This is a genomic window from Peribacillus sp. TH14, from assembly GCF_016651145.1.
Taxonomy (GTDB): Bacteria; Bacillota; Bacilli; order Bacillales; family DSM-1321; genus Peribacillus; species Peribacillus butanolivorans.
Genome location: NZ_JAEKEK010000001.1, coordinates 3,073,089 through 3,130,759, shown reverse-complemented (window position 1 = coordinate 3,130,759; position 57,671 = coordinate 3,073,089). Strand labels below are relative to the sequence as shown.

At 37.6% G+C, this 57,671-nt stretch carries 54 protein-coding genes, 3 pseudogenes and 2 riboswitches (2 of these 59 cut by a window edge); of the genes and pseudogenes, 19 read left to right on the top strand and 38 right to left on the bottom strand.

What is annotated here, in order from left to right:
- A protein-coding gene (locus JFU50_RS15195; RefSeq protein WP_201223170.1) for a helix-turn-helix domain-containing protein crosses the window boundary here: on the bottom strand, positions 1-158 show its 5' end (the start). Its footprint begins 355 nt before the window's first position; only the first 158 of its 513 coding nucleotides appear in the window; the start codon lies at positions 156-158; its stop codon lies off the left edge, out of view.
- Between the two features lie 172 nt (positions 159-330).
- Between JFU50_RS15195 and JFU50_RS15190 the strand changes: the two genes are divergently transcribed.
- The gene (locus tag JFU50_RS15190) at positions 331-1,629 is read left to right on the top strand and encodes an MFS transporter (protein ID WP_201186562.1); all 1,299 of its coding nucleotides are present in this window, start codon (positions 331-333) and stop codon (positions 1,627-1,629) included.
- 34 nt (positions 1,630-1,663) lie between these two features.
- Complete coding sequence (locus JFU50_RS15185; protein ID WP_201223169.1) at positions 1,664-2,647, top strand: ornithine cyclodeaminase family protein; 984 nt, start codon at positions 1,664-1,666, stop codon at positions 2,645-2,647.
- Between the two features lie 185 nt (positions 2,648-2,832).
- On the opposite strand, the pseudogene JFU50_RS15180 reads toward JFU50_RS15185, so the two are convergent.
- The 5 genes and pseudogenes from JFU50_RS15180 to helD all read right to left on the bottom strand — a co-directional run.
- A pseudogene (locus tag JFU50_RS15180) lies at positions 2,833-2,931 on the bottom strand (excalibur calcium-binding domain-containing protein); the annotation flags it as partial.
- A gap of 70 nt (positions 2,932-3,001) precedes the next feature.
- Complete coding sequence (locus JFU50_RS15175; RefSeq protein ID WP_201223168.1) at positions 3,002-3,457, bottom strand: SRPBCC family protein; 456 nt, start codon at positions 3,455-3,457, stop codon at positions 3,002-3,004.
- Between the two features lie 150 nt (positions 3,458-3,607).
- Complete coding sequence (locus JFU50_RS15170) at positions 3,608-6,778, bottom strand: ATP-binding cassette domain-containing protein (protein ID WP_201223167.1); 3,171 nt, start codon at positions 6,776-6,778, stop codon at positions 3,608-3,610.
- 270 nt (positions 6,779-7,048) lie between these two features.
- Positions 7,049-7,183 (bottom strand): small, acid-soluble spore protein L, encoded by a 135-nt coding sequence (gene sspL / locus JFU50_RS15165; protein WP_201186571.1) that lies wholly within the window; start codon positions 7,181-7,183, stop codon positions 7,049-7,051.
- A gap of 181 nt (positions 7,184-7,364) precedes the next feature.
- Entirely contained in the window at positions 7,365-9,704 is a 2,340-nt protein-coding gene (gene helD / locus JFU50_RS15160; RefSeq protein WP_201223166.1) for an RNA polymerase recycling motor HelD, read from the bottom strand.
- Positions 9,705-10,240: 536 nt separating this feature from the next.
- On the opposite strand from helD, the pseudogene JFU50_RS15155 reads away from it, so the two are divergent.
- The 8 genes and pseudogenes from JFU50_RS15155 to JFU50_RS15125 all read left to right on the top strand — a co-directional run.
- Positions 10,241-10,411: pseudogene (locus JFU50_RS15155) on the top strand (zinc ribbon domain-containing protein); the annotation flags it as partial.
- A 266-nt stretch (positions 10,412-10,677) separates the two neighbouring features.
- On the top strand, positions 10,678-10,908 hold the full coding sequence (locus tag JFU50_RS15150; protein WP_201223165.1) for a GNAT family N-acetyltransferase: 231 nt from the start codon (positions 10,678-10,680) through the stop codon (positions 10,906-10,908).
- Positions 10,909-11,320: 412 nt separating this feature from the next.
- On the top strand, positions 11,321-11,752 hold the full coding sequence (locus JFU50_RS15145) for a lactococcin 972 family bacteriocin (RefSeq protein WP_201223164.1): 432 nt from the start codon (positions 11,321-11,323) through the stop codon (positions 11,750-11,752).
- A 63-nt stretch (positions 11,753-11,815) separates the two neighbouring features.
- Positions 11,816-13,996 (top strand): DUF1430 domain-containing protein, encoded by a 2,181-nt coding sequence (locus tag JFU50_RS15140; protein WP_201223162.1) that lies wholly within the window; start codon positions 11,816-11,818, stop codon positions 13,994-13,996.
- Between the two features lies 1 nt (position 13,997).
- Positions 13,998-14,642: an ATP-binding cassette domain-containing protein gene (locus JFU50_RS15135; RefSeq protein ID WP_201223161.1), complete on the top strand. Its 645-nt coding sequence runs from the start codon at positions 13,998-14,000 to the stop codon at positions 14,640-14,642.
- Positions 14,639-14,827, top strand: coding sequence for a bacteriocin-like WGxF protein (locus JFU50_RS15130; RefSeq protein WP_201223160.1), 189 nt, complete (start codon positions 14,639-14,641; stop codon positions 14,825-14,827). The genes JFU50_RS15135 and JFU50_RS15130 overlap by 4 nt, the downstream gene beginning before the upstream one ends.
- A gap of 287 nt (positions 14,828-15,114) precedes the next feature.
- Positions 15,115-15,282 (top strand): GrpB family protein, encoded by a 168-nt coding sequence (locus JFU50_RS31455; RefSeq protein ID WP_274608349.1) that lies wholly within the window; start codon positions 15,115-15,117, stop codon positions 15,280-15,282.
- Positions 15,275-15,613, top strand: a complete 339-nt coding sequence (locus tag JFU50_RS15125) for a GrpB family protein (protein WP_274608348.1) — start codon at positions 15,275-15,277, stop codon at positions 15,611-15,613. The genes JFU50_RS31455 and JFU50_RS15125 overlap by 8 nt, the downstream gene beginning before the upstream one ends.
- 157 nt (positions 15,614-15,770) lie before the next feature.
- Here JFU50_RS15125 and JFU50_RS15120 read toward each other — a convergent pair.
- From JFU50_RS15120 to JFU50_RS15100, 5 genes and pseudogenes are all read right to left on the bottom strand, one after another.
- Positions 15,771-16,986, bottom strand: a pseudogene (locus JFU50_RS15120) (IS110 family transposase).
- Positions 16,987-17,860: 874 nt separating this feature from the next.
- Positions 17,861-19,438 (bottom strand): malate:quinone oxidoreductase, encoded by a 1,578-nt coding sequence (locus tag JFU50_RS15115; protein ID WP_342366350.1) that lies wholly within the window; start codon positions 19,436-19,438, stop codon positions 17,861-17,863.
- A 782-nt stretch (positions 19,439-20,220) separates the two neighbouring features.
- Complete coding sequence (locus tag JFU50_RS15110; RefSeq protein WP_201223158.1) at positions 20,221-20,976, bottom strand: 3-hydroxybutyrate dehydrogenase; 756 nt, start codon at positions 20,974-20,976, stop codon at positions 20,221-20,223.
- Between the two features lie 38 nt (positions 20,977-21,014).
- Entirely contained in the window at positions 21,015-21,446 is a 432-nt protein-coding gene (locus JFU50_RS15105) for a lipocalin-like domain-containing protein (protein WP_053347593.1), read from the bottom strand.
- A 110-nt stretch (positions 21,447-21,556) separates the two neighbouring features.
- Positions 21,557-22,870, bottom strand: a complete 1,314-nt coding sequence (locus tag JFU50_RS15100; RefSeq protein WP_201223157.1) for a GntP family permease — start codon at positions 22,868-22,870, stop codon at positions 21,557-21,559.
- A 429-nt stretch (positions 22,871-23,299) separates the two neighbouring features.
- Here JFU50_RS15100 and JFU50_RS15095 point away from each other — a divergent pair, with 429 nt between their 5' ends.
- Complete coding sequence (locus JFU50_RS15095; RefSeq protein WP_201223156.1) at positions 23,300-24,202, top strand: LysR family transcriptional regulator; 903 nt, start codon at positions 23,300-23,302, stop codon at positions 24,200-24,202.
- Between the two features lie 113 nt (positions 24,203-24,315).
- On the opposite strand, the gene JFU50_RS15090 is transcribed toward JFU50_RS15095, so the two are convergent.
- The 6 genes from JFU50_RS15090 to JFU50_RS15065 all read right to left on the bottom strand — a co-directional run bounded on the left by JFU50_RS15090 (position 24,316) and on the right by JFU50_RS15065 (position 30,321).
- Positions 24,316-24,882, bottom strand: coding sequence for a competence protein ComK (locus tag JFU50_RS15090; protein WP_057219804.1), 567 nt, complete (start codon positions 24,880-24,882; stop codon positions 24,316-24,318).
- Positions 24,883-25,813: 931 nt separating this feature from the next.
- The gene (locus JFU50_RS15085) at positions 25,814-26,698 is read right to left on the bottom strand and encodes a phosphatidylinositol-specific phospholipase C/glycerophosphodiester phosphodiesterase family protein (RefSeq protein WP_201223153.1); all 885 of its coding nucleotides are present in this window, start codon (positions 26,696-26,698) and stop codon (positions 25,814-25,816) included.
- Positions 26,699-27,115: 417 nt separating this feature from the next.
- Positions 27,116-27,307 (bottom strand): hypothetical protein, encoded by a 192-nt coding sequence (locus JFU50_RS15080; RefSeq protein WP_201223151.1) that lies wholly within the window; start codon positions 27,305-27,307, stop codon positions 27,116-27,118.
- Between the two features lie 308 nt (positions 27,308-27,615).
- Positions 27,616-28,227 carry a hypothetical protein gene (locus JFU50_RS15075; RefSeq protein WP_201223149.1) on the bottom strand — a complete coding sequence of 204 codons (612 nt, stop codon included), beginning with the start codon at positions 28,225-28,227 and terminating at the stop codon, positions 27,616-27,618.
- A 682-nt stretch (positions 28,228-28,909) separates the two neighbouring features.
- On the bottom strand, positions 28,910-29,227 hold the full coding sequence (locus JFU50_RS15070) for a protealysin inhibitor emfourin (RefSeq protein WP_201186581.1): 318 nt from the start codon (positions 29,225-29,227) through the stop codon (positions 28,910-28,912).
- A gap of 32 nt (positions 29,228-29,259) precedes the next feature.
- Positions 29,260-30,321, bottom strand: coding sequence for a M4 family metallopeptidase (locus JFU50_RS15065; RefSeq protein ID WP_201223147.1), 1,062 nt, complete (start codon positions 30,319-30,321; stop codon positions 29,260-29,262).
- Between the two features lie 482 nt (positions 30,322-30,803).
- On the opposite strand from JFU50_RS15065, the gene JFU50_RS15060 reads away from it, so the two are divergent.
- The 4 genes from JFU50_RS15060 (at position 30,804) to JFU50_RS15045 (ending at position 34,190) form a co-directional block, all read left to right on the top strand.
- Positions 30,804-32,177 (top strand): PepSY-associated TM helix domain-containing protein, encoded by a 1,374-nt coding sequence (locus tag JFU50_RS15060; protein WP_201223145.1) that lies wholly within the window; start codon positions 30,804-30,806, stop codon positions 32,175-32,177.
- Between the two features lie 27 nt (positions 32,178-32,204).
- Positions 32,205-32,675, top strand: coding sequence for a FixH family protein (locus JFU50_RS15055; protein ID WP_201223143.1), 471 nt, complete (start codon positions 32,205-32,207; stop codon positions 32,673-32,675).
- Positions 32,676-32,990: 315 nt separating this feature from the next.
- Positions 32,991-33,527, top strand: coding sequence for a DUF4309 domain-containing protein (locus tag JFU50_RS15050; protein WP_342366349.1), 537 nt, complete (start codon positions 32,991-32,993; stop codon positions 33,525-33,527).
- A gap of 243 nt (positions 33,528-33,770) precedes the next feature.
- Positions 33,771-34,190 carry a VOC family protein gene (locus tag JFU50_RS15045; RefSeq protein ID WP_201223139.1) on the top strand — a complete coding sequence of 140 codons (420 nt, stop codon included), beginning with the start codon at positions 33,771-33,773 and terminating at the stop codon, positions 34,188-34,190.
- A 306-nt stretch (positions 34,191-34,496) separates the two neighbouring features.
- On the opposite strand, the gene JFU50_RS15040 is transcribed toward JFU50_RS15045, so the two are convergent.
- The 11 genes from JFU50_RS15040 to JFU50_RS14990 all read right to left on the bottom strand — a co-directional run bounded on the left by JFU50_RS15040 (position 34,497) and on the right by JFU50_RS14990 (position 44,402).
- Positions 34,497-35,696: a phosphoglycerate dehydrogenase gene (locus JFU50_RS15040; RefSeq protein WP_053347601.1), complete on the bottom strand. Its 1,200-nt coding sequence runs from the start codon at positions 35,694-35,696 to the stop codon at positions 34,497-34,499.
- 172 nt (positions 35,697-35,868) lie between these two features.
- A riboswitch (ZMP/ZTP riboswitch) is annotated at positions 35,869-35,947 on the bottom strand.
- A 186-nt stretch (positions 35,948-36,133) separates the two neighbouring features.
- A complete protein-coding gene (locus tag JFU50_RS15035) occupies positions 36,134-37,474 on the bottom strand; it encodes a sugar porter family MFS transporter (RefSeq protein WP_201223138.1) in 1,341 nt (446 codons plus the stop codon).
- A gap of 27 nt (positions 37,475-37,501) precedes the next feature.
- Positions 37,502-37,927: an RbsD/FucU family protein gene (locus JFU50_RS15030; protein ID WP_057219797.1), complete on the bottom strand. Its 426-nt coding sequence runs from the start codon at positions 37,925-37,927 to the stop codon at positions 37,502-37,504.
- Positions 37,920-38,834, bottom strand: coding sequence for a fumarylacetoacetate hydrolase family protein (locus JFU50_RS15025; protein WP_201223137.1), 915 nt, complete (start codon positions 38,832-38,834; stop codon positions 37,920-37,922). The genes JFU50_RS15030 and JFU50_RS15025 overlap by 8 nt, the downstream gene beginning before the upstream one ends.
- 15 nt (positions 38,835-38,849) lie before the next feature.
- The gene (locus JFU50_RS15020) at positions 38,850-39,623 is read right to left on the bottom strand and encodes an SDR family NAD(P)-dependent oxidoreductase (RefSeq protein WP_201186590.1); all 774 of its coding nucleotides are present in this window, start codon (positions 39,621-39,623) and stop codon (positions 38,850-38,852) included.
- Positions 39,620-40,435, bottom strand: coding sequence for an SDR family NAD(P)-dependent oxidoreductase (locus tag JFU50_RS15015; RefSeq protein WP_201223136.1), 816 nt, complete (start codon positions 40,433-40,435; stop codon positions 39,620-39,622). The genes JFU50_RS15020 and JFU50_RS15015 overlap by 4 nt, the downstream gene beginning before the upstream one ends.
- A 28-nt stretch (positions 40,436-40,463) precedes the next feature.
- Entirely contained in the window at positions 40,464-41,627 is a 1,164-nt protein-coding gene (locus JFU50_RS15010; RefSeq protein ID WP_201223135.1) for a UxaA family hydrolase, read from the bottom strand.
- Entirely contained in the window at positions 41,624-41,953 is a 330-nt protein-coding gene (locus tag JFU50_RS15005) for a UxaA family hydrolase (protein WP_190270905.1), read from the bottom strand. The genes JFU50_RS15010 and JFU50_RS15005 overlap by 4 nt, the downstream gene beginning before the upstream one ends.
- On the bottom strand, positions 41,946-42,800 hold the full coding sequence (locus JFU50_RS15000; RefSeq protein WP_201186595.1) for an amidohydrolase family protein: 855 nt from the start codon (positions 42,798-42,800) through the stop codon (positions 41,946-41,948). Before JFU50_RS15000 ends, JFU50_RS15005 begins: the two co-directional genes overlap by 8 nt.
- Positions 42,801-43,084: 284 nt before the next feature.
- Complete coding sequence (locus JFU50_RS14995; protein WP_057219791.1) at positions 43,085-43,579, bottom strand: VOC family protein; 495 nt, start codon at positions 43,577-43,579, stop codon at positions 43,085-43,087.
- 304 nt (positions 43,580-43,883) lie between these two features.
- Positions 43,884-44,402: a DinB family protein gene (locus JFU50_RS14990; protein ID WP_201186599.1), complete on the bottom strand. Its 519-nt coding sequence runs from the start codon at positions 44,400-44,402 to the stop codon at positions 43,884-43,886.
- 236 nt (positions 44,403-44,638) lie between these two features.
- A riboswitch (cyclic di-GMP riboswitch) is annotated at positions 44,639-44,725 on the top strand.
- 18 nt (positions 44,726-44,743) lie between these two features.
- Between JFU50_RS14990 and JFU50_RS30800 the strand changes: the two genes are divergently transcribed.
- Entirely contained in the window at positions 44,744-44,872 is a 129-nt protein-coding gene (locus JFU50_RS30800; RefSeq protein WP_242485378.1) for an anti-repressor SinI family protein, read from the top strand.
- A gap of 125 nt (positions 44,873-44,997) precedes the next feature.
- Entirely contained in the window at positions 44,998-45,390 is a 393-nt protein-coding gene (locus tag JFU50_RS14985) for a YybH family protein (protein WP_057219788.1), read from the top strand.
- A gap of 102 nt (positions 45,391-45,492) precedes the next feature.
- Here the strand turns inward: JFU50_RS14985 and JFU50_RS14980 are convergent, their stop codons facing one another.
- From JFU50_RS14980 to JFU50_RS14960, 5 genes are all read right to left on the bottom strand, one after another.
- Complete coding sequence (locus JFU50_RS14980) at positions 45,493-46,509, bottom strand: LacI family DNA-binding transcriptional regulator (protein WP_053347613.1); 1,017 nt, start codon at positions 46,507-46,509, stop codon at positions 45,493-45,495.
- A 157-nt stretch (positions 46,510-46,666) separates the two neighbouring features.
- Entirely contained in the window at positions 46,667-47,083 is a 417-nt protein-coding gene (locus tag JFU50_RS14975; protein WP_201186602.1) for a VOC family protein, read from the bottom strand.
- Positions 47,084-47,544: 461 nt separating this feature from the next.
- On the bottom strand, positions 47,545-48,765 hold the full coding sequence (hmpA, locus tag JFU50_RS14970; protein ID WP_201223134.1) for an NO-inducible flavohemoprotein: 1,221 nt from the start codon (positions 48,763-48,765) through the stop codon (positions 47,545-47,547).
- Between the two features lie 321 nt (positions 48,766-49,086).
- A complete protein-coding gene (locus tag JFU50_RS14965; protein WP_201223133.1) occupies positions 49,087-50,070 on the bottom strand; it encodes a ketoacyl-ACP synthase III in 984 nt (327 codons plus the stop codon).
- Between the two features lie 215 nt (positions 50,071-50,285).
- Positions 50,286-50,789, bottom strand: coding sequence for a DinB family protein (locus JFU50_RS14960; protein ID WP_201223131.1), 504 nt, complete (start codon positions 50,787-50,789; stop codon positions 50,286-50,288).
- Between the two features lie 176 nt (positions 50,790-50,965).
- Between JFU50_RS14960 and JFU50_RS31450 the strand changes: the two genes are divergently transcribed.
- Positions 50,966-51,091, top strand: coding sequence for a hypothetical protein (locus JFU50_RS31450; RefSeq protein ID WP_255263999.1), 126 nt, complete (start codon positions 50,966-50,968; stop codon positions 51,089-51,091).
- 240 nt (positions 51,092-51,331) lie between these two features.
- Here JFU50_RS31450 and JFU50_RS14955 read toward each other — a convergent pair whose 3' ends face one another.
- Positions 51,332-51,538, bottom strand: a complete 207-nt coding sequence (locus tag JFU50_RS14955) for a DUF6980 family protein (RefSeq protein ID WP_201223129.1) — start codon at positions 51,536-51,538, stop codon at positions 51,332-51,334.
- Positions 51,539-51,715: 177 nt separating this feature from the next.
- Complete coding sequence (locus tag JFU50_RS14950) at positions 51,716-52,255, bottom strand: hypothetical protein (RefSeq protein ID WP_201223127.1); 540 nt, start codon at positions 52,253-52,255, stop codon at positions 51,716-51,718.
- 369 nt (positions 52,256-52,624) lie between these two features.
- Between JFU50_RS14950 and brnQ the strand changes: the two genes are divergently transcribed.
- Entirely contained in the window at positions 52,625-53,959 is a 1,335-nt protein-coding gene (brnQ, locus tag JFU50_RS14945) for a branched-chain amino acid transport system II carrier protein (protein WP_201223126.1), read from the top strand.
- A gap of 226 nt (positions 53,960-54,185) precedes the next feature.
- Here brnQ and JFU50_RS14940 read toward each other — a convergent pair whose 3' ends face one another.
- From JFU50_RS14940 to JFU50_RS14930, 3 genes are all read right to left on the bottom strand, one after another.
- Entirely contained in the window at positions 54,186-55,580 is a 1,395-nt protein-coding gene (locus JFU50_RS14940) for an amino acid permease (protein WP_201223125.1), read from the bottom strand.
- Between the two features lie 206 nt (positions 55,581-55,786).
- Entirely contained in the window at positions 55,787-56,746 is a 960-nt protein-coding gene (locus JFU50_RS14935; protein ID WP_201223124.1) for an L-threonine 3-dehydrogenase, read from the bottom strand.
- 41 nt (positions 56,747-56,787) lie between these two features.
- Positions 56,788-57,671 carry the 3' portion of a glycine C-acetyltransferase gene (locus JFU50_RS14930; RefSeq protein WP_201223123.1) on the bottom strand. It continues 307 nt past the right edge of the window, so 884 of the gene's 1,191 nt are visible here — the last part of the coding sequence; its start codon lies off the right edge, out of view; its stop codon occupies positions 56,788-56,790.

The following is a 57,671-nucleotide window of genomic DNA, read 5'->3' as shown; positions in this document are numbered from 1 at the left end:
ATTTTTTTTAATGACTCTAATGTGACGCTTGATTTTCCCCGTTCTACTTGTGATAAAAAGCTGATCGAAACGCCTGTTTGTTCAGCTAGACTCTTTAATGTTAGTTTTCGCTCTTTCCTCAATAATTTCAGTTTTTTCCCGATTGAATCAAAAGGCATACAGATGCCCCCTTTTTTACATAGTATCTAGCTACATTATACATGACAAATTTTGATGAATGTTCCATCATTAATAACTTATCAAAAAATATTGACAGAAAATTTCTAATTATTTAAAATGAAAGAAATAACCAATTGAAGTGATACTTCAATTTTGAAGGGGTGACTCAAGATGGAAAAGAAACAAATGCGGCGAATATTAATCGCGAGTTTAGTCGGAAGTTCGATTGAGTGGTTTGACTATTTTTTATATGGGACTGTTGCAGCTCTCGTGTTTAACCAGTTGTTCTTCGTGAATGAGGATCCGACAATAGGGCTGTTGCTTTCCTATGCATCCTTTGCGTTAGCATTCTTCATCCGCCCTTTTGGCGGAGTGATCTTTAGCCATATTGGCGATCGTATTGGGAGAAAGAAAACACTTGTTTTAACACTTAGTTTAATGGGGGTCGCAACATTTGGGATGGGGCTTCTTCCTACGTATCAAGCCGTTGGTATTTGGGCGCCGATTTTATTGATCACGCTGCGCTTAGTTCAAGGTCTAGGAATTGGCGGTGAATGGGGAGGCGCGCTTTTATTGGCCGTTGAATATGCTCCCGCTGAGAAACGGGGCTTGTTCGGAGCTATTCCTCAGATGGGTGTTACGATAGGAATGCTGCTTGGAACCATTGCCTTATCTATTATGACACTGCTTCCTGAAAGCGCATTCATTACTTGGGGATGGCGTATACCATTCATTTTTAGTGCTTTGCTTGTATTTTTCGGCCTATGGATTCGTAAAGGAATTGATGAAACACCGTCTTTCAAAAAAGTAAAGGAATCCGGAGAAGTTCCAAAGCTACCGATTGTAGAAACTCTTAAGAATTATTGGCGTGAAGTGCTTATCGCCGTGGGAGCCAAAGTGGTAGAAACAGCGCCATTTTATATTTTTAGCACATTTGTCGTATCATATGCTACTTCAAATCTCGGTTTCTCACGGACAGCTACATTGACTGCAGTCATGATTGCAACAATTATAACGACGATTTTAATACCATTCATGGGGATGTTATCTGATAAAATTGGCCGCAAAAAGCTGTTTATAGGCGGAACGATTGGGATGGCACTGTTTGCATTCCCATACTTCTGGTTGCTGCAGCAAAAATCGGTACTCTTATTAATCATTGCAACAGTGATAAGTTTAGGGGTTATTTGGGCTCCCATCACAGCTGTTCTTGGAACGATGTTCTCGGAAATTTTCGATGCAAGGATTCGTTATACCGGCATCACGCTTGGATATCAAATCGGGGCAGCTCTGGCAGGAGGAACGGCGCCGCTAGTTGCAACGGCTTTACTTAATAGGTTTAATAACTCCTATGTTCCTGTCGCCATTTATATTATTTTTGCATCTCTCTTGTCACTAGCAGCGATTTGGGCAGTTAAGGATCGTAGTAATCAGAAATTAGACGAAACGCATAATAGTAGAGCCATGTAATCTATGGTTCTTTTACTTTAAGGAGGACAATTGAATGTTGGTTATAAGTGAAAAGGAAATTCAAAACACATATGGAATGAAAGACGCAATTTCGGATGTAAAAGCCGTATTACGTGCACATGGTGCTAGAAGAATAGACAACCCCCATCGCACAGTTCTTGCTTTTCCTCAACACGAGGCATCGGCACTTTACATGCCAAGCGCTGATTTATCCGAAGAAGTTTCGGCGGTCAAAGTTGTTACCATTTTTCCAAAGAATCCTTCAAGGGGGATGGCAACAACACAAGGAGTCATCTTGCTTTCAGATGCAGAAAATGGCGAACATTTAGCATTGTTGAATGCCTCATATTTAACACGTCTCAGAACGGGGGCATTGAGCGGCATTGCCACAGACTTTCTTGCTCGTAAAGACGCACGGGTTCTCACGATTATTGGAACAGGGGCTATGGGATTTGAACAAGCAATTGGTGTGTTAGCCGTAAGGGACATTGAGCGTATTTTATTAGTAAATCGCACACCAGAGAAAGCGGAGAAATTCGGTGAAAAGCTGCGGGCATTCGGAGTAACCGTTCCTTTTGAAGTTTTCGGAGATGTTTCAGCAGCTGTTCGTCAAGCAGATATTATTTGCTGTGCAACCCGCTCGAACGAGCCTGTATTTAACGGGCTGGATTTAAAGCCGGGCACACACATTAACGGAGTCGGGTCTTATTTGCCGCATATGAAAGAAGTGGATAATACCACGGTATCACGCGCTGCTAAAATTATCGTCGACGATTTGGCGGGTGTGAAGGACGAAGCAGGAGAACTCATTCATGCAGCCAATCAGGGGAATTGGTCGTTTAATGATATTCATGGGGAGCTTTATGAACTTGTAATGCTGACCAAGAAAGGCAGGGAAAATGAAGAGGAAATTACCTTCTTTAAATCAGTCGGTGCTGCTTACTTTGACCTCGCTGTGGCAAAAGGCGTTTACTGCCAATCGAAAGAGCGGAACATTGGGATGGAGATTGAGGTATAAAAGAAGCCAATACATTTTGCTATCGCTGAATGAAATAACAACCCGATTTTTTAAAAAACAGGAGACGTTCAACATGAGACCTAACGCGTTTTTTTGTTTTAGGGATAATCATTTGCCTTAACTTGCAGTAACATTTCATCTTAAAAAAAGAGACCCTTCTTTCGGAAGGGCCTTTTGAATAATCCTTAATTTTCACAAGCGATCAAGTCTTTATCACGGTCGCTTTTTTTATTGGCATCATATAGTGCCTTTGAAACATGGGGCTTGTATTTCAGTCTGAATCCATCTTGAAAAAAGATGGATCATTTTCTATCTGTGTTGTTGTGTCGATTGCGGAAGATTGACTTAACATCATTACCTACCCGTTTCTGCTTCAGCTACATTTTTGACTCGTTCTAAAAATTCAACTACCACTTTTTCAGTAGCAAACAATAAAAATAATTTCACAAACCACTTTAAAGGGCGATTGGTGACTGTATATGTAAAGGAAGTCTTATTATCATTGATTTTATTTAATTCATATAAAGCTGTAATTTCAAACATTTTTGCTAGTGTAAAGCCTACTTTTAGCTTTTTCTCATTCGTTGCATTCGAATATTCTAATGTTTCTATATCATACTCTTCTGTTCGTTTTCCTTCTCTATATTTTTGGCGATATACACTTCCAACCACTTCTTCAGTTATTTTAATGGGCTTTTGTTCCACTACTTGAGGCATGATTTGTTGCATATTTTCTACAGAACCATCAAGAAACTTCCAAACCTGTTCAATTGGAGCGTTTATTTCTATTTCTTTTGTCCATGTTTTCAATAGAATCACCTCTACCTACATTATATTAACTTTACTATGTAAAACCAAATTAACAACTGACTTGGGTCCATATAATCTAGGATCACCTGAGCTTCTAAAAAAAGTCCGCCATTATCGGCGGACTTTTTATCAATATAGTGCTGTTCAAATTTATTTATTCTGTTCAAGGCATTGATAAACTGCCATCATATCTCGTTTATTCAATTCACGAATCCGGGCGAAAATCGGAATATCGGCAATGGCTTCGGTACGTTCACTTTCAGCCACGGCATCACTTACTTTCCCTGTCAGCCAGGTCTGCACGTCAATGTCCTCGACGATTGCTTTACGTCCTTCATCATCGATGCCACTGGCATGACAACTCACACAGGGTATCGTTAATTTATACACACCGTCATGGATGTTATCTTCTGAAATGACTTTCTTGCCATTACAGAATGGACATTTATGACTTGCTTTAATTTTATTGATTTGGGTAACGATTTTTTTGTAGCCAAATGCTTCATAGACATAGGTTAGTTTTTTGTATTTGCCATTGGTGAAGTATTTATCAATAATGGTTTCTCTTGTTTCGTTAATATTGGCAAAGTCACAGATGGTGATCTGGTTTTTGCTGCTGATTGCTTCGATATTACCTTTAATGCTGCCCCAGAATGGCAGGGTATTTTGTAAAACCACTTCATACCCGACGAAGCTTGCCAGTTCCAGTTCGAGCATTTTCAACGCCGCTTTTATTTCCCGAGGGAGGAATGAGACATCATCTGTAAGTGCGATATCGCCGCCCACAATCGCTTTTAGTTTTTCCAGTTCTGGCAGCTTCCCTACAACTTTGATGACTTGATCAATCGGCTGTTGGATGATCTCGCGAATGTCTGTATCACCAAATGTTAGTTTTTTATGATGGTTCAGGACCGTTCCTTGACAGACAGGACAGGCGATCATCTCTTTTGATGCTTTCATCTGCTCTTTAATGATCGATTTCGATATGAACATATAACGTCCAATGATGAAATTGAATCCTTCCCATGTCCTTGATGCCTTGCCTGCTTTATCGTAAAAGGACTTTTCCCAATACCCATATAAGAAGGTCTGCTTTTCGGCATCTGTCATCTCATTATAGCTTTTACTAATGTCGTGACCGAGTTCATTCTTGATCTCATCAAACAGGAATTGCAGTTTTGAATGTTGATAAAACTTTAGTACTTCCATCACGTCTGGATGTAATAAGCCATCCCAGAATGGCACGTTTTTGTCTTGAATGACGACATCAAAGTCAAATTTTTCAATGACCCTGCGGCCCGAACAGCTTGGACAATGATTTTCTGCAGAATAGAAATCGAAGCTTCTTGTATCTTTATTGGTCGGATGTGCTGCCACTAGATGGTTGATCATTCCGCCCAATTCATAAAGAAACGTATATTGACTATACAAGTGCCGTTCCAGATCGATGGCGATCACAGGTGCGATCGTGTCTGACTCGTATTCACCATAAATCACACGAGCGATTGGTGATAAGCTTTTTAAAATGCCGCCCTTATAGACGTTCTCTGCCTTTTTAAAATAGTCCAGATGATTTTCCTGTAAATAATTGATGCCATTTTTTGACCGAAGTGTGGAAGAGATTTGCAATGGCTCCACTCGATCTTCACTGTTTTTGTGACGATAATGATCATCATGACTGACAACGTCAAGATGCTGGACAGGTGCAAGCTGTCTTTTTCCAAAATCAACGATATAATCCGAGCTTTCCAGCATATAACCATTATGTTCAATCATGATGATGGAGACTGATTCATCCTCCAGGATGACCCTGACACTATCGATGAATTGGTTTAAAATATTTTGCGATAACCCTTTTGAAGGCTCGTCAAAAATAAACAGCGTATGTGGGTTTCTTGTCTTCGCGAACAGCTCGGAAACTAAGTGGACACATTGAAATTCACCAGTCGATAGTGTTTGTGTTTTTCTTTCTAACGTCAAATAACCAAGTCCAAGTTTGATCAATAAGCTCAAGCGTTTATGAGCGATGTCTTCCTTTGGCAATTCTTCGATGATATCTTCGATCGAACGCTGAAAAATATCATCAATTTCATCACTGTATTTGGTGAGTTTCTTTTTAATATCAAGAAACGTCGCAACGGTTGATCGACTGGTAATCGATTTGTTTCGGTCCTGCCCGACCATGACCAGTTTATCCTTTGGATACCGCTTCTGAAAATCTTTAGAGATACATTCATTGACAAGTGTAGATTTACCGCAGCCTGACTCACCCGTAAAGGTAACGAGCCTATTCTTAGGAATCCGAATTTCTTCCATTTGAATATTACGGCAGTAAAGATCCTGAAATTGATAGTATTCCGTTGGCGTTGCTTCATTTCGTTCCCAGCTGATTGGTTTGGGACGTGGTGATTCCTCAACAATTTTCCCGCCATATTTCCCACTGCCAGGTCCAAAGAACAATTGTTCATCTGTGCTATCTAACACCGTGTCTGAGTGATCAATGAGCCAAATTTGATTTTTATAACCTAATTGCTTAATCTGTTCTAAAATCTTCAAAAGTGTTTGATGATCAAGACCGACGGAGATTTCATCAATGATGATCACGGTATTTTCACTTGTTGCCATGAATTCGGCCAAATAAAGCCGTGTTAATTCTCCCCCTGAAACTGTCCCCATAATACGGTTTAAGCCTAAATAACCAATATTCATATTGATTATATTTTGGAGAATATGCTGTTTAGCTTCACTAATATGTAATGTCTCTGCAAGCGAAAGGATCGTTTCAATGCTTAGGTTGTTGATATCGGAAATAGTATGCGGACGATCTAATAACTCAATGGTATATTGCTCGACTTCTTGATTGTAGCGCTTCCCCTCACACTTTGGACATTCGACATTTTTCGTCGTACCGCGTCCTTTACAAGTGGGGCACCAGCCTAAGGCATTATTAAATGAAAAAACTTCCGGAGAAAGGTTGAATTTTTCTGCAAGGCAAACACGAATTTCTTTAAACACACCAGTATGTGTGCCAATGGTTGAACGGGGATTGGCTGAAATGGATGATTTGCCGAGAAAAAGGACCAGCGGCATTTCTTCCATCTTGATGGCGCTGAAGTTGGTTTCCATAATATTAGGAAATAAATACTGATATTCAGACTTGGGCAATAAGGAAACGAGACGCTTCTTGGATTCTTCCCCAATGGTTTGACAAAAAGTCGTTTTCCCGGAACCGGATAATCCAGCAATTCCTAATGATTGGTCGTCTGGTAGTGATGAATCTAAATGGTTTATATTGTTCGCTATTAATCGATTTATTTTCATATGTAACTCCTCTCCAGTTTATTAAGCTCAGTCTTTCATATTAGCACAGCGACAAATGTATTTGGTGTTTTTTTAACGGTAGCTCCATCCTTCTATTCTTTCACATTCCACTGCTCCAAAAACGTATGATTCATCGACATAAATCGTGGACTTGGATTTTTTTTCATAATAAATAGGATGATTAGAGCCTTCTTAAAGATTATAAAAGCCCCTCTCGATTAAGAGAAGGGCATTCTTTACGAAGTAAGACCATATTTTTGCCCAATACACTTATTTTGTATTGGACTTTTTTGCCTTGTTTTCAAGCTCGCTTTTGGGCTCAGTGGCGAATTCGACATCTTTTCCATGTCCCTGCGGGTTAACACTTGGTGCGATTTGGCCTCTTCCTGCTGTCTTTTTACTCATTTCCTTCACCTCCAAGTATATTATGTCCGAACTGTTGTAAATTAAAATGTAGGTCGTTTCTTTCTGTGAACGTCTCTCTAAAATCAGGAACTTATAAAGATTACCCCAAAAAAAAACCTGCATAGAACTAAAGTCTACACAGGTTTCAAAAAGCTGTTTTCCATATTTGGGGCCCTCTTTGTTAATCCAATGTCAGAAGTAAACTATCCGTTGCAACGTTGAGTAAGAAAGGACTGGGTTCTCCAACCGTATAAATCTGCAAGTTATGCATAGCCCTGGTACATGCGGTGTAGAACAATCTTCGTAAGCTCTCATCACCGTATGCTTGCACAGATGCATCATAAATGATGACAGCATCAAATTCGATGCCTTTGGCCAAATAAGCCGGAATGACAACAACACCCTGTTCATATTCATTTGTGCCTTTCTGTACGAGTTTAATTTCACCGATGGTACTAAGGGCATCGTATGCAGCGGCACTTTCCGCAGCAGATTTACATACTATTGCGATTGTATTATACTCACGACTTTGAAAGTCTTTGACTTTAGACACGATTTTGTCGTGCAATTTATCACGGTTCGACACTTGAGTCAGTACAGGTTTTTCGCCTTCACGGTCGAACGCCTTAATTCGATGTCCATCAGGAACTAGTTCACGTGTGAATTCTATAATCTGCTTTGTGGATCTGTAGCTTTGAGCCAAGGTTATACTCTCGGTTTCACTAATTCCGTATAAACTGGTAAGAGTCTGGAAATCCACCCGTTCGCTGGCATGAGCGAATATTGCCTGGTTAAAGTCACCAAGCACGGTCATCCTTGCAGAAGGAAACAACCTTTTCAAAAACTCGAATTGAAATGGAGAATAATCTTGTGCTTCGTCTACAAGCACGTATTTTATAGAGGTATTCGTCTGAAATCCTAGGATTAGCTCCTTCAGCAGCAAAAATGGAGTCGCGTCTTCGTAATGCAGTTTACCTTCGTCCAGCATTTTTTGCGTTGATAAGCAAATTTCCCTTTCGACAGGTGTTTTACCCTCGTTCCACAGTTCAATCCGTATTTGATCGTCAAAAAGTTGCTTGTATATTCCCTTAATGTCGATAAAATGAAGTGCTTTTATCCGTTTACGTAACGTCTTCAATTTCTTTCGAACAATCATGCGCGCGAGCATTTTATTCTCTTTCTCATAATCGTCAAAGGAATCTTCAGTATCGCCGCGTTTTTTCTCTAAGTAGGTGTATACCTTCTGATAGTCTTCTTTGCTAAGATACTCGATTTCCTCCTGGACCCAAGGTTGTTTCAACTCAAACTTTTCCTTTTCATCAAGTAAGTCACATAACCACTCTTTCAACTTTTCAATCCTATTGTGAAAACGTAGGGTGGTGTCTGTGTTATAAAATCTTTCTGAGATTTGTTTGGCGGAGACGAGCATTTCCCCTCGAAACCTTAACCCTTTAAAGATCATTCCAGATAATTCTAGTGATTGACTGTATGTTTTGATTATCTCAAAGAAGCGAATTGAAGCCTTAAATCGGATACTCGCTGTCCTAGTGCTATAGGAAGGATCATCCGCTGCAGTTAACAAAAATTCTAATTGCTCATAAGGGTCCTCAACTTGAAATGAGTCAGTCAGACGATGGTCCAAATATTCCTGGAATGTTACCTGCTGCATATTCTCTTCGCCAAGTTCGGGTAGTACATTGGATACGTAGTTATTAAACATTGAGTTAGGAGAGAATAGAATGATTTGATTGGCTTTTAGCCTATCTCGATACTTGTAAAGTAAGTAAGCGATCCGTTGGAGGGCAGCTGATGTCTTACCACTGCCAGCGGCTCCTTGAACAATGAGCAGACGTCCGCGATCGTTCCGGATGATCCTATTTTGCTCCCGTTGAATGGTGGACACAATACTGTGCATATGCTTATCCGTCCCCTTACCAAGCACCTGCTGCAGTATCTCATCTCCAATGGTGAGACTCGTATCGAACATTGATTCGATAATCCCTCCCTTGATGATATATTGCCACTTTTTCTCCAACATCCCCCGGATTATGCCTCCGGGTGTTGAATATTCTACAGGGCCGGGAGGATAGTCATAATAGACACTCGAAATCGGAGCCCTCCAATCGTAGACAATGAAGTTTTCTCCTGTTGTATCAGCAAGAGTGGAGGTCCCAATATAAATATGTTCCGTAAGGGAAGACCCTTCTTCAGTTAAATCAATTCGGCCGAAATAAGGTACTCCCTGCATGCGGCGCAGTGTTGACAACCTCTTGAAAGCATATCTATGTGCCCCTTCGCTTTGTGACAAGTCTTGAGCCTGCTGCCTTAAGCCAATGATCGTCTCGAGGTAATCATCGAAAGTATCCATATTAACCTTGAGGTCATCCCAAAAGTGTTTACGGATACTAACAACTTCTTTTCTACGCTGGGAAGTTTCACCTTCTATTTTGCTGATTTGTTTCGTAATTGTTTCTATCACCTCATCCAAACGTTCTTGCTCCTGCCGAATTTCATTGTTCATATCAGACACTCCTTTAAAAAATGAGAAATTAGGGGTTGACTAGAGGTGAGTTTTACCTTATACTTATAGTAAGGGGTAAACTGTTTTTATATATCGATAAATGTGTTTCTATACTAATTTATCACAATTTCTGAATTATATCAATATATATTGCACATCAGTTGCCATAATAAATCGTCGTTTTAAACTCTAATTTAACATATAAATCCAGTAACCAGTTGAGCATGTAGCTTGGCTGGTTATTTTTTTTGACTATTTACATATTTGAAAGCCTCATTGCTTTGCTGGCTACTTAATTCATGGTAGCGGCGACTCTCTCATCAACGGCGATTCGTAGTATCCCATGACATAACGGCAGATCCTATTCCACCCATACCGATAATTCCTAATACTTTATAAAACGAGTGCTTCTTTGTAATCCTTAAAACCTTTTGTAGGAGGAATTTATAATAAAACAATATAAAACATGTCAAAGTTGTGGAATGCCGTTTTCTAAAGATGAATTAGGTGGAGGAACTGAATAAGATGGTAGTAAAAGCACTAAATATTGTAGTCATTGTTATATAAATGGTGAATTCACTCAAAATATTACTGCGATAGAAATGCAAAAATTTGTTCAAAATCATTTGATGGAAAATATGAAGATGCCTAAATTTATTGCTAAGTTTTTCACTAGAGGAATCCCAAAATTAAAGCGATGGAATTAGTCAAACTATCAGAAAATGAATTAACTGTTTTCATTCAAATGTGATTGAAACGGAAGGGGCGAGACTCCTGCGGGATTAGTGCGTCAAAGGGAGACCCCGCAGGCAGCGCCGAGGAGGCTTCCGGACCACCCGCGGAAAGCGAGTGCCTGGAGTGGAAATCAATTATCGAGGTTGTCTACAGTCTGAAGCCCTCCTTTATAGAGAGGGCTTCTAATTTTTAGGCTCTGTTAAACTTTGGTGTTGATTTTGAAAAAGTTGACCAAGTGATGTCAGACATATACTTTCAAGAGTTATTAGAAGACCAAGATTGTGAGATTTTTATAGCGAAAGGAAACGGAGATATAGTTGGTTTTGCAGTATTGGAAATAAAGGAGTCTCCATTTGAGTCTATGACATCGAGAAAATTTACTTATATGAAATATTTTGGAATTATAAGAGATAGTCAGAGAAATGGAATTGGGAGAGAATTATTTAAAGCTTGTGTAGAATGGTCTTAAAACAGAGGAGTATCATCCTTAGATTTAAAGTATGGGAGTTCAACCAAACAGCGATTTCATTTTATGAGAATTTTGAAATGAAAACTGTTAGTAGAAAAATCACATTACCTCTATAGAATATACATACGCATTTAATTTACGGGGCATTACTCCAATATCGAGGACTGTGATTAGCTCTTTTATTGTTATCCAGCGATCGGGTTATTTTGCTCCTTAACGGTACAAAGAGTTTACTGACTTTGTGGAATTAAAAAGGCACTACCCCTTATGTATTTAGAAAAAAATAACAAAAAAGTAGGAATAAATTACTAATTTAGTACGAATTGTAAAAAACAATTGCGAATGTAGTGGTTTTTGTGGATAATTGGCACTGTACTAATACTAAATTTTATAAAAAGAGGAGTAATTTGGTTTGAAAAAATTCATCGCAGGTTTAACAATGTGTGCTTGCTTAGGAACAACAGCATTCGGAGCATCAGCAGCAACTAACTTTGGTGCTCAAAATTCTAAAAGCGGCGGCATCGAGCTAGATGCGCTAATTGAGGAAAACGAGACAGGTAACGTAATAATTGATGATAGTCAATCTTCAAATGGCGGTAACGGAGGCATATCTCCTTTTGCGATTGTAGCGGAGGGTAAAGATGCTGGCGGAGGCGTTTTCGAAGTGGAATGGGGTGGAGATAGACACACGTCTAAATACAACCATCCAACAAAAAAGCATCGTTCAAGTGCGTCAAACTCCTCTGCTACAGAGTATAGTGCTTGGGAATCAAAAGGTGATAAAGCTTCTGTTTGGATTAAATCTTCTCTAACGGGAAACAAAGCTAATTGGGCAACTAAATAATTTTAGAGGTGTGGTAAAGTGTATGTTTTTACGCTTTGCCACTTTTTTAAGGGGTATGGGCTTGTGAAAAAAATACTTTGTTTACTGTTTGCTATCGTGATGTTCGCAACCAACCTGTTTGGCTATTCGTTGATGTTCAATTATCAATTATTTGATTTTTTATACACAGGAAACCAAATTATAAAGATCGATTATGACAAAGCGACTTCTCAATTTAAAAACGATGATTTTCTAGTCCATCTAGATACATTTTCTATAGAGCATAATATCAATATTTCTCAATACAATTTCATCAGTGAAACGGATTTGAACATCTATTCGACGAACCCCGGTGGTGATCCAGACGTTCACTTGGAATCGGGTACACTTCCGATTAACGAAGCATTCATCTCCAATCAACCGGAATCAGATTTCGGCAAACAATCAGGTGTCTTCTCATTCCCCATAACAAACTGGGATGTTCATATGTATGAAATGAATCAAGTGAACAACATCGGGTTGGGAGATGTGTTTTATCTAAGTGGAGCGGATAACAAAATCATCAGCTTGTTTATCAAGGAGTTCTCCCAGTATGGCGCTATATCACCGACTTCGATGGAAGTGAATAGTTCGGTTTTGGTCAATCCTTCTTTGGTTATAGTCGTTATTTTCGCTTATGTCCTTTTCGTGATAGGGCTCTTTTTTTATTTTATTCAAAATCGAAAGAGACTGCTGCTGCAAGAGCTTTGGGGCTATGACAAAAAAGAAATACTAGTATCCGACATTAATACGTTTAAGTATTTTGTATGGTGGACTTGCTCCCTCTTATTTTTAGGAGTCGCCGCTTTTGTTTTCGCATTGGGGCAAACGCATTTTTGGATCGACTATTTCTTGACGTACGCCTTGGCTACTATTGTCTCACTTTTGATTCTCTCACTAATGATGCTGACGGGGGCTTGGATTACTCAATATATCTGCAGCGGTTCAGGCGCCGTTAGAGGACGTTTACCTTTCACAAGGATGCAATGGATATCGGCTTTGTTGAAGGCTGTGGTTTCGATTGTGATGTTTAGCGTTATCGCTTCTTCCCTAGCCCGCTATGAGCAATTAAGCAACAAACTCGAAGCTTTGGATTATTGGGATAAAACTCAAGATGTTTATCGGATTCAAGTCGGGGTAATGAACGACAAGGTTTTAGATGACCTGACGGCTAATAGAGATTTGAACGACCGTTTCCAAAAATTTTATAAAGAAATCAAGAAAAACAATCGATCGTTTCTGATCAACTCTGAAAATTACAACGTGGCAGAATATAACGATGGAAATCCGGTATACAGCTACGCGCTCGATTTGACAGATTCAATCGATCTATACTCCCCTAAAGGCAGAAGTATCCTTATCGATGAAAACTATCTGAAGATTAATCCAATATCCGGCAGTGACGGAAAGCCTGCAGCTGAACAATTGAAAAACAAAAATGATACATTAGATATATTAGTGCCGGAGCAACTTAAAAGTCAGGAAAATAAAATCATCGCTTCGTACTTAGAGTGGTTCTATTTCCAAAGCGTTGAAGTGGCCAATATGTACAACGAGGAAATGTCTGAGCCGTTGATTCACAAAAGAATAGACGACTTCTCTATCAATGTTATTTATACGGAAGAAGGACAAGATTATTTCACCTATGACAGTTATACAGGTGATAACCAAAACAATATCACAGACCCTATTGCTGTTCTGTATAATGATAGTTTTGATACTTCGGTTATAGGCGCCAATACCACTTCCTCCCTTTTCTTTTTAGACGATTCCAAAGGAAGTGCGTATATTCATATCCTGCCTGCTTTAAAGAAAACAGATGTCAAGGAAATAAACAATGTAGTATCTGTTTATAACGAGGCCAATGACCAGATTGTCGAATTACAGTGGAAGCTATTCCAGCAAACAATTGCTCTGATCATTGCTATCCTCTTTTCCATCATCTTTTTCTCGGTATTTATCTGGGCTTATTACAACGCCAATAGCTATCAGCTGACACTTAAATCTTTATTCGGGTACTCTTATTGGAAAAGAAACCAAACCATCATTATTATTACAGCGTTCTCCGCTATCGTTTCTGCTTTACTAGTTTATTTTGTCGTCCACCGTACAAGTTACATTTTTCTGATGGCGGGTGTTGTTTTGGCTATCGACTTGCTCTTTGCAAACCTCTTGAGCAGTTACTTTAGCAAAAAGAATATTAACAAGGTTTTAAAAGGAGATTAATATGATTGAACTTATGGGCGTATCTAAAAACTTTGGCGGTAGAATGATCCTTAACGATTTTACCTTAAAGGTTCATAAAAACGAGTTTGTTACAATAGTGGGACCCAGCGGCGCCGGAAAAACAACCGTTTTGAATTTGATGGGATTATTGGATAAACCGGATGATGGAACGGTTATGATAGACAGCTGCAAGAACCCAGGTAAGAAAGATACGGTGTTTTTGAGAAGATACAAAATCGGCTACATTTTTCAAAATTACGTATTAATGAATAATGAAACGGTGAAAGAAAACTTACTGATATCTAAGGCTTACAATAAAGATTTTAGCACTGAAAAAATGGTCAACACATTGGAACAAGTCGGTTTGGATTCCAGTTACCTGAAAATGAAAGTTTATCAGTTAAGCGGCGGTGAACAGCAACGAATCGCCATCGCGAGGGTGATGTTGAAGCCGTGTGAAATCATATTGGCGGATGAACCGACCGGGAACTTGGATACCGCTAATAAAAAAGCAATCCTCTCCTTGTTTCGAGAGTTGCAGAACGTAGGAAAAACAATTGTCTGTGTGACACACGATAAGAGTATCTCAGATCATTCAGATAGAGTCATTGAAATTAAAAGAATGTGCGAGGAGAAAGAAAAATGAAAATCATCGGAATAACTTTAATAAACTGCCTTTTAATACTTGCGACCGTGGTTGTGCACAAGGTCATCTTTAGAACAATGCTTTGGAATTCCTCAAGTTTACTTTTATATTGGGGAATGTTTGTCGCTGTTTTCTTCATTTTAAATGTGATTACAAATAGCTTGCTGATCAAAAACCGTAAGTAGGAACAAAGAGCAGCAGGAACGAAAAAGTGGCTAAGGAGGCGTTATCTTAGGATAACAACCTTTAAATGTATATAAATAGACCAAACATATTATATATATAATATGTTTGGTCTATTTTGTTATGATTCTGTTCGTAATCATTACTTTATCTTGTCTTACTCAACTAAAGGGGCAGGTTAGCATTCGAGAGATATTCGTATTAAACTGAGGGAGTCGAACAAGAATAAAAATAAAAATGATAATATGGTAAGCTTTAAATATTATAGAATTTTTTTGAGGTGAATATGATGCGTAATGTTGAGGTATCTTCACATAAAAAAGAATGGCTCTCAATGTTTCAAGTGGAAAGCGAGAAGATTAAGGGAGTATTTGGTAATTTAATACTAAGTGTATATCACATTGGAAGTACAGCAATACCAAATATAAAAGCCAAACCAGTAAGACATTATGATTGAAATTATTAATATTTGTGAAGTTGATAAATTTAATCATCAAATGGAACAATTGGGCTACATAGCTTATGGTAAAAACGGAATTCCTAATAGACGATTCTTTAGTAAAGGTGGGAACAATAAAACTCATCACATTCATATCTTTGAACAAGAGAATTCGGAAATTACCCGTCATATAGCATTTAGAGATTATATTATTTCCCATCCTGAAGAAGCTCAAAAATATAGTCAATTAAAGCAAAGTTTAGCTGATAAATATCCTACTAATATTGAAGTGTATATAGAAGGGAAAAATGATTATATAAAATCAATAGATAACAAGGCGAAAAAATGAATAAAAAGTCCAAGTTAGAGTTTGTGAAATATTGTACTTAAACTACCATGAAAATTAAACACTAATAATCAGAAAAAAGACCATATTAAATAAAACGCAAGCTTCAATTTTTTTGAAAAAAAGCAGCGCCCTATTAGATCTCCTAATAAATCGGTGGTTAGGATGCCTCTGATATATTTACGGTATATCCTAAGTTTTCTAACCTTCGGACCGAATTTCGTACAATGGAAGCTTGCTTTTGCTTATCAAAATAATCTTCGCCTAAGTCTACATACATTTCTTTCCTTGTTAAAAGATAATAAGAAATTCTTAACATGGCGTGGGCAACGACAATTCCAGCTCGTTTTCTTCCTTTTCGCGCAGCTGTCCGTCTGTATAGAGCGCCAAGATAGTTTTTGGAGGCACCAACTGAATGAGCAGCCTCAGTTAAAGCAGATTTTAAATATTTATTTCCCTTTTTGCCTCTGGTTGATTTCCTTTTTCCTGCACTTTCATTGTGTCCTGGTACGAGGGCGGCCCATGAACATAATCTGGCTGCACTTTCGAACTGTTTTTCAACGTCCGTTCCGATTTCAGCTAGAATTTGTTCTGCCATTCGAGTGGCAATCCCAGGTATTGAATCCAGTCGTTCTATGTCTTCTTGATACACACTAACTCTTTGGGCAACCTCTTGATCGAGGTTTTCAATCTGTTCAGTCAGAAAATCAATATGAGTTAGAATCGATTTAAGCATCATGCGTTGATGAGGATTCACATACCCATTCAGGGCAAGGATTAAATCATCTTTTTTCTTCTTCATCGAACGTCGCGCAAGGTTTGCTAGTTTCTCAGGATCATCCTCACCATTTGCGATCGCTTGAAGCATGTCCTTTGATGAAACACCCATAATATCAGATACGACAGAGCCTAATTTGATATTTGCACCTTCAAGCACCTTTTGAATTCGATTATGCTGTCTGGCTCGTTCTTCAATAATACTTCTACGATACCGAACAAGCTCACGCAATTCTCGTTGATTTCGATCAGGGATAAAGCTTGCCTTCAATAAACCATGACGAAGAAGTTGAGCGATCCACTCAGCATCCTTGACATCTGTTTTTCGACCAGGGACTGCTTTCATATGTTGTGCGTTAACAACTAAAAATTCCATTTCTTCAGCCTCAATTAAGTTCACGATAGGCTTCCAAAACACACCTGTGCTCTCCATAGCGACATGAGTGCAACCATGTGATTTAATCCAATCCATCAGTTGAATTAAAAACACCGTTTTTGTAGAAAATGTTTGAATCTCCTTTCCTTCGGGGGTCATAATGCAGGGTAATGTTATCTTTATGTACATCCATTCCGCATACTCGTTCAATGATAACTTCCATTGAAACCATCCTTTCTATGGCAAAAAATTAGAGGCTGGTGCAAAAACCAGAATAGGATTAATCTACCATGAGTGCTTCCCGTAAGGGAGCGACAGTCTGTGATGCACCGAGGTCGTTGGAGTCAGACTAACGGATGGGCTCTAATGGCACCATAGTTCATCGACCTTCCTCACCCAGCCATAGAATCAGTATGGACGGTTTTCCACCATTTTCATTCTCTGTGGTGCAGCGCTGGTCGTGCGCTGCATGGTTGGCTAACAGGGGTGTTAGTTTAAGAAGATGGGGAACCACAACAAATGAAGGTTCCCCTAATTACTATATAAAAATCAACATTAAAATTTAACAGAGCCAATTTTTAAAACAAATGTGATTGGAACGGAAGGTGCGAAACTCCTGCGGGAATAGTGCGTCCAAGGGAGACCCCACAGGCAGCGCCGAGAAGGCTCCCGGACCACCCGCGGAAAGCGAGTGCCTGGAGTGAAGATCAATTATCGAGTTTGTCTACAGCCTAAAGCCCTCCTTTTTAGAGAGGGCTTGTTTGTTCTGCAGGGTGAGTAAAATACTGAATAATCCAGGATTAAAAAATGGAGAGCCCCAAAAAGACTATCCAGCGTCATTCATTCCACTACTCTCTCATGCTGTCTAACAAATCATCACTTTACCCTTACCCCAGTTTTGATCAAGGTAGGTGGAACCCCCCCATTTTTTGATTACCATCACTTGTGATCCGGTTCTCCGTGCCCATTCTAACTGCAAATTCCAAAAAAAGAACCTTCAATCCATAAATAGATCGAAGGTTCCATGTTTTATTTTTCATTCATTGCCTTTTCAATCTCTTCATCAAGGAAACATTGCCTTTGATGAAAAATGTTGCTTAAGCTTTTTGAAGTGACTTTGTTTCTGCTTCTAAAGAATTAACTTGGTTCGGCAAGTCTTCGTTTAGACCAAGCGCTTGCGCTGTTGAAGTATGAAGTTCGTGGAAAAGCTCTGGGTTTTCCACTAGTGACACGCCATAAGAAGGTATCATTTCTTTTAATTTCGGTTCCCACTCTTTTAGATGTTGCGGGAAGCATTTTCTCATTACTTCAAGCATAACGTGAACAGCGGTAGAAGCACCAGGAGAAGCACCTAGTAATGCAGCTATCGTGCCATCAGCGTCACTAACCACTTCCGTACCAAATTGAAGTGTTCCTTTGCCGCCTTCAACAGTATCCTTGATAACTTGCACACGTTGGCCTGCTACCACTAAATCCCAATCTTCGCTTTTGGCGTTCGGAACAAACTCACGTAATTCTTCCATGCGCTGTTCTTTCGATAACATAAGTTGCTGGATCAGGTATTTTGTCAATGACATCTCTTTTGCGCCTGCTGCCAACATAGTTACGAGATTATCCGGTTTTACTGAAGTTACTAAATCGAGCATTGAGCCATTTTTTAAAAACTTTGGCGAGAAGCCAGCAAACGGTCCAAATAGCAACGATTTTTGGTTGTTGATATATCTTGTGTCAAGATGCGGAACAGACATTGGCGGAGCACCAACCGAAGCTTTTCCGTATACTTTTCCATGATGCTGCTCTGCAATTTCCGGATTGTTACACACCATGAATATTCCACTTACCGGGAATCCCCCAATATGTTTTCCTTCAGGAATACCAGTTTTTTGCAGTAAATGCAAGCTTCCTCCCCCGGCGCCGATAAAGACGAATTTTGCAGTATGGCGTTCGACAGTACCGCTATCGAGGTTTTTCACTTTCAATTCCCACAATCCGTCGCTAGTACGTTTAATATTATTAACACTATGTTTATAGTTTATATCGACATTCTTAGTCTTTAAGTGGTCAAATAATAAACGCGTTAAGGCGCCAAAGTTGACATCTGTTCCAGAATCGATTTTTGTTGCTGCTATAGGTTCATTTAAAGCTCGGTCTTTCAACATAACTGGAATCCATTCCATCAGTTTTTCAGGATCATCGGAAAATTCCATTCCTTCAAACAGTGGATTGTTTGACATTGCTTCAAAACGTCTTTTCAAAAACTTTACATTTTCTTCCCCATGTACGTAACTCAAATGAGGCAATGGCATGATAAAGTCCTGCGGATTACCTATCAGATTGCTATTTACAAGATAAGACCAGAACTGTCTTGAAAGCTGAAACTGTTCATTAATTTTTATAGCTTTGCTAATATCTACGGATCCATCCGGTTTTTCGACAGTATAGTTAAGCTCGCAAAGTGCAGAATGCCCGGTTCCCGCATTATTCCACTCGTTAGAGCTTTCCTCACCTGCGTCTGCGAGTTTCTCAAACACTGTAATTTTCCAGTCCGGTACTAATTCTTTTAGCAATGTCCCCAAAGTCGCACTCATGACTCCGGCACCAATTAAGATAACGTCTGTTTCAGTTTGTCTGTTACTCATTTTTACCATATCCTTATAAAGATTTGCAGAAAGGATGTAGACGCTCCTGCTTAAGCGTCACGGTAAGCCAAGACGCAACCAAGGAACACACCTTTTCTGTATGCATTTTTAACCCTATATAGTATATCACTATTATTTATAGATTTAAATATCAACTATTATATAACACCAAGATCTTTATCCAGCTTCTTGCAAAGGTTAAGGCTTTGGTTTGCCGTTATCAGTGAACCTCCACGCTTCTTAGTTGCACTGTACTGGATTATTTTAGAAATGAAAAATGTTCCCCCTTCTTTTGCAGATATTTCAAAATAACGTCAGATTTTCGAACTCTGGGAATATCCCCCGTTTTAGTTATTTTATTTAATCAAAAATATGCACTTCAAACATTATATAACAGTTTATGACGTAGTTGGATACTTTGTCGTTATATTAGATGAACTTTTTTAACTAACCTTTTTTTAGTAAAAAAAGATTCATTCTCGGAGTTTGCGATTAGTGATGATGCTCTCGTCATTTTAAAAGGAAATGCCCGCTACATTTTCCACAGAAAAGGACAAACATTAAAAAAAGGCAGTCGTATTCAATATGTTATGAGGATCGTAAAAAAATTATCCGCCGTATAGCCATGCGGTGAAACGATATATATTTTTACGAACGATGGAATTTATAAAACGATGTTATCGCAAGTAAAGTGAGGAAACGGTACATAGAGTGGGATGGTATTTGTTTAAAGATTCCCATACAAGTAAAATAACCAAAAAGCATGATTTCCGCGGAAATCATGCTCCTTTATATTTATAGGGGATAAGTCGGAAAAATTAAATCCCGCCTGCAACGCCGATTTCTTCGCCTGTGATGGCTCCTGCACCGTCTGAGGCTAAGAATACAGCTGTAGCACCAATTTCTGAAGGCTCTAGTAAACGTTTGATCCATTGTTTACCTAGGATGTGGTGGTTTAGAGCCTCTTCTACAGTTGTTCCATCTTGTTCTGCAAGTTTTGGTAGTTGTTTTTCGATTAATTCTGTACGTACTGGGCCTGGCTCAATCGTATTACATGTGATACCTTTCAATGCGTTTTCTAATGCTGTTACTTTCGTAAAGCCAACTTGGCCAAATTTAGCAGCACAATAAGCAGATTTATAAGCATCTGGAATTCTTCCGTGAGCTGAGGAAATATTGATAATACGTCCTTTTTTCTGTTTTTGCATAGCTGGTAGTACATGTTTAGTTAATAAGAATGTTCCTTTTAAAATAACATCATTTACAAGATCCCATTTTTCTACAGGGAAGTCTTCGATTGGAGAAATGAATTGAAGTCCTGCATTATTGACTAATACGTCAACTGTACCACGTTCAGCAATGACTTGTTCGACAGCAGCTTTTACGTTTGGTTCGTCTGCTACGTTTACTTTGTAGCCTTTTGCATTGCCTAGTTTTTCAGCTGCACTTATAGCTGCTTCTTCATTTAAATCAAAGATTGCTACAAAATCTCCATTATTGATGAAAGATTCTGCAATAGCGTATCCAATCCCTTGTGCTGCCCCTGTTACGATTACTGTGCGTTCGTTTGTCATAATCCCTATCTCCCTTTGTTCGTATTTTCGATTTAACTTTAATGTTTAGTTACTCGTTTCCAAATAAGTTTGTCTTCTGGATGAAGACCATTGAAAATAACCACTTGGTCTCCCTCAATTTTCGCGATACGAGGCTGAGCCTGATTAAGCCAAGTTGGATTCAAACTGACATCCATATGATGTATTAACTGATGGTTTTCTTCATCTACTTCAAACTGTCCTGAATAGGCCAAATACCCATGCGCAGCTGTAGCCATTTCTTCTAGAGTCCCTGAGTGCAAGTCTCCAGATTGATAAGCAGGACGCCCAGATGCCATGAGTTGAGCTGACATATAGCCATCTGGATTATACATAATGAAACCTTTTGCATCTTTACCCAAAGGATAAATCACATGTCCATCAGCGTCTTGCGTTTCGTATGAAACCAATGACCATGTACCAACTACTTGATCACGCATTGATTTCTCCATTCTTAATCACCTCCTTGAAATGTGGTAGCCTTCTTACATGTAAGCTTGTCCTGTACTCGTTTTTCGATTTCTTAGTAGTAGATAGACTTTTTATCACTAGATTTTTGTGATTAATAGAACATAATACCAATCACCAATGCGACGATTAGTCCGATTATGTTTGGTAATGTCATGCTATAGAAAGAATATTTAAAGGCATTTTTATGATTCAAGCCTGTTAATGCGAACAATGAAAGAATAGCACCAGCATGAGGTAAGCCTGTAAATACAGATGAAGCAATCGCTGAAATACGGTGCATCGCATCTGGATTCACGCCCATAGCTAGATAAGACTGCGCGAATGCCTCCATCGCAATTCCTAGTCCTCCTGATGAAGAACCTGTAATGGCACCAAGTGCGGCTGAAGCGACTGTTAAGCTAATTAATGGGTTACCTGGAATTCCTAAAATGAAATCTGAAATCACTTTAAACCCTGGTGCCATGGTAATCACTACACCAAACGCAACAGTTGTTGCTGTGAAGAAAATAGGCGTGATTGAACCATTCGCACCTAAGCTAAGTGCTGCCTTGTGTGACGGAATGTATTTGTGGAAAAATACAGCCGCTACTATAATTGCTGCCGCCAAGCCAATTAATACGATATTGGCAACCTTCATTGCACTCCCTGCAAAAATAATAATAATTAATATAAGAATCGGTAAAATACTTATAAAGAATGAAGGGATTTTTTCTTTTAAAATGGCTTTACCCTTATCTTCTTGTGCATAAGTAGCAAAAGTATCACCATTTGCCAAGCTTTTATTCAATGCATACCTTAAATAAAAGATCCCTACTACAATGGCAACAATTGTTGCGGCAATCCCCATTAAAGGAGCTGCGGTTAAAGTAGTGCCTAAGTAAGTCGTTGGGACAACGTTTTGAATCGATGGTGTCCCAGGAAGCATCGTCATCGTAAATGTCCCAATCCCCATAAATACGGGAATAACGACTAAATTCCATCCGATATTTAATTGCTTAAATAAAGGTTTCGCTAATGGAACCACCACAAATAAAACGACAAATAAACTAATGCCACCGAAAGTTAAAATTGCGCTGATCGCATAAATGGCAATTAATACGGAAAAGGGTTTTTCTGTACCTGTGATGGATAGTACCTTCTCTGCGATTGCCTGTGCTGCGCCACTTTTCTCTATATACTGTGCTAAAATTGCACCTAATAAAAATACGCCAAAGAAATTTATTAAAAAGCCCGTTAGCCCTGTCATAAATGATGTTTCATTTCCAATTAAAGAAGGAAAGAAATTCATGCCATTCGTCACAATGACAACAATTGAGGCAAGTGGGGCAATAAATACGATGCTAAAACCCTTCATTGCTAGAATGACGATTAGAGCAATCGCAATTAAAATACCGATTGTACCCATAATGTGTTTTCTCCTGTCTCTATCTTTATTTTGTAAGATAAATTCGCATGTAGTGTATATTGCTATAGCTTAACCGTTTCAACTCAGTAAGAAGTATCATTCATAAAAAAACACCAATGAAAATTTTCATTTGGTTTTCTTTGGATCACTACTTCATTATTTTGTTAAACAGACGAAGATTAAAATTTCCCCTTAACAAGTGCGTGCAGCACCACCGTTTTCAGTTGTTTCATGAACCATACCCCTTTCATTTCCCACTGGACATAAGCATTTGTTACGTTCCTGTATCCCCATCCCCCTAAATTAAATGAGTTACGAATTGTTTTAAGCAACAACTACTATTCAAATATAATATTTTAAAAATTATAAGTGAAATATATAATAATGATATATTCTATAAATTTTAGTAATAAATAAGGGCGTGATTGTATGGATTTTAAACAAATACAGTATTTTACCGAAGTCGTTAACCAAGGAAGCTTCTCTAAAGCTGCTGAACATTTATTTCTATCACAACCAAACATCAGTAAAACCATTAAAGATTTAGAAAAAGAACTGGATGCTAAGTTGTTAACTAGAACCACAAGGAAGATTGAACTGACCGATACAGGAAAATTACTCTATCATTACGGGCAACGCATTTCCCAATCCATCGAGCATTTTTATGACGAATTAGATGATATTAAGAATAGTAAAAAGGGAAATATAAAAATGGGCATTTTTTCAACACTTGGAACAGACATTTTCTCTGAACTCATGGCTCTATTCCACATAGAATATCCTCTTATCACTGTCCGATTCGTTGAGGATGGTGCCCTTCATTTAAAAAATACATTACTTAATGGCGAACTAGATTTAGTAGTAATGCCCTTACCCATTGATGATGGGTTTGATAGCATTCCGTTTATGAAGGGTGATTTACGTCTTGTTGTTCATCAGAACCATCGACTTGCCAATCAAGAGACGGTATCCTGGGATAATTTAAGGGAAGAAAGCTTCATAATCTTTCGGGAAGGCTACCAAGTTCATGAATTAATCATGCAAGCATGCAAGCTAAACGGCTTTGAACCAAACGTTATTTGCGAAACATCACAGTGGAAATTCATTATGGAAATGGTCTCCTTTAATCAAGGAATAACAATCCTCCCTCAAAGTGACCTAAAAGAAATTGATGTAAGCGAAGGAAAGATCAAAGTCATTCCACTTATCCCCCATATAAATTGGCAAATCGGTATCGCTTGGAAAAAAGACAGCTATATCTCCTACGCTACTAGAACTTGGATCGATTTTATTAAAACCAAGCTAGAAGCCAGCAAGAGAAAAACCAAGTGATTTTTGGAAAACTTAATACCCATTATTTCCAACAGACAATAGTATTTTTATCGCTTTACACAAGGAAGAGACCACCAAATTGGTAGTCTCTTCCTTAGCGATTTCTTGGTTAATCATTCTTCTTTTTCATTCTCCTTCACCTTGTAATTTATCTCTCCAGGTTCTTTACAGAATGTTATTCCACTTCCCGGTTCGTAATAAAAGGTCTTTTTCAACGTAGAGCGTTCATAGAAGGTTGTGTGCAGATAGGCTGCTTGGTCTCTTTTGAATTCGAGTTGATTTGTACTCATCGAAACAGGTAAGCTGTGACCAAAGTTGGTATGAACCATAGTTTCTTTGTCGCTGATTTTTTCAAAGTGATTAATATGAATATAAGAAAGCCAGATCCCGCCGCCTTTTCGAAAGGAGCTACATGAGAACCAAGCCATTCCAAGCTGGGCGTTAATACAGATGGGCAGTTTGTATTTACCGCCGAGCACAGATTTTGCTCCGATAAGGGCACCATTAAGATCAGATCCAAAATAGTTCAGTGTGTCATTCAAAATTTCAAGTGGAGTTTTGATTACGAAAAACGTGTTCTTTCCTTCTATCACCCTTGTCATCTCCACTCCCTTTGAATCGTACTCAACCAGCATTCCAACCGTTTCCCTATTCATTAGATAACTATTTCGTATCATCATGTAAGTCGCCTCCTATTTAATATTTCATTAATAAGGGTATACTGAACATAGAGTCAGGTATACTCCTGCTCATGAGCCCTTAGGTGACTGTCTTCCCGGACTTTCTCCACCTAAGGGTTTTTCTATTTTTAATTCACATTTTCCTCACCTCCTAAAAGAAGTGTAAAGACATCTTAGGTTAAATGAAATAATAGTGGACGCCCTTTGTAGGGCCGTAGATGTTTGATAAAAAGGAATCATCTTGTTTCCAAGAACAGGTCCTTTCTAATAGCAAAAGTTGGTTGATTGCTTTTCAGAGGGGATTTCATGATGTTTGTGGAGTAGATAATCGTATGAGCAAAGGAGATTCTAATGTTGAGATTTGGACTTGCGAGATTAATATTTTCTTCCCAAATAGGATAAAACTCTTCCCTGAAGTTGTAACTTTCATTTCTTGATATGCATTTCACATCACCTACGCGACCATTATCCTATTTTTCGCAATTTTTGTAAAACTGCTCTCGTTTGAATCTCTTTCAATTTTCATTATCTTTCTGACTAAATTTCAAGTTTAATTGGGTTACTCTTTATAAAATCCTATTAGAAAGTTATAATGATTGATTTCCTCATGGAAACTGTTAGTCAGTTTCAACATATAGTGGTTAATTTGTGTCTATTTATAGAAATAATAAGCAAAAGCAAAGCGAAAAGTGAGTAGAGATGCAATTTCGGTGAACATTCGGTGAACATATGAAGGAACGCAAAAAAGCCTATTTTTGATAGACTTTTTTGGTTTCTATTATCTTTTTGCCACTCTTAGAATCTCATTCAATCTTTTTGATATATGTTTTACTTCAAAGAAATATGGCTTAGTTGGCGTCAAAAATAAACCAGATAACCCGCTTCACTAGGATAGGGATCGTCTGGTTTATTAATAAATAATATGAATTGGCTACCACTTAATATGCTGTTTCGTAGGGTGTGGATCATTTTCAAGCAGGTATTGTTGTAAGGCTGGAAGGTCATCTGTGTTTACAAGGTCTACTCCTGCTTTTAGCATCTCATCCCATACAGCTTCACGGCTTGGTAACGCTGCGTCTGGAGTTGCCCAGAAACGAACCATTTGACCGTTAGCATGCGCCGTTTTGACAATGTGATCCAGCTTTTCTCGTTCAGCTTGAGGCATCTTACCAACACCCTGCCATGTAAAATACTTTGTCCAGTTGTCACTGATTACAGGTATGAATTCATTAGGTGCATCAGATCCCAGGTCACTCATTCGGCCATCGAATGTGGCATAACGTACCTTTTGGTTTTCCATTAGCTCACGCGGTCGGTTTCCAGAAATAATGACGGTAACAGCACCTTGGTTTACCTTTGATTTTGAAAATTTTGTAACCATTTTCTTGTATTCTACAAGTTGTTTATCAATTTCTTCATATGTAGCTTTGTCCTCGGATTTAATATCGATCCACAGTAAGAAATCCTGGTCACGATTTTTGTAAACAGAGCCTCTGTTTTGCTTCACTTTTTCTTTTAATGGATCTAAATAAAGGGACTTAAGTGTCCGCTCTGGTTTAACATTGATTTCATCATGGGCTACTAGTAATTCACCGTCTTTTAGCCAGACGTCCGCTTCTACACTTGTGAACCCATGATCCAGTGCATCATAGAGAGGACGTGCATGCTCATAATCATTGTGTGCATGCGCTTTTGCAAGCGGCACTATAACTTTAGGTTCCTTCTTAACCTGTTCAGCGGAAGCATTTGTTGATGAAAAGGGCATAGCAACAGCAACAGCTAAAGACATCGTTAGCCACCATTTATTCATATTCATATTCATTTTCCTCCTCTTTATTATTTCACCTCTATCGTAGCTTTTTATTCTAATAAAACAATGGTATTTACAGAACCTTAACGGAATTTGAAAAAAGTGTTTACATGAAATAGTTCTTTTACACAAAAACAAGCGTAACTGAAATACTCAGTTACGCTTGTTTTAAAAGGGTAATCTAGGTAAACCTTTCCTCAATCCACCTGCGATCCTTCATTCCACTACGTCCGGCCCTCAATTCCCTTTTTCGGCGTTCTTGTATTTATTATTATTACTTTTCGACAAGAAGGTTGGCGACCTGAAAGGGCGCAATCTGTTAGTTCTTTATACTGATTAAGATGAACCAGAATTACGAATAAACTCTGTATACCTTGGCGCTTTAAGGCCCGGTCCACTTTCGTAATGCACCCGAAAAGACACCTATTTTTTCGAGTCTTCCTCACCCGTATAAAACTCTCGATAAAGTTCATTGACTAGTCTGTCTAACCTCAATAGGTCGGGATTACCTGCAGTACGTTGCTCCTTGAGCCATTGATCTCGCTCTTCTTCAGTCATGAACAACAACTTCGAATAGACAATGGATGAAAATATGACCTCCGGGCTCTTACCCACACAAAAAAGACCCCCTTAAAACGGGAGTCTAAAAGAAATTTGAAATTCGGTCATTTGTAAAAAGCTTCATTCTTTTCTTTAAATCGTTTAATAAAAAAGCTAAATAAAATGCTCGTAAATAAATAATATAACCCTAAAATCGATAAAGAATCTGTTAAAACCAACCATAGATCATTACCTTGAATAACAAATCTCCATAAAAAAATGCTAATCATAAAAATTATTGGGATTAATAGATAATACCCCAAAAAGTATAAGATTTCCTTTGCCATTGTAATCACCCTTTTCAGACCTATAATACCTTATGTTCAAACTATACTATAAAATTCTTTATTTAAAATAGAATCATTCATTTCAACCGTATTAATAGCCCAAGGGCCTACACCCTCTAGACATCTAGTTCCATACCAAGTAAGAGTAGCAGCTAAACCAATTGCATTTCCACCTATACCAATTTTAATTAATAGTTTGGCTGCTTCTTTATACGCCTTTTTCTGTAAATAAGCCCATAAGCATCCAGTCATAGCTACTTCAATAAGTGCTACTCCAAAATGGTCTTTTAAAGAAGCTACCATACAACTTTTCCAACTCTTCTTAGCAGCTAATGGCTGTATAGGATTAATCACTGCAGTTTCTGCAAGCTCACAACTTGAAGACTCAATCTCTTGTTGGAGAATTTTAAGTTCGTCTATTTCACCAAATTTAGCTTCTAATTTATCAAAATGAAAGCCTACTACATTATTTTCCGAATCATAGATAGCAGCTTCCTCCATTAGAAATTTAAGATCTTTCTCCAACTTAGCTACTTCTTCACTTTCTTTCGTAGACATTGATTCTGCACTCACTGAGGGCCCTACAGATAAAAAAACTAACATCAAAGCTACTAAAGATAACAATCCAGTTTTAAACTTTTTTTTCATTTACTTTCTCCCTTTCCAATTAAATGTAAAACACAGCGTAGCATAGATTAGGAAATTATCAGCTTAATATGCTTAAAGTTATAATTTTACTATTCAGGTAATTGTTTTAAAAAAAGTTCTCTTTAACAATCACAATGGCGGCCAACCTACGAGAAAACGCCACCCGGATTGAGTGACGTATCTATATCATATATTTGCGCTGGATCCTACCGCGCTATCGCTTGCTTTCCTTACTCAGGCCGAGACTGTGTTTCCCCACCCTTAACAAGTAAGCTTTATGTAGTTATCGTCTATTTTTTTACTAAATAATCGCTATTTTGCTTGACCGCCCTTACGCTCTTTGACTTACTGAGCCGAAGGATTGGAAACGGCTGAGAGCAGACTTTGCCCCTTACACACGTCAAACGGATAGTCTGAGGCATATAAGAAGCAAAGTCGCATTCCTTACGTCGCATCGTTTGGTATCCGTATGATATGCCCTTCTGAACTTCCGATCTTTCGACCGACTGCAGCTCGTACAATATCGCCCCTGTACATTAAAACCTGCCGCAGCACCCTAGAACCGTAGTTCCAACGATAACCGCCCGGACCTTTAATGGATGTCCTCTCCTGCCGCCACCAGCACAGAAGGATTGCTGTTAAATTATTAACTCCAAAATTTGATTAAGGTTATCCTTTGTTGTTATTCTGCCATTTTTATTTCAATGGCTAAATTGCGTAAATAATCTAATAAGGGCCGTACTTCCTCTGGAGCTGTTGTGTCAGTAAATGAGAAGGACTGTTTCTTTTTTTCATTTACTATATCCAGCTGATATGAAAACGCGTCCGCTCCTTGAGATTTAGCTCCGACCATTTTACTTAGATGAGGATTAGAAAGATCAGCTGTCTTCATTAAATTCTTTAATTCTTCATTTTTCTCCTGCGGCAATTCATTTGTATCTATCTGAAAATTCAAGTCGAGGTTGGCAAATCCCCCTATGCAGCTAAATTGGATATGCATGTTGAATGAAGCCTCCTATTCATAGAATATGACTACTCAGGCAGTCCAACCGCTTTGAAAGCATCTTCAATTGTTTTTATAGCTGTTTCAGTAACTTCTCCACTATCAACAAGTTTTTGTGCTGCCTTGATAACAATTTGTACGAATTGATTGAAATTCGCCGTTGCAAATAAATTCTGCATGGCATTGAACCAAATCAAAGCTGCTTTGTCCGTTCCAATCTCCATAGATACAAGATAAAAAGCCTTGTTTGGTATCCCACTATTGATATGGACACCATGATTATCTCGCTCTCCTCGATAGAAGTTCTTCATATGATCAGGCTGCATATCTTTCCCCATTAATTTATTGTCAAATGCAGTACCTGGAGCTTTCATGGAACGAAGAGCTTGTCCTTTTAGTGTTGGTCCCATTATATCAGCACCGATTAACCAATCCGCATCTTGTGCTGATTGCTTTAAATGAAATTGTTTGATAGTCACTCCAAACACATCTGAGAGATGTTCATTCAAAGCCCCTGACTGGCCTTCATACTCCAATCCACTGGTGAACTGCGTAACACCATGTGTAAGTTCGTGTCCAATTACATCAAGTGAATTTGCAAAATTGCTAAAAATAACCCCATCGCCGTCACCAAATACCATTTCATCTCCGTCCCAATAGGCATTTGTAAATTTATCCCCATAATGAACGTTCAGAATTAGATCAAGGCCTTCGTTATCTATTGAATTACGGTGTAAAACATCCTTGAAATAGTCACGCACAACTCCACTATAATCATATGCATGGTTAACTACAGAATCCCCACTTGATCGATCTCCTTCTTTCCTAGCCTCATTCTGTCGGAGTTTGGTCCCTCCTTTACAATCATAAACATGGCGAGCAGATTCACCTTTACGTTCTGATCCTGCATCAGTTAAAGCAATAACACCGTTAATATCATATTCTTTCATGATTCTACGTCTGCGCACTTGACGGCTTTTCGCTAAACTAATCCGTGCTGCTTCTACTTCATTTTGTGCCAAATTCTCAAGAATGTAGTTAGGTACAATGAAACATTGGCACAGCGATTTCGAACAATCTTTTTTGGGCATATTTGACACTCCTTCATAATTTTTTTTACAAACAGCGCGACTAGTCTTCACCGTAATTCATGGTAATTAGTAGATTATCTGATTCGTTAACATTTGATTTTGCTGCTCTCCTTATATCTACAACACATTTCTATAGATTACTTTCGCCGCACCTACCTCATTTCCCTCCATTCCATCCTACTCTACTACTTGCAAATTTCTTTCTCAGCACGTTCAGTCCTTAGTTCCAGTTGTTCTTATTTTTCGGTTTGTTCACTCATTTTCATTTCCTTTTAAAATAAGGCTCTGTTATAGGATGTTGTTGATTTTCTTGTTGAAATAACTGGGAAGTTTAGTTGAAGTGGGAAATTTATTTAAATAATGAAATGCGCGGTAGAATAACTTTAATTTCCTTTTTTTAATAAAACTTCATATTTTTCTCACAAATATTTTTTATCATCAATATAGTTGAATTTTATAAAGAAAAAGGAGGTCCTGTATAAATGGAAACTGTTAAAACAAAAACTACTATACAAAATCAAAAACAAACAAACACCTCTCTGTATAGAACAGTATGGAGATGGCATTTTTATGCTGGAATTGTTTTTGCACCCTTACTTATTATTCTTGCAGTTACTGGATCAATCTATTTATTTAAGCCACAGATTGAACAAGTACTTTATCAAGACTACCACGAGGTTACCCCTCAAGGAGATAAAATACCAGCATCCCAGCAGATTGAGAAAGTGAAGAAACTTTACCCTGATGCAGTGGTGACAAAATATCATCCCGGAGAAAGTGCCTCTCGTTCGAGCGAAGTAAGCATTACTTCTAATAAGGAGTCACTTACAATTTTTATAGATCCCTATACAGGTAAATCTATTGGAGAGTTAAATGATGAAGACAGAATTATGGATAAAATCGAAGAAATTCATGGTGAACTAATGGCTGGCACCTTAGGAGATAGAATTGTAGAGTTAGCTGCGTGTTGGGCAGTTGTGTTAATTGTCTCTGGTCTTTATTTATGGTATCCCAAAAATAAGCTAAGTCTTTCTGGTGTTCTTTTTCCAAGAATAAATAACGGAAAAAATATTTTCAGAAGAGATTTACATGCAGTACCTGCCTTTTGGATATCAGCAGGAATGTTATTTTTAATTATGACAGGTTTACCTTGGTCAGGTTTTTGGGGAAGTAATTTTCAATCTTTAGCTACCAATTCTGGATCTGGGTATCCTCCTTCTATATGGTCAGGAAGTGCTCCAACATCCTCAATTAAAACAAAAGATATTGCAGATGTACCTTGGGCAGCAGAAAATTTAGATGTACCTATCTCAAATATTCAAGGTTTTATCCCACTGTCCATTGATGATGTAGTTACGATTGCGAATCGTGAGGGTATGCATCCAAGTTATAGCATAAATATTCCAAATGAAACAGATGGCGTCTATACATTGTCAGCTTTTCCACCGAAAGCACAAGATGAAGCAACTATTCATGTTGACCAATATTCTGGGGCAGTTTTAGCTAATTATCGTTATGATCATTACGGTTTTATTGGAAAAATAGTTGCATGGGGAATTACCTTGCACAAAGGGACTCAATTTGGTTTGATTAACCAAATATTCAGCCTTCTTATTTGTTTAGGAATTATTCTGGTAGCCGTTAGTGGTTTTTATTTATGGTGGAAGCGAAAGCCGAAAAAAGGATTAGGTGCACCTAAAGCTCCTCATATAAAGAACATGAAATCCTTTCTAATTCTGTTAATAGGTCTAGGAATTATGTTTCCTTTGGTTGGTTTGTCGCTTATTGTTGTGTGGCTAATTGACTGGTTAATTATTAAAAGAATAACTGTAGTTAAGAAGTTTATGAATGCATAATTCGAAATGTAAAGGGTGGCTTTTGCCGTGAAAAAAAATATATGTATTTTTTTAATCTTTATTTTCATCATATTGCTAAGTGCGTGTTCACTTGAAAAGGATGTCACTACTCTATACAAAGAAGAAACACCTCTTGAATCGGAAATAATCATACCAGAATCCTTTTCAGCTAATACACAGGAGACTATAAAGGCTGTTCTTACTCAAGGTGGTAAAAGGGTTGTAGGCGCAGATTTTGTTCATTTTGAGATATGGAAACAAGATGGCTCTCTCAAATATAGTATGGAACAAGCTGAGGAAGAGGGAGACGGCACATATAGTTTAAGGAAAAACTTTGATAGTGATGGTCTATACTATATAAAAGTACATGCTAGTAACGATGGTTCAATAATTATGCCTCAAAAACAGTTTATCGTAGGAAAACTTTCTGAAAGTGATTTAAAAATCTTGCAAAAAGGTATGCATAAACAAGAAGAAAGTCATGAACATCATCATTAAATTTATTTAAAAATCCGGTTTTCTTTGAAAACCGGATTTTTTATGGATATTTGCTTACCGTTTTAAATCCGTTTGTTGTTGTTACTACTAATAAAAGGGGTAATAATTTTGGCTATTATTTTTCTTTACTTTAATAAGTGATTAACTGCGACATCAGAATTTCCCGGGGATATCGGTTGAAGCAGTATGTTCCCTCCTGTAGAGTACTGTTGGGTTAACAAGAATTTTCAGTGTTCTTTTTTTTTGTAAAATACGTATTATATTTAGGGTGATTCGTCAATTCCTGTGTAGAAAGGGTGTTTAATTTTGAAACAAGTGAAAGGTTTTATCCGAAGCTTCACAATTTTAACGCTTGCTTTTCTCATGTTTAGCGGAGGGGCAGTTTTTGCTTCTGCTGCTTCAGAATCATCGAAGTCTACGCCAGATCTCTTGATTCGAGAAATCATGGGTTTAGCTTATGAATCCCAACAATCGATTAACAGTAAACCTTTTTCTGTTGGTGATTCGTTGAAAAAAGCAGAAAAAGCCTGGGGTCCACCAGAAGATCTAAGTACCGTTGCAGCCAATTATTGGAGCCGTAATGTTCGATTCCTCTATGACGATTCAACAGGTAGAAAAACGATTACCGGCATTGATGATTTTGATCCTCAGCTGCAAACCATTCATTTATCTGAGTTGAAGGGATTGATTGGTAAACCTGTAAGTGAAGAGGAGCAAGAGGGAATGTACTATGTCACCTATACTGATAAAAAAAATTATAAAGTTGTTTTCGTGTTTGAAAGCGCCTGGATTAACCCCGATCCAAAATTGTATATGTATACGCTTGAATTGGCAGAAAAATCATGTAAATAATAAGTAACAAGCCACATAAGGAATCGTCTCTGTAATTCATAGGGGACGATTCTTTTACTTAGAGCAAAAAAATCATGTTGTTTAAGACAAGATCGGCACTTATTCTTACGCATCAAGCTGGGCAGGTTAAACTCAACAAGAAAAGTGGAAGGTAACTCCAATTAATAGTCTTTTTATGTTAAAGTTGCAATGTGCTAGGACATAGATTTAATTATGGAACGATCTACAGGGAGGAATGGGACAATGGAAAATAAATGGCCAAAAGAAATGAAAGTAGCGCAAATCCGAGTTGCACGTCCTACTGATCAACTAAAAAAGGTTGTAAACTTCTATTGTGAGGGATTAGGCTTGAAAAAAATCGGTTCTTTTGAAGGACACGAGGGATATGACGGTATAATGATTGGGCTTCCCAATTCAAACTATCATTTAGAGTTTACTCAACATAAAGATGGAAGTCCTTGTCCTGCTCCAACAAATGATAATCTGCTTGTCTTCTATATTCCTGAAAGTAAAACCATTGAAGAAATCACAAATAGATTGAAAGGTATGGGTTATGATTCAGTATCTCCAGAAAATCCATATTGGGAAAAGTCAGGTGTTACAATTGAAGATCCAGATGGTTGGAGAATTGTATTAATGAATTCGCCCGGCATAGGAAATTAAAATAATAACTGCAAATAAAAAGAAAAGTTATCTGAGCATGCCATTAAAAGGATTACATCTTTTCCTCATTCAACCAACGGGCGCGATTCTTTAATAGGAATCGCTTTTCTTATAGAACTAACAGGTGCTAGTTCTCTAGAAGACCACAATAAGTAGTCTCTTATATTTGTTCAAAAATCAACAGCCTTACTGTCTAACAAAGCCTAAAATAAAAATAGCCTCAACTCCTTAAAGGAATTGAGGCTTGTACTAATATTTATCATTTGAGCAGGAAAGTACGCTTTCTTCCTGTTCAATTAAAGTATGTTAAATAATACGAGTTGTAACGATGCCTGTGATTTGTTTGATTTTTTCCTCTAAACCAGGAATGATATCGCCGTTTACTTCACCGTCAATGTCAATCATCGTATACGCGTATCCACCACGGCTTCTGTTAACCATGTCAGCGATGTTCAAATTATAGTCTGATATAGCCAGTGTGATCTGCCCAACCATGTTTGGAACGTTTTCGTGGAAAGTTGCCACACGACGCTTTCCTGTATAAGGAAGGGAAGTGTTTGGAAAATTCACTGAGTTTTTGATGTTCCCTGTTTCTAAGAACAACTTCACTTGACGAGCTGCCATAATAGCACAGTTTTCCTCTGATTCTTGCGTAGAGGCACCAAGATGTGGGATTGGAACTACATTTTTCATTTTCAATACATTTTCATTCGGGAAGTCTGTAATAAACCTGCCAACTTTCCCGCTTTCAAGTGCAGCTTCCATATCCGTTTCATTCACAAGCTCACCACGTGAGAAATTCAAAATATGTACGCCCGGTTTCATGATGCTAAATGTTTCTTGGTTAAACATTCCTCTTGTGTCATCAGTTAATGGCACGTGTACAGTAATATAATCAGATTCAGCAAACAACTGTTCAATCGTCATAGCGCGCTGTACATTGCGGGACAAGTTCCAAGCTGTATCGACAGAGATGAACGGGTCAAATCCAATCACATCCATGTCTAAACCTAGTGCATCATTAGCTACAAGCGCACCGATCGCTCCTAAACCGATTACACCAAGAGTTTTTCCCTTGATTTCTTTTCCAACAAATTGTTTCTTACCTGCTTCTACAAGCTTTGGAACTTGTTCTCCTTCACCTTCTAACGTCTTTGTCCAGGCCACACCGGCAAAAAGGTTACGAGATGAAGCCATTAAAGAGGTTAGTACCATTTCTTTTACAGCGTTAGCGTTAGCACCAGGGGTATTAAAAACAACAATTCCTTGCTCTGTGCATTTGTCGACGGGAATATTATTGACACCCGCTCCGGCCCTTGCGATTGCTTTTAAATTATCGCCTAATTCTAATGCATGCATGTTAAAGCTACGAAGAACAACAGCATCAGGGTTTTCACTGTCATTGTCGATAGTAAAGTTATCCTTATTGAATACATTTAACCCGCTTTCAGCAATATTATTTAAGGTTTTGATTGTTTTCAGTTTTTCTAAAATTAATGTGCTCATATTATTTCTCCTCTTTTAATTTATGATAGTTTTTAAATTCCTAAATTAATTAACAAGATGTTAAGCAAGCTACTAATCAAATTTCATAAAAATCTGTGTATTCTCTAACAATGGATTTAAGTCTTCACTATCCTCTCCTAATAAACAGAAAGAGGCAAGGGATAATTTCCCTTACCTCTGCCCAGGCGAACGGCTACGACACTATATGCTCCCTCACGGTTATCCGCGTTTCGCCAGTCACACATAGTCTTTTTAATTAATTATATTTTATCAAATTCTCCATCAACCTTCAACTACAATTTTAAAAGGTTATCCTATTTCAGTTCCTTTGGCAGAATTATTTAGTAGAATTCCCCATTGCTCAGTCCCCTTAGCAAGAAGAATATTCTTCCAATAGATGTTCTATCTTTAGTTCTTGTATTGGAAGGGTTAAACCCTTAAGCAGGTTTAATAGCTTTTTCCATATCTTGCTGACGCCAGTACTCTTCAATTTCTTCTAAAGTTTTCCCTTTGGTTTCTGGTGTTTTATAGTGAATAAATACGCAAGCAACTATTGATAATACCGCGTATATTAAGAAGACATTATTTCCAATGACACTTAACAATGGCGGGAAAGTATACGAAAAAAGAAAATTCAATGTGTACTGTAAAAATGTAATGACTCCCATTCCGATCGCTCTTGCCTGCAAAGGTAACACTTCAGGTATGAATAGCCAGAATACAGGACCTAGACCGATTCCAAACGCGAAGACGTATAAGAACACACAAACCATACTAAATATCGTAAAATCTGAAAATAGTGCTAAACCGATTAATGGTAGGACCTGCCCGCCAATACTATAGATTAATAATGTTTTTCTTCCCAGTTTATCAACAATGAATAGCGATATAGCCGTGGAAATAACTAAGGCAGTACCTATCCCGAAGTTGGCTATATTCGATCCGCTCCACCCGTTAATTTCCACTCCTTCAAAGATGATTGGAGCAAAGTATACTACTGCATTAATCCCAGTGAAGACCTGAAAAAACGTTAATATGAAGTTCATATTTAGAATCTTTTTATACTGGCCAACTAAATGTTTGAATCCGACAGTTTGCTGTTTTAGTGAATAATTAATATCGCTTATTTCATCTTCCACTTCTTTCTTCGATCCTCTTAGTTTCATTAATACTTTTCTTGCACGTTCTTCTTTTCCTGCAGTCATTAGCCAACGTGGACTTTCGGGTGAGATTAGCATCCCAATCGTAAAGATTGCAGCAGGAATAATACCTATTCCTAGCATGATTCTCCAAGAACCACTAGCAGAAAAGGAAGCTCCTACAATGTAAGCACTTAAAATTCCGACATTTACACTTAATTGATATAATGCACCAATTAATCCTCTGATTTTAGGTGGAGCTAATTCAACCAGATATATCAACGAACACATATTGGCTATTCCGCATCCGATTCCAAGGATAAATCGCGATCCTATTAAAACGCTTACATTAGTAGCGAAGGCACAACCAATAGACCCAACAATAAACGTGATGCCTGCTCCTATTAAGAGCGATTTCCTTCCTAATACTTTAGATAAGGAGGTTGAAAGAACAATAGCAGGCAATGCTCCTAAAAGAAGGAAACTTACAATCAATCCTTGGCCGGCTGGGCTTAATCCAAATTCCTCGGTAATAAAGGGAATCGCTGGAGAAATGGCACCAGAATCAAAACCATATAAAAGTCCAGCCAAGCCACCAAAAATCGCATAAATATACATAATATTCGGAATTTTTTGCAAATAACTCACTCCTTTTAGATTCACTAATTAAAGTACACCTTTTTTCAATATAAGATTCGCATATTGTGCACGTTCACTTGTAGCGATAATGGCATATGCCGCCTTACTTCTTTCGTAAAAATCCGTTCTTTCGATTTTTTCTATTTGGACAGGAAAGTCGCTCGTTTTTTTTATTATATCTTCATAGGTCTGCCAGATTACAGGGTTTTTTTCATCGCCTTGAACAGGATTCATCAGCATGACTGGAAACGTAACATACGTATCTAGTGGGAAAAATTCTAATATGGCCCGTAAAAAATCAGCAACGCCATGTCCATGACCATTGATTATCCGGTTGGAATGACTTGCAGCCGGATAGTTTCCGTCTGCAAGTACAATCTCATCACCGTGCCCCATCTCCATCATAACTTTCATCAATTCTGGAGAAATAATAGGCGGGATTCCTTTAAGCATTAGTCAAAACCTTTTCACTTTCTTGAACAAATTTGTTCGTTAGTGTTCCAAGCTTTTCGATTTCAACAGTGACCACATCTCCTGGCTGAATATAAACGCGCTGATCAGCCGGTAAGCCTAATACGACTCCTTCAGGTGTACCTGTTAAAATAAGATCTCCCGGCTCTAACGTCATGTGCTGGGAAATATAACTTACGATTTCTGCGCATGAAAAGATCATATCGGAAGTATTAGAGTTTTGTCTTATTTCATTATTTACGTACGTTTTCAAATTAAGGTTGTTTGGATCTCCTACTTCGTCCGCTGTCACTAAGAAAGGTCCTACTGGACTAAAATCATCACAGGTTTTTCCAAGCAGCCACTGCTGTGTTCTCATTTGCAGATCTCTTGCAGACAAATCATTGACTGTACAATAACCAAAAACATGAGAAAGAGCAGCTTCTTGTGTTACGTTCTTTGTCTTTTTGCCAATTACAATTCCCAGTTCAACCTCATAGTCCAGTTCATTCGTTACATTTGGTATAACAATTTCACTTTGATGACCTGTTAACGTATTATCAAATTTGTTAAACAAGATAGGCACTTCAGGATACGGTGCATTGGTTTCATCTGCGTGTCTTCTGTAATTCAATCCGACGCAAATGATTTTATGAGGTTTTGTAACACTAGGACCGTATATAAGCCCTTCCTCTTCAATAGCTACTGCACTTCCATTTGAGACAGCTTCATTAACCTTTATTTCAAAATCTTTTAGTTCGGATTGATTGAATTCAATTACTTGCATCACATCTGTTACTATATTGTTCCATTCATTCTTCTTAGCAGTTTCTTCGATATCTATTAAGTTATTCTCAATCTGAACAGCCAGTTTCTGCTTTTCACCTTTTATAAAAGTAGCTAGTTTCATAGTTTCATTCTCCTTTTATGCATTTTTCCCAAAAACAACTCCGCCATCAATATATAAAGGCGATCCCATCATGAACGTAGACTCATCTGAAGCTAGAAATAGTGCAGCTTTTGCCACATCACTAGGCCTTCCTAATTCTCCGCTTAACTGTCTTTTCTTGATCGATCCGATTGCGATTTCAGGATCGTCATATGAATTTTTCAAATAATCTTCAACAAATGGAGTTAAGATGGTGCCCGGCAATAAAGCATTTACTCGAATATTATAAGGGGCATAGTCCACTTGCATGGCTTTTGTCAGAGCAAGTACAGCGCCTTTCGTTGCTGAGTATGCGGCACGTTTAACTAAACCCATTTCCGCAGCGCAAGACGACATATTAATGACTACTCCACTTTTTTGTTCCATCATATAAGGAAGCGTGTATTTAGAGGGTAAATAAACCCCCTTCACATTTACACTCATAATTCGGTCCCAGACATCTGGCTCTACTTCGTCCACTCTACCCACATTGCTGATTCCTGCATTGTTGAATAGAATATCTATTTTTTTATACGTCTCAATAATCTGTTGTATTGCAGATTGAACCGCTTCAGGATTCGTCACATCTACTTCGTAAAATGCTGCTTTTCCGCCATTTTCTTCTATTTCAGAAACTGTTCCTTGCCCATTTTCAGCATGAATGTCTGTGATGATAACAAATGCGCCTTCTTTTGCGAATAAACGGGCTGATTCCTTGCCGATACCGCTTCCTCCGCCAGTGATAACTGCTATCTTGTTGAGTAGTCTCATAATGTTACCTCCTGTTCATGATTCATATGATCTTCAGGCTGTGCCGCTTTAATCGTTAATCCGCCATCTACCATTAACAGATGCCCATTGATTTGCACGGCTTCATCAGAGGCCAAAAAGACAACAGAATCTCCAATTTGTTTTTCTGTACCAAGTCTCTTCATTGGATTCGCTTCAATCTCTTTTGCTAGAATTTGAGGATCTGCCAAATATTCATCACACATATCCGTTGCAACGGTGCTCGGTCCGACTGCATTTACATTAATATTGTATTTGCCTAACTCAATCGCCAAGGCCTTTGTTAAATGCGAAGCTGCTGCTTTTGATGAGATATAATGCGGGATTACTGGACTTGTCACAAGAATACTCGCAGTTGATGTAATATTAATGACTTTTCCGTATTTATTTTCGATCATTTTTTTCGCCGCTCTTTGTGTTGTCAAAAAGATCGATTTTACGTTCGTCTGATAGGTATCATCCCATGTTTTTTCTGAAAGACTCAAAAAAGGTTCAAATGGAGCAATACCAGCATTATTCACTAGGATCTCTACCGATCCTAACTCTTTTTCCACTTGGTCTATCATTTGGTCAACTTCTTCTTTCACCCCAACATTTGCTTTCACAACAATCGCTTGAATATGAAACTCTTTTTCTACTTTTTCTTTTAAAGCGTTTGCTTTTTCAAATGAACCGGGTGATGTATAATTGATAGCCACATTAGCGCCTTCTTCAGCTAATCTCATGACAATTGCTGCTCCAATCCCTCGGCTACCGCCTGTGACAAGAGCTGTTCGATTTTTTAATTTACTCATATATAGATCCTCCTTCTCCTATTTGTTTCTACAGGCTGATGCTGATTCGGCTGATACTAAATTCTTGATGGCCTAAAATTTCAGCTTTTGTCAGCTCACCTTGTGCTGTTTTAAGAACCGTTTCGAAAATACGATTTCCTGCTTCTTCTGTTGTTTCTTTTCCTTTCATTACAGGACTTGTATCTATATCAATGTTATCGATCATTTTGATGGCAGTATGTTCATTTCCCGTTATTTTGATGACCGGAATAATTGGGTTTCCAGTCGGCGTCCCTCTTCCTGTCGTAAAGCAGACCATATGAACACCAGCGGCAGCCATACCCGATACACACTCGATATCATTCCCTGGTGAATCCATGAAGTAATAGCCGTTCCCTGGAATTTCTTCTGCAAAAGATAATACATCGTTCAAAGGAGCAGTACCTGCTTTGCTTATACATCCAAGAGATTTTTCTTCGATAGTAGACAGGCCTCCCTCTATATTGCCCGGGCTTGGATTTCCGCCACGCATATCTGACCCAATGCGTTCTACTTCTTTTTCAAATTTATTAACATAGGCATATAGCTTATTTGCCACTTCTTCGCTCACAGCTTTTTGAGCGACAATATGTTCAGCCCCGATAATTTCAGTTGTTTCACCCATTACAATGGTTCCGCCCTTATTTAAGAGCTGATCAGCTGTTTTTCCTAAAGCGGGATTGCTGCACAGACCAGATGTAGCATCGGAACCGCCGCATTTCACACCTAGTATTAATTCTGATATAGGAACATCTACTTGTGGCACTTTTTCGATTTCCTTGAATAAGCTTTTTGCCAATTCAGACCCTTTTTGAATAGCTTTTATCGTTCCGCCTGCATTTTGGATATCAAGCCACTCAACAGGTTTTCCTGTTTCTTCTTCAATTTCTTGTTTCAAAACTTTGGCATCAATAACCTCACAGCCTAAGCTAATTAAAAGAACTGCACCAACATTTGGGTTTTTCCCCATACCTCCAAGAAGTCTGTGTGTACGTTCCTTGTCATCACCAATCTGGCTGCAGCCATGCTGATGCGGAATAGCCACAGAGTCTGGTACTGCTTGCTGGATTCTATTGGCTACGTGATTTGCACAAATGACAGTCGGGATAATTAACAGATGATTACGTATTCCAAATTTCCCGTTTGAACGACGGTACCCTTTTATCATGCTCATCGTTGTTTCTCCCCTTCCGCCTTATCTCCTCTTCCTCTGATTCCTTCAATATTATGTACATGTACATGTTCACCAGGTTCGATATCACTTGTCGCTGCACCGATTACTTCTCCATATTTGATAACCGTTGCTAATTTTTCAATCGGTTTAATTGCGATTTTATGTCCAAATGGAATCGATTGCTTGGCTGTCAATACCGCTTTTTGGCCATTGATGACGTATAGTAATGTTTCTTCTTCTTCTACATCTTTCAAAAGAGTCGCTACATTATCTTGATCAGACATAACGATGCTCGTAACGTCCTGTTCATAGCCTACTTTACTCATGGCTATCTCCCCTTTCTTTTAATTTGTAAAAGGCTTTCGCATTATTAGAAAATATTTTATCCATTTCCTTATTGGTTAAATTTTCCGGTAAATTTCTTTTGATAATCTGCAGTGCTTCATCATAGCTTCCAGCTGATAAACATACAGGCCAATCGCTGCCGAAAAGCAAACGGGATGGACCAAATGTTTGCACAATATGATGAATATATGGCTCAAAATCTTCAGTTTTCCACATAGCTGGATTCGCTTGCGTCATTAAACCCGACATTTTGCACCAAACATTCGGAAACAGTGATAAAGAGTACATATCCTCTTTCCACTCGCTTAAATCCCCTTTAGTAATATTCGGTTTAGCCATATGATCTATTACTGTCATTAAGTTCGGAAGCGTTTTCAATAAAGTTAAAATCGATGCAATGTGTTTATTATTAATTAATAAATCTAATGGAAGATTATATCTAATAAGCCATTTTAAATTTTCTATCACTTGCTCTTGTAATATCCAATCACTATTTTCTAAATCCTGGAGCATTGGACGCAAACCAACAATTCCCGGTCGTTTCATTAACGAATCTAGTTGCTTCGGAAAAGCTGGAGAAGATAAGTCTATCCAGCCAACTACACCATAAATCCAGTCATACCGTTCATACAATGATAAAAGAAATAAAGTCTCTTCATATGTAGGAGCAGCTTGGATAAGAACAGTTCCAGCAATACCCTGTTTTTCTAATAAGGGATCTAAATCTCCTGGAAGATAATCTTGATAGAGGACTCCCATATCTTTTGAAAGCCAAGAATAGTCAGCTCGGTCAATCTTCCAAAAATGCTGATGAGCATCAATAATCATTTTGACCTCCTCTTGTTACTAGAATGTTACCGGTAACATTAAAATAACAACAATATTTTAAATTGTCAATAAATTAATTGCAACAATATCAAAATAAGGATTTGTTAAACAACACTGTTAATATTTAGAGATAAGAAAAAGGACCTATAGCGAGGATAGTTCCAGTGGAACAATCTAAAAAAACCTGTATACATTTATACAGGTTTTTAATCAAACTTTTTATTAAATGGTCTTGTAAAGTGACAACAAAGAAATTCATTTTTAATACCTCAAACAATGTAATCTTATCCCTCATACGCTTGCTTTAATGTTTTGATGTCAATTTTTTTCATTTGGAGCATTGCATTCATAACTCTTGCTGATTTTTCTGGATCGTGGTCGCTTAGCATCTCAGTTAGGGCCGTAGGAATAATTTGCCACGAAACACCATACTTATCTTTCAGCCAACCGCACACTTGTGCCTTCTCGTCTCCGCCTTCGGAGAGTTTTTCCCAAAAATAGTCCAATTCTGCTTGTGACTCGCAATTGACGATAAATGATATTGCCTCTGTAAATTTGAATTGCGGACCGCCATTTAATGCTACGAATTCCTGGCCCTCCAGTTGGAATTCCACGGTCATTACTGTTCCTTCTAATATCCCGTGGATTTCATGCCCCTCTTTTCCATAGTGAGTGATTCTTCCAATCTTGGAATTTTTAAAGATAGAAGCGTAAAACTTCGCTGCCTGTTCAGCTTGTGTATCAAACCACAAGTTTGTTGTGATTTTTCTTATACCCATTTTAAAGCACCTCCATATATTCTCTAAGTCTTAACAAAAAAGGATGTTTTTATTTCCGCTAAGTCTAAAGCTGAAGTTGCAGTTATCTTAGAGCTATCCGTTATTCAAGAATATGGTCCCATTCAAAAAGGACACCTTCTTTTTTTCATAAAGGCGCCCTTTAATGGAATAACTACACCACTTGAAATAGCTGGTAATGCGGAATAATAAGTTCTTAAACAAGCCACCGCTTAGTGGGTTTGATAATTAACTGGAGCCAATCAGTTAGTTAAAGATGGATAAAAAGTTCCCACTCTTTAACATCTTAATCATTCCGTAATTTGCTTAGCAATTGGAAAATCTGCCCCCTATGATGTGATTCATGTTCAATCAAATGGTACACAACCCACTCAGGTGTGACGTCATATTGTTCAAGAACCCTCGGTTTACGCCAATCTGTTAGATCCATTGAACGAAAGTGGGAAAGAAACACTTCACGTACCTTATTCAGTCGGTTAACATGTTCTTCTACAGTTTGTCCCTCAATATGGGTTAAAGAGCCCTCCTCAGAACGGCATTCTAACGGAAACAACGAGCGTATTTCAGAATCCCATTCAGTAACAAGAACCTCTTCATATAACCAATCTGCCTCGACCAATGCAATGTGATATAACAGCGAGCCAATCGTTTGTCTTTCATCCATTTTTGTATCAAGGATCCCTTGGCTGATTCCAGTTAATTCTGTTAAAAGAGTACGGCGAACATCTTCTAAACACCATAGCCATCCGCCAATTTCTTCTTCATATTCTGGAAATCGAGATACCAGTAAAGCTCTTCTCTCCAAACTGATCATCCTCCTCTTAATCAAAGTCTTACATTCTATTAAAAATGGATGGTTCCTTCTTTAATACAAAAAATCATATTAAATATAATAGTTTTATTTCCCATTAAATATCTTTATTGTCATTCAACAGGTCTCCCAATCGAATTAACAATTTGTTTTTAAAGAATAATAATTACATTTCTACAATTTACGACAACATTAGCACTATCTAGATAGTAATATATAACTATAATAAAATGAGAAAACGGCAAACTAATCGAAAGGTTAGGACGCAAAGCTAACAGGTCTAAGGTCAGATTGACTATGATAGCTGGGCTACCTCTTCAACGGAGGAATAGGTAATGTTACTTCAGACAAATGACAGAGTAAAAGAATTAGATACAGAATGGATTGAACTCATTCAAATGGCTATCAATGTAGAAATACCGTTAGAGGAAATTAGGGGATTTTTATTAGAAGGTAGACAATAGGCCTATGCTTGCTGCCTGACACATTTTTTACACATTAACGCCTTTTTTCTATTTCTTTACTTTATCAAAATAGAAAAGCTAATAATGGAATCCCTATAAATTACCTATCGGATAGGAGGGCAAATATGCAAACTCATGAGTTAGAACTAGTAATAAAGAATGCAGACCGAGCAATAAATAATGAGGATTTCGATCAATTAATGGATTTCTATTCAGAGGATGCTACATTAGTTGTAAAACCTGGAACGTTAGCTAAAGGAAAAGAAGAAATACGTCGGGCATTCGTTGCTATCGCTGATTATTTTAATCATAGTTTAATTGTTAATCAAGAAAAGATGGCAATAATCGAAACAGGTGATACGGCATTAGTTGTAGCAAAAGCCCTACTGAGTGCCAATCAAAAGACTGATTCGGCATTCTCAATGGAAAGAATGGCTACCTATGTTTTTAAAAAGGATTCTACAGGTACCTGGCGTTGCATAATTGATAATTCTTACGGTGCTGAATTACTTGAATAATTCATGTACAGATATTTGAATTAATAGAAAAGGCTCACCTTCTATTAGGTTATTAGGTGGTTTTTTCATTTGTGCTAATCTCCGCACAGAGAAAAACTCCTATTATTTTATAGGAGTTCCAGATGATTTTCTGATTACCAATTCAGGCTTTAAATTTATTGTTCGATAATCAGCTGGACCGACTTCATCTACTCTTTCAATCACTAATTGTGTTCCTAAATATCCGAAGTCATAAGCAGGCTGCGAAGATACAGTCAAAAAAGGATCAAAGTCTGAAAATAATTCTAAATCGTCAAAGCAAACGACAGCTATGTCTTCTGGAACTTTAATCTTTTTTTCTCGTAAACTTTTTATAATTTTAATGGCAATGAAGTTATTCGCTGCAAAAATCGCTGTTGGACGATCAGCAGGAGAAACATTAACCAAATGAGCGATTCCATTCCATTGCTTTTCTTGTTTATAATGAGTCTCTACTAGGAAAGCGGGATCTATCTTTAAATCATTAATTTTTAACGTTTCAATATACGCCTGATACCGCTCTTTCGAAGTGGAAATCGTAAGTGGGCCATGTACCATTGCTATTCTTTGATGACCATAATCAATTAAATGCTGAAGAAGCAATTTTGTCCCTTCATAGTTATCTCCAAGTACTCTATCACACGAAACATCTTCAATTTGCCTATCTATTAATGTAAATGGGATTCTGTTTTTAATAAGTTTCTTTAAGTTTTTGGTCGATTGATCACCTGTTGGAGCAATAATTACGCCATCTACCCTTTTAGAAATTAATGCATTGATATACTCACTTTCTTTTTCGTAGTTTTCATCTGTATTACATAAAATAAGCTGATATCCCATTTGATTAGCCTTATCCGCAGCGCCTCTTGCAACCTTTGTAAAAAAGGGGTTAGTGATGTCAGTTATGATTAATGAAAGTAACTTGGTTTTTTTAATATTCAAACTTTGAGCAGCTGAATTTGGTATATAGTTTAACTCTTTTATAACAGCTTCTACTTTTTCTCTAGTCTTTTCACTGATATTTCCTTTATTATTAATAACTCTCGATACAGTCATCGGTGAAACATTCGCTTTTTTTGCAATATCGTAAATTGTCGTCACTTTTTGTACCCGCCTTTACATTTTCCCTTATATTGTATCATAAGTATAAATTGTTATTTTATACTTTAACAAGCAGGCAATCATGTTGACTCAGGTACGACACTGAACTTCAAAAAAAGACACAGTCCTTAGTGAAGGATTGTGTCTTGAAATAGATTTAATTTTGATTAAATCCGCTTTCATCCATGTAAAATATCTCCCAAAGATGTCCATCTATATCCTGAAAACTCCAACCGTACATGAACCCATGATCAATGGCTTCATTAAAAGGCTTTCCACCAGCATCCAGGGCTTTATTCACAATCTCATCCACTTCTTCCTTACTTTTAACCGATAATGCCACAATAGCTTCCGTACTTTTTGCTGAATCCGGGATTTCTCTCTTGGTAAACGTTTTAAAGTAATCTTCAACCAATAACATGACATATATAGATTCACTGATAACCACACACGTTGCATTTTCATTGGTCATTTGCTCGTTAAACTCAAAGCCAACTTTTGTGAAAAATTCTATTGAGGCATTCAAATCTTTAACAGGCAAGTTAACAAAGATCTTTTCCGCTTGAACTCCCATCAAATTCACCCTCATTCTATTTATTTTATGTTCATTACCCTACTATTCGTTGCTTTTTTCGATAATCCTGCTCGCAACAAAAAAGGAGATACCGCATTACCTCTCATCCTAATGTAATAAGTACAACAAAGGTTTTTCAAGAACCGTTGGCGAAAGCTAACCCTTTCTCAGAAAGAGCACTACGAATTTGCTCCGATGCTTTAGGTCCCATACCATGCAGCTGCAAGACCTCTGCTTCACTTAGCTTAGTAAACTGCTCAAGTTACAAGTACCCAGCTCCAGCGAGTGCTCGTTGTGCAGCAGGTTTAGCTAATCCTGTCGGGAGATCGCTTTCGTTATTCTTCATAATTCTTTCTCCTTCTTGCTAATAAATAGTATTTCAAGACTTCCCTTTCTTCTTATTAGCCATGAAAATAAGGACCTTCAATCAAAGATCCTTTTTATTCATAAATTTAGTTTACTTATTTTTCTCCTAAAATAGCGAGTGGACTAAATACTTCATAATGAATATGGTCTTTCGATACACTCCATTTACTTAGGGCCTCATTGATTGCTTCCATAAAAGGAATAGGTCCGCAGAAATAAAATTTAGCTTCTTTTGATGGAACGATAGATTGCAGGAAGTCTAAACCCACGTATCCTTCTTTATCAAAATGTCCAGAGGTTCGATCGGCTTCTGTTGGTGCAGCATAGACTACAAATGACTTTATATGTTGATGATCATTCGCTATTTGTTGCAGATGCTCTTTAAAAGCATGTGTTTGGCTGTTGCTTGTTGCATGGATAAACGTAACCTGACGTTGTGGTTGCTTTTCTATAATGGTATTTAACATGCTAAGCAATGGTGTAATTCCAATACCTCCACTAATTAGAACGACAGGTAAATTTGTGTTATCAAGTTCGAAGTCACCTGCAGGAGCAGAAAATTGCAGCGTATCTCCAACTTGCAGCTGTCTATGTAAATAGTTTGATACAATTCCAGATGGAGCATCTCCATGGGCATCTTCACGTTTAACACTGATTCGGTAGTAATCCAGACCAGGTGAATCCGAAAGACTATAATGGCGTATATGCGTATATTTCTCCCCAGGAATTTCCGCCTTAAGTGTTAGGTATTGTCCAGCATGATAGGAGGCAATGGGTTTTCCGTCTGTAGGCTTTAGATAAACGGAGGTTACCGCATCACTTTCTTTTATCTTTCTATCGATATTGAAGCTTCGGTATCCTTCCCATCCACCAGGCTGATGTTCTGTTTCCTCATAGAGGTTTTTTTCAATATCAATAAAGGCATCTGCAATATAGCCATATGCCTTTCCCCATGCCTCTATGATTTCATCTGTGGCTGCGTCACCTAATACGTCTTTAACTGCTTGAAGCAACGTTTCACCTACAACCGGATACTGTTCAGGCTTTACCCCTATGGCACGATGTTTCTCAGTAACTCTTTTAATTACAGGTTTTATCGCTTCAAGGTTCGTAATATGTTCACCTGCAGCATAGACAGCATACCCCAAGGCCTCCTGTTGAATTCCTCTTTTTTGGTTCGTTTGGTTAAAAAGGTTATACAAATCAGGCGCTTTTGAAAATAGTAATTCATAAAATCTCTTTCCTATTGGTTTACTATGTTCCTTGAGAACAGGTGCTGTCGACTGAACGATTTCTATGGTCTTAGCATCAAGCATGTTAAAATGTCCTCCTCAAATTCCAGGGATATTTACTGTAAATAGCATTCCCACTAAATATAGGAGTAAACATGATATTTTGGCCACATTCAACTTATCACTAACCAACCCAAACTTCTTACTAAAGGCGGGCTTCCGCCCATTTGGAGATTTTGAAATTCCCTTAAGATAATTCAAAGACACCATACCTAATAGTACGATGTCTTTGTTTAGTATCCTTGTTAAATTAAACGGGCTCCATTAGCTCAATAAGAAAATAAACTGCTGATCAGTAGCTCTTGATTTTTAAGTAAAGCATTGGTTAGTTGAAGAAAAAAAGCGTTATAGAGTCCAATTGATGAGCAATCCTGCTTGTGCTAATCCACCACCGAAACCATATAATAAAATCTTCTCACCATTACTGAGCTTTCCTTCACTTACTCCTTGATCTAAAGCTAATGGTATTGATGCTGAGGAAGTATTTCCATACTCCACTAAGCTATATAATGTACGCTCAATTGGAAAACCACTTCTATCACATATTGATTCAATCATTCTTAAATTTGCACTATGCGGAACAAACCAATCAACATCATTCAAATGAAATTCAGTATTTTTCATCACAGTTTGCATTCCTTTTGGAACAGTAGTAACAGCCCATTTATAAACCTCGCGTCCATTTTGTACAAGGTTACCACTATTATTTAAGTCTTCACCATTTATACGTGTCGATAGGTTTGTACTATATAAATGTTTTCCGCCTGCTCCTTCCGAATATAAATGTGAAGAAATAAAACTTGGTTGTTGTTCATCATATTCTACAAGAACTGCTCCTCCACCATCTCCAAATAAAATACAAGTGGCTCGATCTTCATAGTCCATAAGTTTAGATAAAGTATCAGCTCCAATAACAAGAACTTTCTTGTTTAAACCAGATGTTACTAATCCATTAGCTACATGCAACCCATAAGTAAATCCTGCACAAGCAGCGTTTAAATCAATAGCTCCAGTATTCTTAATACCTAGCTTTGCTTGGACTAAAGAAGCTACACTTGGTGTGTTGAAATCAGGTGAAAAGGTACAGACAATAATCATATCAACATCTTCGACTGATTTATCATACCGTTCCATTAAATCCTTTACAGCTTTATAACTTATATCACTAGTAAACTCTTCTTCATGTGAAATTCTTCGTTCTTTAATACCAGTACGTTTAACAATCCATTCATCATTGGTTTCAATCATTTTTTCTAAGTCCTTATTTGTTAACCTTTTCTCTGGAACATAAGAACCTATCGCAGTAATACGTGCTTTGGATTTGAACATAAAATAGCCACCTCGTGTTATGAATTGCATCAATTTTATAACTGATATTAATACCTGGTACTAATTATAAAGTAAAAAAATCTTATGCAACTACCCTTAACCTTTAGCCCCATAAGAAAAAGAGTTGCCCATGCAACCCCCTTATTGAAGTAGAGCACTCGTTAGTGAAAGAACTTTTCCAATTAAAAAGGATTTTGTGCTTGAGCTACTCTGTTCTAATTGGAATATAGGTAAAGTCCAAAATCTTGCATAACAGAGGTGTGCCCCATTTGACGCAACATGGTAGCTATATTGCCACGGTGATATGATCCGTGAGTAACAACGTGTAGTACCGATTCAGAAATAGAAGTTTCAAGCAACCCAGCATATGGATTATCTACCACAATCAATTTTCCAAAATCTTTTTGACTGTTCAGAAGTGCTTTGTTTCGCTCAGATAAGTCTAGAAATATTTTTTTCATTTCCTCAATACTTTTCGTTTCCACCTCTTTTCTTAATTGATCCGTAGACCCCATTGCTTCATTCATACTTTTACCTGAGATTATGTCAAACCATGCGTAATCTGTGAGATAAATGTGAGACAACACCTTTGATACTGAAGAAAAACCACTTTGAATTTCCTGATGATAAATTTCCTGTGGAAGTTCTTTTAAACGATCAATTATAACTCCATTTGCCCACACGTGGTAGTTGTACATTTTTAATACGGGTTGTGTCATATAATTCCCCTCCATTTTCATAAGTTATTTCGTGTTAAACAATTGATGCCTAAATGATAAATAATTTTCCGGTAAATCATTTAAGGGGATTATTCCCAACTACTCCTCTTATAGCGAATCATCGAATAATACTCATAAGTTTGTACAAAATACTTATGTTCAAAGGAGGTGTTTATATGCCTAATCTAAACGATAATAAGTTCAAAAAAATTCAATCTGAAAGTCAAAAGCAAGGAAAATCACAAGAAGAATATGCTGCGGAACTTGAAATGAACAAATTGAAAAGTCAAAAAAGGAAGTAACCACACCAAATAATGATCATTGGCAGGAAGTTGTTTCCTGCCTTTAATTTACGCTTTTATTGGAATTTTTCTTCCAGTGTTTAAATTCCAGTATTTATTAAACTCCCTCAGTTTAATACGATAATGCTCACGAATACTCGTTAATTCACAGGTTTCAAACCATTTGGAATAGGATTTATAAACGAACCCTGCTCTGTTATTCAAGTAGAGCACCAACTAATCAACAAGGGTTTCAACTGATTATTTTCCTTCTAATAACTTTTTACCACACCACGGGCAAAACAAAATTTCGACAGATGATGAACCACCATCGTGAATTATCAACCCGTACTCATTATCTTTTTCATAATAGATTACAAGTTTATCTGGACATTCAAATGGGTTTTCGTGTATTTCACATTTGAAATTCGCGTGATATGCCATATCATCACAGCAATGTTTTTTCATTCGATTTCTCCTTAGGTAATCCTCACTTAGTTTGTTTTTTATATTATATTATCAAACTTTATTCAACAAACCGCCCTGTTTGTTACATAAGTAAAAGTGCATTTCATCATATCTCTTTAAAGAATGATTACACCCGTTAGTTGAAGTAAGTCGTATGTTTATTTTATATATCCCACTTTACTTATCCCATTCCTTTAAAAGCTCTTGGTCGATTTCTTCAATGATTTCTTCAGCACCATCTTTTTTTACTACCTTTACTTCTATATCTTTGACATCACTGATGGCATACCAAAACCTTTTATCACCTTCGACCTTGATGATTTTCGCTGGTTCATCACCTGCATATATTTCAGAAATAGAATTATCACTAATTGCTCCTGAATAAATGTATGAAACTTGGTTCATTGAAGACCATTTAACAGGTGTATTCCATTCTGCTCCTCTTGTTTGTTTCCATTCCCATTTATCATTTTCTTTTTCAAAGTAAGCAATAAATATTTGTTCCCCTTGTGCATTATTTTCTTTAAATACTGCAATGGCATCATCTTCATGCAACACATTCATTTGCTTATGAACGAGCGAATAAGAATAATCCTTTTCCCCTAAGTGCATTTCATCTATCGATTTGTGAAAGAAATCTTCAAATGTTTGTTCTTTTGAACAACCAATTAAAAATGCTATACAAATTAAAAACGAAAAAAATATCTTTATTTTCAATCTTATCCCCCTTTGAAATCGTTCTCTTTATTCTATTTTAACATCAGTTCCTAATACATTCTCTCGCTCAAACTTTCGATATCCATCTAGAAAATCAAGCAAATTACCTCCTATTTTAAATGTTTTATTACTATTGGAAAAAAATTATGCCGCTCTCGGTTATAAAATACTGCCAACTAATTCCTAAATGGAATCAACGTAGACTATCTAGTCAATAGGGTATATAATAAAAATTAAATTTTATATTGAAATATTAAAATTATCTGGTTATAATACGATACGTTCTTATTAATTTTGTTCGTGTTTAATTTTTAGAAAATTTAATATTTTTTAAAAATAGTAAAATTTAGTTATCATGGAGGTTTTAATTTGTCTAATAAAGTACCATCTTCATTTATAGTAGTGATTGGTTTCATGTTATTCGCGCTATTCTTTGGGGCAGGAAATTTAATTTTCCCGCCGATGCTTGGTCAATCAGCAGGAATGAATATCTGGACTGCTAATGCTGGTTTTTTAGTAACAGGGGTTGGATTACCGTTACTAGGTGTGTTGGCACTTGGTTTTTCTGGAAAAGATGATTTACAATCATTAGCAAGCCGCGTACATCCTGTGTTTGGGATTGTATTCACAACCGTTCTTTACTTAGCAATCGGTCCATTATTCGCAATGCCTAGAACAGGAAACGTTTCTTTTGAGATAGGTGTAAAACCATTCTTACCCGAAAATGCTGGGCCGCTTCCTTTACTTATTTTCACCATCATCTTTTTTACGATTTCGTGCCTTCTTTCGCTCAATCCTGCGAAATTTGTCGAAATTGTGGGGAAAATTTTAACCCCCATCAAGTTAACGTTCATCGGAATCCTAGTAGTAGTAGCTTTCGTTAATCCAATTGGGGATTTTCAAGCACCTGCCAAAAACTATACGGTTCAACCATTTTTCAATGGGTTTAGAGAAGGCTATTTAACAATGGACACTCTTGCATCTTTTGTTTTTGGTATCATCATCATTAATGCCATTAAAGAAAAAGGTGCTAAAACAAAAAAACAAATAATGATTGTTTGTGGAAAAGCGACTGCAATTGCTGCCGTTATCCTTGCTACCTTTTATACAGCCCTCTCTTACATGGGTGCTTCAAGTGTTGAGAAATTTGGACACTTGGATAATGGAGGCATTGTCTTAGCAAAAGTCTCGGATTACTACTTTGGAGCATATGGTGGGCTGTTATTGGGATTAATGATCACAGTAGCTTGTATAACGACGAGCGTAGGACTCATTACATCTTGCTCGACGTACTTCCATAAACTGTTTCCAAAGGTACCTTACAAAACAATTGCTATTAGTTTATCGATTTTTAGTGCAATAGTTGCCAATATTGGACTAACACAGTTAATTGCAATTTCTGTACCTGTAATGACAGCTATTTATCCATTAGCTATTGTATTGATTTTCCTAACATTCCTTCATTCTTTATTTAAAGGGAAGGCTGAAGTTTATCAAGGTAGCTTACTTTTAACTTTTATTGTTAGTTTATTTGATGGATTAAATGGAGCCGGTATACACATTTCATCCATTAATAATTTCTTTAATGCAATTCTTCCTTTGTACGAGGTAGGACTAGGGTGGATTATTCCAGCTATTGTTGGAGGATTCATAGGGTATGCCGCTAGCATATTGAAATTCCGTCTTAATCATCAAGTAGATTAATTAAATAAATAATGTATTTTAAAAAGCAGTCTAGGATTAATGCCTAGACTGCTTTTTTATGAATATGGATATAACCATTGATCTCAAATTGGTCGACCACTTTGCCTTGTTTACATCTTTTATCTTTACTCTTATAGAACTAACCTACGCATTTCATTTCAAAAAAAAGGGCTGCCGTAGCAACCCTGGTTTTGAAGTAAATCAATAATTTAAAATCCAAAGTGAATTAGAGGTTAGCCACTTTATCATCTGTCTGAGCAGCCTCTACTGGTATACGTTTGTCTATTCCAAAAGCGTAATAACTAATTACAACGATACCTAGAAAACCAATTCCTACAATAAGCGATATACGTGTTTCATCATTAAACCACATTCCGATTAATACCATAATTAAGAAAGCTATGGTCAAGTAGTTTGTAACAGGTGCAAAAGGCATTTTGAATGGATGATTGACCATTTCAGCACTTTTTACTTTTCTAAATTGAATTTGACTAATCAGAATGACAAACCACGGAATCATACCAGGAAGTACACTGGCACTGTATACATGCACAAATAAATTTTCTGGTGCAACATAACTTAAAACAACACCAATTGCTAACCCAACAATCACACCGAACGTACCGAATAAAGGGACACCACTATTAGATACTTTCGCAAAGAATTTTGGCGCTTGTCCATTTATTCCCAAAGTATAAAGCATACGTCCTGCACTGTAGATACCACTATTGCAGCCTGACATTGCAGCTGTGATTACGACAAAATTAATAATTCCAGCTGCTGCTGTAATACCAACTTTCGCAAAGGTTGCAACAAATGGGCTACCAATTGAACTTAGCTGATCCCACGGGTAAACGGTTACAATAATAAAAATCGCACCGATATAGAAGATTAAAATACGCCAAATGGTACTTTGAATCGCTTTAGTTATCGTGTTTTGCGGATCTTTCGCTTCCCCAGCTGTAATCCCGATTAGTTCTACACCTTGATACGCTGCAACAACTAGTGAAAGAGCAAAGAAGAACCCTTTCCAACCGCCTGTAAATAAACCACCATGTTCCCATAGATTTGATAACCCTATCGCTTCTCCTCCGTTACCAATTCCAAAAAAAATAAGTCCAAATCCTGCAACAATCATTAATATAATTGTTACGATTTTAATCAGTGCAAACCAAAATTCAATTTCACCAAAGGATTTAACAGAAATTAGGTTCGCTGCTCCTAGAATAACCATTGCGATCAAACCTGGAATCCAAGCAGGAAGATCCGGATACCAATACTGCATGTACGTCCCAACTGCAATAATTTCAGCCATCCCAACAATAACCCATTGGAACCAGTTACTCCATGCAGTCATATACCCTGCTAATGGATGAATATACTTATAACCAAATGTTGCAAATGAACCTGTACTTGGCTCTAAATACAACATTTCCCCCATGGCACGCATAATCAAAAATATAAAAATCCCTGAGATTGCATAAGCTAACATTACGGACGGACCTGTCCATTTGATTGCGCTGGCTGAACCCATAAATAAACCAACACCAATTGTACCGCCCAAAGCAATCATCTGAATATGACGACCTTTCAACTCCCTGTTCAAATCTTTGTTGGCCATTCCAATTCCCCCTACACTACTAATAGTCGAAATTTGATGCACGTCATATCGACCGATTGTTTAATTTTATACGCCAATAGAAAGCGCTTACTTTTTAATGGCTGTAAAAAGTGCATCACATAACGTTTAAAAAAAATTCAAAACATCTGAATATAGTAACTCGAATAAAAGAGTTTTACAACTCTTTTATTCGGCTAGTAGCTTATTTATGCGGTAACTAAAAGTGACTTTAATCTCAGCTTTATCAGCATATCCCTCGTCATTTTCTCCAAATCATATTCCGCCTTAAATCCCCACTCTTCCTTTGCACAAGTTGAATCTATTGTATTAGGCCAACTGTCGGCAATAGATTGTCTTGCAGGATCGACCTCATAATTCATGACAAATTCCGGAATATGCCTTTTAATCTCGGCTGCAATTTGCTCCGGATCAAAGCTCATAGCAGACACATTGAAAGAATTCCGATGTTTTAATTTTGAGGCATCTGCCTCCATTAATGTAATGATGGCAGCTAAAGCGTCAGGCATATACATCATATCCATATACGTTCCCTCAGCAATGTAAGAAGTATATCTCTTATTTTTAATCGCTTCATAGAAAATTTCAACTGCATAGTCGGTTGTGCCACCGCCAGGAGGTGTAACATACGAAATCAGTCCCGGGAATCGAAGACCTCTCGTATCAACCCCAAATTTATGATGATAATAATCACATAATAACTCTCCGGATACTTTATTCACTCCGTACATCGTATTCGGTCGTTGAATGATGTCTTGTGGAGTCAAATCTTTAGGCGTGGTTGGACCAAACGCGCCAATGGAACTAGGTGTAAATAATTGGCAATCGAGTTCTCGTGCCGCTTCCAAAGCATTAACCAATCCGCCCATGTTTAAATGCCAAGCTAAAAGAGGCTTCTTTTCAGCTGTTGCTGACAATAATGCAGCTAAATGAATAATCGTATCCACTTCATGTTTTTTTGCCATATTAAACATCGCTTTTTCATCTGTAACATCTAAAATCTCAAATGGACCTGATTGGGCAACATCGCTCTCCGTTTTTCGAATATCTGTTGCAATGATATTGTCTGATCCATAAATCTCTCTCATTTTCAGCGTTAGTTCTGAACCAATTTGACCTAAAGCCCCTGTTACTAAGATCTTTTTCATCAAAAATCCCTCCCCTTTTTCACTCTGCAGCAAGCAATTCCTTAAATAATCGACATCTCTTTTCCTACTTTTTCATAAATGGCTAATGCACGATCCAGCATCTCTTTTGTATGAGCAGCTGTCGGCATATTCCGCACTCTTCCTGTTCCCTTTGCAACGGTAGGAAATACGATAGATTTAGCATACACACCTTCTTCATTCAGCCTCTTACTGAATTGCTGTGTTTTTGCTTCATCTCCTATTATGCAAGGTGTAATCGGTGTTTCGCTCTCTCCAATATCAAACCCTAATTCTTTTAGGCCCTTTTTCAAGTAATTGCTGTTTTCCCACAGCTTATTTTGAAGATCTGAGCTATTCATCAAAATATCAATGGCTTCTATACAAGCTGCAACTGCTCCTGGTGTGACAGCCGTTGAAAATAAAAACGGACGGCTTCTCACTTTTAACCAATCAATTAAATCTTTCTTTCCTGCTACATAGCCTCCTACAACACCAATGGCTTTGGATAATGTTCCAATCTGGAAATCCACCTTATCCGATAACCCAAAATGTTTTACTGTTCCTGCACCATTACCTAATACACCCGAACCATGCGCATCATCAACATACGTAATTAAATCAAACTCTTCGGCAATCTCCACAATTTCAGGAAGCTTGGCAATATCCCCATCCATCGAGAAAACTCCATCGGTAATGATCATGACTTTGTTATACAATCCGGACTCCTTTGCTTGACGTGCTTTTGTCCGTAAATCGGCCATGTCGGAATGTTTAAAGGGAATGATCTTTGCTTTAGATAATCGACATCCATCAATGATAGAAGCATGATTCAGTTCATCTGAAAGAATGGCATCATGTTTATCCATCACTCCTGAAATCGCTGCCATATTACAATTAAATCCAGACTGGTAAGCAATGGCTGCTT

Bases quoted from the DNA above. Each gene is read 5' to 3' on its own strand.
- sspL (WP_201186571.1), bottom strand. From the start codon at position 7,183: ATGAGTAAAAAGACAGCAGGAAGAGGCCAAATCGCACCAAGTGTTAAC.
- JFU50_RS14985 (WP_057219788.1), top strand. From the start codon at position 44,998: ATGCAAACTCATGAGTTAGAACTAGTAATAAAGAATGCAGACCGAGCA.
- JFU50_RS14955 (WP_201223129.1), bottom strand. From the start codon at position 51,538: ATGAAAAAACATTGCTGTGATGATATGGCATATCACGCGAATTTCAAA.
- JFU50_RS14965 (WP_201223133.1), bottom strand. From the start codon at position 50,070: ATGTTCAAATCCAAAGCACGTATTACTGCGATAGGTTCTTATGTTCCA.
- JFU50_RS15105 (WP_053347593.1), bottom strand. From the start codon at position 21,446: ATGGAGAAATCAATGCGTGATCAAGTAGTTGGTACATGGTCATTGGTT.
- JFU50_RS14975 (WP_201186602.1), bottom strand. From the start codon at position 47,083: ATGGGAGTTCAAGCGGAAAAGATCTTTGTTAACTTGCCTGTTAAAGAT.
- JFU50_RS14960 (WP_201223131.1), bottom strand. From the start codon at position 50,789: ATGACACAACCCGTATTAAAAATGTACAACTACCACGTGTGGGCAAAT.
- JFU50_RS15045 (WP_201223139.1), top strand. From the start codon at position 33,771: ATGGAAAATAAATGGCCAAAAGAAATGAAAGTAGCGCAAATCCGAGTT.
- JFU50_RS15125 (WP_274608348.1), top strand. From the start codon at position 15,275: ATGATTGAAATTATTAATATTTGTGAAGTTGATAAATTTAATCATCAA.
- JFU50_RS15095 (WP_201223156.1), top strand. From the start codon at position 23,300: ATGGATTTTAAACAAATACAGTATTTTACCGAAGTCGTTAACCAAGGA.
- helD (WP_201223166.1), bottom strand. From the start codon at position 9,704: ATGAACAATGAAATTCGGCAGGAGCAAGAACGTTTGGATGAGGTGATA.
- JFU50_RS15070 (WP_201186581.1), bottom strand. From the start codon at position 29,227: ATGCATATCCAATTTAGCTGCATAGGGGGATTTGCCAACCTCGACTTG.
- hmpA (WP_201223134.1), bottom strand. From the start codon at position 48,765: ATGCTTGATGCTAAGACCATAGAAATCGTTCAGTCGACAGCACCTGTT.
- JFU50_RS15170 (WP_201223167.1), bottom strand. From the start codon at position 6,778: ATGAAAATAAATCGATTAATAGCGAACAATATAAACCATTTAGATTCA.
- JFU50_RS15130 (WP_201223160.1), top strand. From the start codon at position 14,639: ATGAAAATCATCGGAATAACTTTAATAAACTGCCTTTTAATACTTGCG.
- JFU50_RS15100 (WP_201223157.1), bottom strand. From the start codon at position 22,870: ATGGGTACAATCGGTATTTTAATTGCGATTGCTCTAATCGTCATTCTA.
- JFU50_RS31455 (WP_274608349.1), top strand. From the start codon at position 15,115: ATGCGTAATGTTGAGGTATCTTCACATAAAAAAGAATGGCTCTCAATG.
- JFU50_RS15040 (WP_053347601.1), bottom strand. From the start codon at position 35,696: ATGAGCACATTAATTTTAGAAAAACTGAAAACAATCAAAACCTTAAAT.
- JFU50_RS15030 (WP_057219797.1), bottom strand. From the start codon at position 37,927: ATGCTTAAAGGAATCCCGCCTATTATTTCTCCAGAATTGATGAAAGTT.
- JFU50_RS14995 (WP_057219791.1), bottom strand. From the start codon at position 43,579: ATGGGTATAAGAAAAATCACAACAAACTTGTGGTTTGATACACAAGCT.
- JFU50_RS15135 (WP_201223161.1), top strand. From the start codon at position 13,998: ATGATTGAACTTATGGGCGTATCTAAAAACTTTGGCGGTAGAATGATC.
- JFU50_RS15015 (WP_201223136.1), bottom strand. From the start codon at position 40,435: ATGAGTAAATTAAAAAATCGAACAGCTCTTGTCACAGGCGGTAGCCGA.
- JFU50_RS15020 (WP_201186590.1), bottom strand. From the start codon at position 39,623: ATGAGACTACTCAACAAGATAGCAGTTATCACTGGCGGAGGAAGCGGT.
- JFU50_RS14940 (WP_201223125.1), bottom strand. From the start codon at position 55,580: ATGGCCAACAAAGATTTGAACAGGGAGTTGAAAGGTCGTCATATTCAG.
- JFU50_RS15060 (WP_201223145.1), top strand. From the start codon at position 30,804: ATGGAAACTGTTAAAACAAAAACTACTATACAAAATCAAAAACAAACA.
- JFU50_RS31450 (WP_255263999.1), top strand. From the start codon at position 50,966: ATGCCTAATCTAAACGATAATAAGTTCAAAAAAATTCAATCTGAAAGT.
- JFU50_RS15025 (WP_201223137.1), bottom strand. From the start codon at position 38,834: ATGAAACTAGCTACTTTTATAAAAGGTGAAAAGCAGAAACTGGCTGTT.
- JFU50_RS14935 (WP_201223124.1), bottom strand. From the start codon at position 56,746: ATGAAAAAGATCTTAGTAACAGGGGCTTTAGGTCAAATTGGTTCAGAA.
- JFU50_RS15000 (WP_201186595.1), bottom strand. From the start codon at position 42,800: ATGATTATTGATGCTCATCAGCATTTTTGGAAGATTGACCGAGCTGAC.
- JFU50_RS15090 (WP_057219804.1), bottom strand. From the start codon at position 24,882: ATGATGATACGAAATAGTTATCTAATGAATAGGGAAACGGTTGGAATG.
- JFU50_RS15150 (WP_201223165.1), top strand. From the start codon at position 10,678: ATGTCAGACATATACTTTCAAGAGTTATTAGAAGACCAAGATTGTGAG.
- JFU50_RS15005 (WP_190270905.1), bottom strand. From the start codon at position 41,953: ATGAGTAAAGTAGGCTATGAACAGGACGTTACGAGCATCGTTATGTCT.
- JFU50_RS15075 (WP_201223149.1), bottom strand. From the start codon at position 28,227: ATGAAAAAAAAGTTTAAAACTGGATTGTTATCTTTAGTAGCTTTGATG.
- JFU50_RS15110 (WP_201223158.1), bottom strand. From the start codon at position 20,976: ATGACAAACGAACGCACAGTAATCGTAACAGGGGCAGCACAAGGGATT.
- JFU50_RS15065 (WP_201223147.1), bottom strand. From the start codon at position 30,321: ATGCCCAAAAAAGATTGTTCGAAATCGCTGTGCCAATGTTTCATTGTA.
- JFU50_RS15010 (WP_201223135.1), bottom strand. From the start codon at position 41,627: ATGAGCATGATAAAAGGGTACCGTCGTTCAAACGGGAAATTTGGAATA.
- JFU50_RS15085 (WP_201223153.1), bottom strand. From the start codon at position 26,698: ATGAATATGAATAAATGGTGGCTAACGATGTCTTTAGCTGTTGCTGTT.
- JFU50_RS15190 (WP_201186562.1), top strand. From the start codon at position 331: ATGGAAAAGAAACAAATGCGGCGAATATTAATCGCGAGTTTAGTCGGA.
- JFU50_RS30800 (WP_242485378.1), top strand. From the start codon at position 44,744: ATGTTACTTCAGACAAATGACAGAGTAAAAGAATTAGATACAGAATGG.
- JFU50_RS15185 (WP_201223169.1), top strand. From the start codon at position 1,664: ATGTTGGTTATAAGTGAAAAGGAAATTCAAAACACATATGGAATGAAA.